The sequence below is a fragment of the Streptomyces sp. NPDC059788 genome (assembly GCF_042732265.1).
Taxonomy (GTDB): Bacteria; Actinomycetota; Actinomycetes; order Streptomycetales; family Streptomycetaceae; genus Streptomyces.
Map to the genome: position 1 here is coordinate 1 of NZ_JBHWHY010000069.1, position 43,253 is coordinate 43,253.

The following is a 43,253-nucleotide window of genomic DNA, read 5'->3' on the forward strand; positions in this document are numbered from 1 at the left end:
ACGGTGTCGAGGAGTTGGCCCCCTGCGCACCCCCGCCCCCAGAACGAATCCAACGCGACCCGCGCGACAGCGCAACCCCCGCGCGAAGCGCAAACGCCCACCCCCACCGAGGTGAACCCAAAAACGGGCCCAGCCCCCTGAGGTATCGGCCCCCCGTCGCGTCAGCGACCCCGCAACCGCCGCACCAAAATACTCGCCTCGCCGCGAGACTCCAGATCCGCCAGAACCACCGCCACCGCCTCGCGAACGATGCGCCCACGGTCGACCGCCAGCCCATGCTCACCGCGCAGGACGAGCCGAGCGTGTTCGAGATCCATCAGCTCCTCGGCGGACACGTAGACCGTGATCTTCTCGTCGTGCCGTTCCCGACCACTCGGCCGCCGATTCGCACCGCGACCGCGCCGCCGAGAGCTGCCGCCCTGCGTTCCACCGGCCGCCGAGGCGGCCTCCGCATCCTGGCGACGGCGCCCCTTGGGCGCCTCCGCGTCGGCCACCGCCCCGCGCCCACCGTGCTCGGTCGGCGCCGACCCGTCCGTGTCGGTCTCCGATCCGGCCCGCCGCTGCCGCGGGGTCGTTTCCTCGCCGGGCGCCGTCGCCGGCGCCCCTGACTCGGCCCCCGCCCCCGGCTCACCACCGGGCGCCGGAACACGCGGCGTATCCCCGTTGACAGGGGATGCGCCGCCGGCCGGGCCGTTGGACTTGCGGGGCGCCGGGGACTGCAGCCCCGACCCCCCGGTCGTGCGGAACAATTCGTCGGCTCCGGGCAGACTCACTCGGCGTGACACCGGGCGAGCACCTCCCTGGCCAGCTGACGGTAGGCGGCGGCGCCGACGGAGTTGGACGCGTACGTGGTGATCGGTTCACCCGCGACGGTCGTCTCGGGGAAGCGCACGGTGCGGCCGATGACGGTGTGGTAGACGTGGTCGTCAAACGCTTCGACGACGCGCGCCAGGACCTCTCGGCTGTGCACGGTCCGCGAGTCGTACATCGTCGCCAGGATGCCGTCGAGTTCCAGGTCGGGGTTGAGCCGCTCCTGGACCTTCTCGATCGTCTCGGTGAGCAGGGCCACACCGCGCAGCGCGAAGAACTCGCATTCCAGCGGGACGATGACCTTGTGAGCCGCCGTCAGCGCGTTGACGGTGAGCAGGCCGAGGGAGGGCTGGCAGTCGATGACGATGTAGTCGTAGTCGGCCATCAGCGGCTTCAGCGCGCGCTGGAGCGTCGACTCGCGCGCGACCTCGCTGACCAGCTGCACCTCGGCGGCTGACAAATCGATATTGCTGGGCAGCAGGTCCATGTTCGGGACCGCTGTCTTCAGCAGCACCTCGTCGGCCGACATGCCCCGCTCCATGAGCAGGTTGTAGACCGTCAGGTCCAGTTCCATCGGGTTGACGCCGAGCCCGACGGACAGGGCGCCCTGCGGGTCGAAGTCGACGAGCAGCACCCGTCGGCCGTATTCGGCGAGCGCGGCACCCAGGTTGATGGTCGAGGTGGTCTTTCCCACCCCGCCCTTCTGGTTGCACATCGCGATGATCTTGGCGGGGCCGTGGTCCGTCAACGGTCCTGGAATCGGGAAGTAGGGAAGGGGGCGCCCGGTCGGGCCGACACGTTCGCGGCGCTGGCGGGCGGCGTCCGGCGCGAGCGTGGCCGCGTATTCGGGGTCCGGCTCGTACTCCGCGTCCGGGTCGTAGAAGTGCCCCTCGGGCAGGTCGTCGTAGTCGGCGAGCCGGGTGGGATCTGAGCCGCCCCGGTCGCCGGCCATGGCGTTCACGTGATGGCCGTCCATGCTCTGGTGGGCTGTCGTCGTGGGGCTCTGCTGGGTCGCGAAGGTGTGGACAGCGACGGAGCCGACAGCCTGGAGCCCCGAGGGACCCTGGCCCCGTGCAACCGCTCCTGGTCGTCCACCTCCGGGAGTAAATGTCGACTCATTCACAAGTCGTCTTACCTCCTTGGATGTGACCAGGAAACTTTATCGATAGGTCAGCGTGGCACTATGCCGACGGTTGGCGACTCTATGGCGTGTCGGGCGTTCGCAGCAACACAATCCGCCGGACCCGGCCCGATGTGTCGGCAATCGAACATGCCGATGTCAAGGGTGCAAGCAGCACAACCCCGAGGTTTCGAGGGTGTGCGAATCGGTTAAAGGGTTACGTTCTCGGCGAGTTGAGGACCGCCCGTGCGGTTTCGGGCGTGCGGCGTGTCGGCGAACGGCCGCGGCCGGGCCTTGTGGACAAGGCCCGGCCGGCAGTGCGTCATTGACGCGCGCTATTGACGCCTCAGCCGAGAAGCGTGCTCAGCTCGGTGGCCTCCAGGCCGTGCGCCTCGGCGACGGGACCGTAGACGACCTTGCCGTCGTGGGTGTTCAGACCCTTGGCCAGGGCGGCGTCGCGGCGCAGCGCCTCGGCCCAGCCGTTGTTCGCCAGCGACACGATGTACGGCAGCGTGGCGTTGGTCAGCGCGTACGTGGAGGTGCTGGGCACGGCGCCCGGCATGTTGGCCACGCAGTAGAAGACCGAGTTGTGGACCTGGAAGGTCGGCTCGGCGTGGGTGGTCGGACGGGAGTCCTCGAAGCAGCCGCCCTGGTCGATGGCGATGTCGACAAGGACACTTCCGGGCTTCATCTTGGCGACCAGCTCGTTGGTGACCAGCTTCGGGGCCTTGGCGCCCGGGATGAGGACCGCGCCGACGACGAGGTCGGCCTCGACGACGGCCTTCTCCAGCTCGTAGGCGTTGGAGACGATCGTCTGCACCTTGGTGCCGAAGATCCGGTCCGCCTCGCGCAGCTTGTTGATGTCCTTGTCGAGCAGGGTGACGTGGAAGCCGAGGCCCACGGCGATCTGCACGGCGTTCCAGCCGGAGACGCCGCCGCCGATGACGACGGCCTTGCCCGCGGCCACGCCCGGCACGCCGCCCGGCAGCACGCCGCGGCCGCCGGCCTGGCGCATCAGGTGGTAGGCGCCGACCTGCGGGGCGATGCGGCCCGCGACCTCGGACATCGGGGCGAGCAGCGGCAGCTGGCGGCCGGGGGTCTCGACGGTCTCGTAGGCAATGGCGGTGGTGCCGGACTCCAGGAGGGCGTCCGTGCACTCGCGGGAGGCGGCGAGGTGCAGGTAGGTGAAGAGGGTCTGGTCCTTGCGGAGGCGGTGGTACTCCTCCGCGATCGGCTCCTTGACCTTCAGCAGCAGGTCCGCGGTGGCCCAGACCTCGTCGGCGGTGTCGAGGATGTCGGCGCCGGCCGAGACGTACTCCTCGTTCGGGATGGCCGATCCGAGACCGGCGTCCTTCTCGATGAAGACCTGGTGGCCGTGGCGGACCAGCTCGTGCACACCGGCAGGCGTGATCGCCACCCGGAACTCGTTGTTCTTGACCTCGCGGGGGATGCCGACCTTCACGTCGATCACGGTCCTTGTAAGAGAGCTAGCAGGGAGAAATCCATGCATGACAAACATGCCGGGACTGACCGCGGCGTCCGCGGCCTGGCCAGTCTATTTAAGGATTCCGAGTTGTCTAGCCTTGCAAAGCATCAATTACTGAGAGAAGCACCACCGATTTCGTAGGTCACTGTGGGTGATCTGAGAGGAGACGTTCCCCTATCCCCCGGTGCAGCCTTGCGCCTGCCGGGTCACCGAGCCGGTCGAGGGTGTCCGCGATCCGCAGCTGCAGCGCCGCCTCCAGCCGTCCGTCGCGGGCCTCGGCGGCCAGCGCGAGGGCCGCGGTGCAGGTCCGCAGCGACTCCTCGGGCCGGCCCGCGTACTCCTGCACCCGCGCCGCCTCGCCGAGCGCGCGGGCCTGCCCCGCCACATCGCCCAGCCTCCGGTACGCGCCGTAGGCGGCCCGCCACTCCTTGAGCGCCTCGCCCCAGCGCGCCGCGTAGGTGTGCACCGCGCCGATCCGGCCGTGCAGCCGCGCCCCGTCCGCGTTCTCGCCGCGGGTCAGGCGCAGCTCCAGGGCCCGCCCGTACCAGTCGGCGGCCCGCTGCCAGTCCCCCAGCTCCGTGTACGTGCCGCCCAGCGACTCCAGCGCCCGTACGGTCGCGATGGGGTCCCGGACCTCGCGCGCCGCGGTCAGCGCGCCCCGGTAGCGGGCCATCGCGTCCGCGGTCCGCCCGGCCTGCGCGTCCAGGTCGCCGAGGTTGAGCAGCGCCGCGGCCCGCTCCCGCGCCAGGCCGCGCCGCTCGGCGACCTCCAGGACGAGACCGTGCAGCCCGTAGAGGTCGGGGGCCGCCGCCTCGGCGCCCTGGTGGGCGATCAGGGTACGGACGATGGCGGCCATCAGCCGCCGGTCCAGGGTGTCCAGCCCGCCTTCCTCGACGGCGATCCGGGCCGCCTCCAGGAGCGCGGGCCGGCGGCTGCGCAGCCAGGCCGCCGCCGAGGCGGTGGAGGAGAAGCGCAGTGAGCGCGGCAGGCCGGCCACCTTCTGCCGGGCCGGCGATCCGGCGGGTTCGCCGAGTGCCCGGCACGACTGGAGCAGCCGTACGGTGCGCTCCAGCATCCGTGCGCGGGCGAGCTGGATCTCGGCGGGGCGCTCCTTCTCGTGCAGCACGGCGCGTACGAGCAGGGTCAGGCAGCCGGGCATCCGGTACTGCGCCTGGAGACCGGCGCTCCCGGCCGGTGCCCCCGGCGGGTGCGGTTCCGTGCTCTCCACCGGACGCAGCAGTCCCCGGGTGGCGAAGTCCTGGAGGGCCGACTCTGCGGCGGCGACCGAGCAGCCGGCGAGGGCGGAGGCGATGTGCGCGTCCGCGAGGCCGGCCGGGGCGAGGGCGAGCAGCCGCAGGGTGCGGGCGGCGACGGGCGGCAGGGTGTCGTACACGAGGCGGAAGGCGCGGGCCAGGGGGCGGCCGCCGGCCGGTTCGTCGGCCTGCTCCGGTACGTCGCGCAGCGCCTGGAGGAGGTCGGCCACGGAGTTCTTGGGGTGTCCGGCGAGCCAGCCGCCGACCAGCACGAGCGCGGCGGGCCGGCCGCCGCACTCCTCGGCGACGGCGTCGGCGGAGCGGGGGTCGACGGTGATGCGGGTGGGGCCCGCGTACCGGCTGAGCAGTTCGACGGCGGACGCGTTGTCCAGGCCGCCCAGGGTGCAGGGCCGGACGTCCGTGATGCCGGTGAGCGGGCCCTCGGAGACCGCGACCACCAGGCAGTCCGCGGCGTCCGGCAGCAGCGGTTCGACCTGCTCGGCCCCGGCCGCGTCGTCCAGCAGGAGCAGCGCGCGGCGCTCGGCGAGGGCGGTGCGCAGCGCCTCGGTCAGCTCGTCCTCGGCGGCGCCGGGCTGGACGGGGGCGCCGAGTTCGGTGAGCAGTTCGCGGGCGACGAGGTCGAGGGGTACGGGGCCGCCGCCCGGGGTGCTCAGGGTGGCGCGCAGCACTCCGTCGGGGTAGTCGTCGGCGAGTTGCCGTGCCAGTTCGGCGGCGAGGGCGCTGCGGCCGGAGCCGGGGCGCCCGGCGATCAGCAGGACGCGGCTGCGGGCGCCGCGGCGGCCGGAGAGGGTGTCCAGGCCGGTGCGGGCGATGTCCGCGCGGAGGGCTTTCAGTTCGCGGCGGCGGCCGATGAAGCCGCCGGCCGCGGTGGCGGCGGGCGGCACGGTCCGGCGGGCGGGGGGCCGGCGGCTGCCGGGGCGGTCCGGGGCGGTGTGCCCGCCCGGGTCCCGGCCGGCGGCGGTGCGGTCGGTGGCGGATTCCGCGGCCGTGCCGTCCGGTTCCGGTTCCGTCCGCCGCGCCGCCGTCGCGGGCGCGCCCGCCTTCCCCGGCGGGACATGCTCCTTGCCCACCGCCTGATCCGCCACGGGTCACGCTCCCGTCCACCTGCGCTTACGAGCCCGCCGCGGTCGCGAACGGGGACGCTGTCGAGCGTAGTTCACGACCCGTCACGCACCCTGTGGAGCACGACGGTTGAGTCACCCGTCCGGATCAGCGCATCATCGGACCGCAGGGCCGCGCAGGGGGCGCGGACGGTACGCGGAGCGGGCTCAGGCCTCGAACGGGCGGGCGGGCCACGGCGCGTCGGCCGGGCGCAGCGCGTCCAGGCCGCTGCCCGCGCGGGCGGCGGCGAGTGCGAGGACGCCCACCACCAGGCAGTTGTTGTGCAGTTCACCGGCGAGCGCGCCACGCACCAGCTCGTCGAACGGCACCCGCGCCAGCTCCATGTCGGCCTCCTCCTCGGAGACCTCGAAGCGCTCGCCCTCCGCCTCGGACAGCTCGCGGGCGAGGAAGATCCGTACGGCCTCGTCGCAGCCGCCGGGGGTGGTGTAGACGTCGGTCAGTACCCGCCAGTTCTCCGCCTTGACGTGTGCTTCCTCGTACAGCTCGCGCTGGACGGCGTGCAGCGGGTTCTCGCCGGGGACGTCCAGGAGTCCGGCCGGGATCTCCCAGAGCTTGTGCCGCACGGGGTGGCGGTACTGGCGCAGGACCAGCACCCGGTCCTCCTCGTCGAGCGCGACGACGGCCACCGAGCCGGGGTGGACCTGGTAGTCGCGGGTGGCCGTGGAGCCGTCCGGCATGACGACCTCGTCCGTACGCATGCTGGTCTTGTTGCCGGTGAACGGTGTCGCGGTCGAGGTGACCCGCCACGCTTCCGGGGTGTCCTGGATGGCCATGTACGTCCTTCCGCAAAGCAGTCGACCGGGGCGCCCGGCCGTGAAAGGCCAGGTGCCCCGGTCAACCGTACCGGGCGGCCGGTCCCTTCCCGCGCGCTCGGCGGGACGGGACCGGCCGCCGCGGGTCAGGCCTTGGCGCCCTTCTTGTCACCGGCCGCCGCACCGGTCTTGCGCTCGACGGCCGCCTTCACCAGGCCGGCGAAGAGCGGGTGCGGGCGGGTCGGGCGGGAGCGCAGCTCCGGGTGCGCCTGGGTGGCGACCAGGTAGGGGTGCGCCTCGCGCGGGTACTCGACGTACTCGACCAGCTTGTTGTCCGGGGAGGTGCCGGAGAACAGCAGGCCGGCCTTCTTCTCCAGCTCGCCGCGGTAGGCGTTGTTGACCTCGTAGCGGTGGCGGTGGCGCTCCTCGACGTACGGCTGGTCGTCGTAGACCTCGCGCACGATCGATCCTTCGGCCAGCTTGGCCGGGTACATGCCCAGCCGCATGGTGCCGCCCATGTCGCCCTCGCCCGCGACGATGTCCATCTGCTCGGCCATGGTGGAGATGACCGGGTCGGCGGCGGCCGGGTCGAACTCGGTGGAGTTCGCGCCCTCGATGCCGGCCAGGTTGCGGGCCGCCTCGATGACCACGCACTGCAGGCCCAGGCACAGGCCCAGCAGCGGCAGCTTGTTCTCGCGGGCGTAGGTGATGGCGCCGACCTTGCCGTCCACGCCGCGGTCGCCGAAGCCGCCGGGGATGCAGACCGCGTCGCAGTCGGCGAGCTGCTGCTTGGCGCCCGCCGGGGTCTTGCAGTCGTCGGAGGTGACCCACTTGATCTTCACGCGGGCCTTGTTGGCGAAGCCGCCGGCGCGCAGCGCCTCGGTGACCGACAGGTAGGCGTCGGGCAGGTCGATGTACTTGCCGACCAGCGCGACCTTCACCTCGTGGTCGGGGTTGTGCACCCGGTCCAGCAGGTCGGCCCAGACGGTCCAGTCCACGTCGCGGAACGGCAGGTCCAGCTTGCGCACGACGTAGGCGTCCAGGCCCTCGGCGTGTACGACCTTGGGGATGTCGTAGATGGAGGGGGCGTCCGGGCAGGCGATGACGGCGGCCTCGTCCACGTCGCACATCAGCGAGATCTTGCGCTTGATGGCGGTGGGCACCTCGCGGTCGGCGCGCAGCACGATGGCGTCGGGCTGGATGCCGATGTTGCGCAGCGCCGCGACCGAGTGCTGGGTCGGCTTGGTCTTCAGCTCGCCGGAGGGGCCGATGTAGGGCAGCAGCGAGATGTGCACGACGAAGACGTTGTCCCGGCCGACCTCGTGGCGGACCTGGCGGACGGTCTCCAGGAACGGCAGCGACTCGATGTCGCCGACGGTGCCGCCGACCTCGGTGATGACGACGTCGACGTCCTCGTGGGCCAGCCGGCGGATGCGGTGCTTGATCTCGTTGGTGATGTGCGGGATGACCTGCACGGTGTCACCGAGGTACTCGCCGCGCCGCTCCTTGGCGATCACGGTGTTGTAGACCTGGCCGGTGGTGACGTTCGCGGAGCCGTCGAGGTCGACGTCCAGGAAGCGCTCGTAGTGGCCGATGTCCAGGTCGGTCTCGGCGCCGTCGTTGGTGACGAAGACCTCGCCGTGCTGGAACGGGTTCATCGTGCCGGGGTCGACGTTCAGGTACGGGTCGAGCTTTTGCATCGTGACCCGCAGGCCCCGCGCCTTGAGCAGCGCGCCCAGGCTGGAGGCGGTGAGGCCCTTGCCGAGCGAGGAGGCGACGCCCCCGGTGACGAAGAGATGCTTGGTCGTCGTGGATTTGGGCGGCATGGCCAAGAGGGGGCTCCCGTGGTCGCGTGGTGAAGAGGTGCGAATCAGCCACCCACTGCGGTTTTCAGGGGTGCCGTCGCTGCGGTCGGGGGTGCCTGTGACTTGCGCCGGGCCCACCGGTCCACGGGGTACCAGGCTATCAGCGACCGGGCATGGTCGTGCCCGGCGACGCTCGCGCCGCACACGTACGGCCGTCCCGCACGGGGCGCGCGGGCCCTCGCGTGACCCAGGCCACCCGTTCGGCGCAGTGCTGTCTTCCCGCAGCGGCAAGCGGATCACTGCCGTGCGTCGTATCCTGCTCGGACACTCGCCACGGGCCGTCCGGCAAGGCACCACCCCCGCCCGATTTCCGGACTTGCTGCTCGTCGGAGTTTCATGGGCAGGACGGACAAGATCACACGTCCCATGGGGGGCGTCACTCCAGTTCGACGGGAGATGCACGTGGCCGGGCGCATCGAGGACTACGCACTCATCGGCGATATGCAGACCGCCGCTCTTGTGTGCCGGGACGGCACGGTGGATTGGCTGTGTCTGCCCCGCTTCGACTCACCCGCGGTCTTCGCAGGACTGCTGGGCACGGAAGAGAACGGTTTCTGGCGGCTGGGGCCCGCGCACAGCCCCGAGGGCGGGCCGCTGCCCGCCGACCGCCGCCGCTACCGGGGCGACTCGCTCGTCCTGGAGTCCGAGTGGGACACCCCGCGCGGCACCGTGCGCGTCATCGACTTCATGCCGCCGCGCGAGGACGCGACGCCGCAGCTGATCCGCATCGTGGAAGGCGTCAGCGGGCGGGTGCCGATGCGTTCGGCGCTGCGCATGAGGTTCTCCTACGGCTGGGTGGTGCCGTGGGTCCACAAGGTCGACGAGCGCACCGTCGCGGTCGCGGGCCCCGACGCGGTGTGGCTGGACACGGAGGCCGAGACCTACGGCCGGGACCTGACGACGTACGCGGACTTCACGGTCGGCCCGGGCGAGCGGATCGCCTTCACGATCAGCTGGCAGCCCTCGCACAGCCGCCCGCCGGGCCTGCCGGAGCCGGAGGCGGCGCTGGAGGCGACCGAGGGCTTCTGGCGCGAGTGGGTCGACCACTGCACGTACCACGGCCCGTACCGGGACGCGGTGGTGCGCTCGCTGATCACGCTCAAGGCCCTCACCTACGCGCCGACCGGCGGCATCGTCGCGGCGCCCACCACTTCGCTGCCCGAGGACATCGGCGGCTCCCGCAACTGGGACTACCGCTTCACCTGGCTGCGGGACGCGGCGATCACCCTGTCCTCGCTGCTGCGCACCGGCTACCGGGAAGAGGCCCGCGCCTGGCGCGAGTGGCTGCTGCGCGCGGTCGCGGGCGACCCGGAGAACCTGCAGATCATGTACGGGATCGCGGGCGAGCGGGAACTCGGCGAGAACGAGCTGACCTGGCTGACCGGGTACGAGAACTCCCAGCCGGTCCGGGTCGGCAACGGCGCCGCCGGGCAGCTCCAGCTCGATGTGTACGGCGAGGTCACCGAGGCGCTGCACCTGGCGCACAACACGGGCCTGGCCCGCAACGACTACGCCTCGCTGCTCCAGCTCAAGCTGATCCAGTGGGTGGAGAAGCACTGGGACGAGCCGGACGAGGGCATCTGGGAGGTGCGCGGCCCGCGCCGCCACTTCGTGCACTCCAAGGTGATGACCTGGGTCGCGGTGGACCGCACGATCAAGCTGATCGAGTCGGGTGACGTGGACGGCCCGCTGGACCGCTGGCGGCAGCTGCGCGAGACGATCCACCGGGAGGTGTGCGCCAAGGGCTACGACCCGGAGCGCAACACCTTCACGCAGTCCTACGGCTCCAAGGAGCTGGACGCCTCGCTGCTGCTGATCCCGCAGATGGGCTTCCTGCCGCCGGACGACAAGCGGGTCATCGGCACCATCGAGGCCATCCAGCGGGAGCTGGGCACCGAGGACGGCTTCGTGCTGCGCTACCCGACCTCGGGCGAGGACGCGGGCGTGGACGGCCTGGAGGGCGACGAGGGCGCGTTCCTGGCGTGCTCGTTCTGGCTGGCCGACGACCTGGCGATGATCGGGCGGGTCGAGGAGGCCCGCATCCTGTTCGAGAAGCTGCTCTCGCTCCGCAACGACCTGGGGCTGCTGGCCGAGGAGTGGGACTCCCGCCTCCAGCGGCAGGTGGGCAACTTCCCGCAGGCGTTCAGCCACGTCCCGCTGATCGACACGGCGCTGCGGCTGACGGCCAGCGGCGCGTACGGCGGGTAGCCGGCACGCGAGCGGAGCGAGGGGTCACGGCCGGTGCCGTGACCCCTCGCTCGTTCCGCGCCTTTCGTCAGAAGGCCGTCAGAAGGCCGTCAGCGTGAGCGTCATCTCGCGCGGCGCGCCGTCCTCGATGTACGAGGCGAAGTTGCCGACGTCGTCGAAGGCGAAGCCGTAGGCCTTGCCGTCGGCGGACTGTTCGTGCAGCAGCCGCGCGTAGTGGTTGGCGAGTTGGCCCTTGTAGAAGGTGCCCGGGTTGGTGGTGGGCTGGGCCGCGTGGTCGGCGAGCGTGGCGCGGTTGAGGGCGGCGCCGAGCACCGCGGCGACCGGGCCGCGCAGTCCGTCGTTGGGGGCTTGCAGGGTGCCGTGACAGAAGAGCACGTCGCGGGTGGAGGGCTTGGCGATGGAGAACTGGGCGGGGCCGCGGAAATTGAACTGGCCGCCGCTGACCCGGCCGGTGAAGGTGCCCCGGTTGGTGGTGACCTTCAGGTCCTTGGAGGTGTACGCGTTCCAGGAGCGGTCGATGTACGGCGCCAGGTAGTTGCCGTCGAACAGCCCGGCGTCCAGGCCGTGACTGGGGGCGATGACGCGCTTGTCGCCGACGACGAGCTTGCCGAAGCCCGGCGTACGGCCGATCTCGGAGAAGATACGGGAGCGGGCACCGGCCTTGAGCGCCCCGGCCGTCTGGTCCCGGGCGCCGACGAGGCGGATGGACATCGGGACGCTGAACATGTCGACGGCCGTGGTGTTGCAGTGCATGCCGGCCTGGTCGTACGTGAACTCCGCGCAGTCGTGCACGATCTGGTAGTTGGGGTCGCCGGACACCCAGCCGGCGGGGTAGGCCAGCGCGGGCTTGCCGTTGCCGTCCTTCACGGCCTTGAACTTGAGCTTGCTGCCGAGCGAGGCGTAGACGCGCCCGGACATCCGCGGGATGTGCAGGGTGGTGTTGCCGTTCGCGGCGAGCGGTATGCCGTAGTCGGTGAAGCCGTCCGGGCGGTTGTCGGAGAGGGCGATGGGCTTGATCTCACCGTTCGCGGTGACCCGTACCTGCTGGCCACCGGTGTTGCCGACGATGTAGATCCAGATGGCGTTGTTGGCGTAGCGACCGGTCCGGTTGACGACGTGCAGCGGCAGTCCGGCCGCCGCCGCGCCGGCGAGCGGGGCGGCTCCGGCGGTGCGGGCGAGCAGCCCGGCACCGGCTCCGGCGGCGGCGCTCGCGGCGAGGCCGCCGAGGATGGTTCGACGGGAGATCATGCGGTGGCTCCTTGCTGTACGGATACGGACACGTGGTCGACGAGCAGGGAGCCGCCGGGGCGTGTCGCGTTCGTGGGGGTGGCGCGGCCCGCGACGCCGTCCGGGAAGGCGCCGCCCATCGCGAGGTTGAGCAGGATGAAGTGGCCGTGGTGGGTGGTCTTCGCCCAGGTGCCGGCGTCCATGTCGGCGGAGCTGACGGTGTGGAAGCGCTGCCCGTCGACGGACCAGTGGAGGTATTCGGTGGAGCCGGTGCGGTCCAGTTCCAGGGCGTACGTGTGGAAGCCGGCCTGGCAGGAGGCGCCGGGGCAGACCCGGGAATTGCCCTTGCCCTGGGACTCGTTGCAGGGGCCGCCGGGGTTGACGCCGCAGTGCAGTACGCCCCAGACGCGGTTGGCCCCGTTGACGTTCTCCATGATGTCGTACTCGCCGATGCCCGGCCAGTTCCAGTACTTGCCGCGGAATTCGGCGCCGAGCGTCCAGAACGCCGGCCAGTAGCCGAGCGCGGCGTCGCCGGAGACGTCCGGCATCTTGACGCGCGCCTCGATGCGCAGTTTGCCGCGGGCCGGGGCGGCGAAGTCGGTGCGGCGGGTCTCGATGCGGCCCGAGGTCCAGGTGGCACCGTTCTTCAGGGCGGTGATCTTCAGGTGGCCGGCGCCGTCGAGTTGCAGGTTTTCGGGGCGGTCGGTGTAGGTCTGGCGTTCGCCGGTGCCCCAGTTGGCGGGGCCGCCCGGGTAGCCCGTGCCGGTGTCGGTGATCCAGTCGGCGGAGGACGGGCGGGAGCCGGCGGGGCCGTTGAAGTCGGTGCGCCAGACCTCCGCGAACTTGGCCGCCGGTACGCCGGCCGACGCGGCGGGCAGGGCGGGCGGCCAGGCGAGGACCAGGGCGAAGGCGGCGCCGAGCGAGCCGAGCAGGGCCGCGGTTCTCGCCCGGGGCCGCCTTCGTCGGGGTGGTTTCGCGTTCATGACATGTGCTCCTCGTCAAGGTGGGGGTGGCTGAGGAGTTCCGTGTGCGCACGCGGCCTGGGAGGGTTGAGAGCGCTCTCACGCCGTGTAGGGGCACACAGTGCCGACTTCCCGCCGAGCCGTCAAGGCTTGGCATGACCGCAGGAGTTGGCCCGTTTTCGACTTCGGGGGTTCAATGGTGCATACATCGAATGGCGGGCGTCCGACACTGGAGGCGGTCGCCGCGCGGGCCGGCGTCTCGCGCGCCACGGTCTCCCGCGTGGTCAACGGCGGTGCCGGAGTGCGCGACGAGGTGCGCGAACGGGTCCGGCGCGCCGTCACCGACCTGGGGTACGTACCGAACAGCGCGGCCCGCTCGCTGGTGACCCGCCGTACCGGCGCGGTCGCCGTGGTGATCGCCGAGCCGGAATCCCGGGTCTTCGCCGACCCGTTCTTCGGCCGCCAACTGCGCGGCGTCAGCCGCGCCTTGTCGGCCGCCGACGTCCAACTGCTACTGCTCCTGCAGGAGACCCGCGCCGACTTCGACCGTATCGGCCGCTACCTGTCCGCCGGGCACGTCGACGGCGTGCTGATGTTCTCGCTGCACCGCGACGACCCGCTGCCCGCCATGGCCGAGGCGTCCGGCCTGCCCACGGTCTACGGCGGCCGTCCCGGCTGGGCGGGCGCCGAGCACGCGCTGTACGTCGACACCGACAACCGCGACGGCGCCCGGCAGGCCGTACGCCATCTCCGCGCCCGCGGCCGCCGCCGGATCGCCGTGATCACCGGCCCGCTCGACCAGACCTCCGCCCAGGACCGCCTGGACGGCTACCGCGACGCGCTGGCCCCCGCCGCGGCCGACCCGCGGCTGATCGCGGACGGCGGCTTCACCGCCCCGGGCGGCGAGCGCGCGATGGCCGGGCTGCTGGCCGCCGCACCGGACCTGGACGGCGTCTTCGTCTGCTCGGACCTGATGGCCTCCGGGGCGCTGCGGACCCTGCGGGCGCACGGCCGCCGGGTGCCGGAGGACGTCGGTGTGGTCGGGTACGACGATCTGGACCCTGCCGCGTGGACGGACCCGCCGCTGACCACGGTCCGCCAGGACGTGGAGGAGATGGGCGGCCTGATGGCGCGGCTGCTGCTGCGGCGAATGGAGGCGGGCCCGGACGCCGCCCGAGACGGACTGTCCCCGGTGGTCACGGCGGCGACGCTGGTGGTCAGGGAGTCGGCGTGAGCGCGCCCGCGGCCCGGTACGTCCGGATAGCGGACTGCGGGTACCGTTCGACGCCATGGGGCCGGAAGCGAAGATCGAAGCGGTGATCACGGTACGCAGGGCACTGGAGCTGCCCGCGCTGCGGCGCGGGCTGCCCGAGGTGCTGGCCGGCGAGGACCGTCTCGACCGCGCCGTACGCTGGGTGCACGCGGGCGAGGTGCCGCACATCGCCTCGCTGCTCAAGGGCGGCGAGCTGCTGCTGACCACCGGCCTCGGCCTGGGCACCCGCCCCTCCGAACAGCGCGCCTTCGTGCGCGAGCTGGCCGACCGCGAGATCGCCGCCCTCGTCGTGGAGCTGGGCTCCCGCTTCGAGGCGCTGCCGTCCGCCGTCGTCGACAGCGCGCGGGCCTGCGGACTGCCGCTGGTGCAGCTGCACCGCGAGGTCCCCTACGTCGCCGTCACAGAAGAGATCCACACCGAGCTGGTCAACAGCCACTACCTGCTGCTGCGGCAGGCCGACGAGCTGCTGCGCAGCTGTACGGACGTCCTGCTGCGCGGCGGCGGCGCCCCCGAGGTACTGCGGCGGCTGGCCGCCTTCACCGGCAACCCGCTCTGCCTGGAGGCGCCCGACGGCAGCCCCCTGTACGCAGCGGGCCCCGACGACGGCGGCGCCGCGGACGCCGACCCCCTCCAGGCGTGGGAGGGGCTGCGCGAGACCGGCCTGCGGGTGGACGTGCCCGGCGGCGGGCCCGGCGCCGACGCCGTACGCGCCCGCCTGGTCCTGCTCCCCGTCAACGCGCCCGTCGCGCCGGTGCACCGGATCGCCGCCGGACGCGCCGCCGACCTGCTGGCCGTCGTGATGCTCCAGTCCCGTCAGGAAGAGGTACTGGCGGCGCGCGGGCGCGGCGACTTCCTGGCCGACCTGGCGGAGGGACGGATCACCCCCGGCGAAGCACCGGCGCAGGCGCGCATGCTGGGCTTCCGGCCGGGCGGCGAACCGATCGTGCCGGTGGTCATGCACCTGCCCTCCCAGCTCCCGGCGCCCGGCAGCTGGGCGGTGCTGGCCCGCGCCCTGCGCGAGGAACTGGCCGCCCTGGGCGTGCCCGTCCTCCTCGGCGTACGGCCCGTCGAAGGCCGGGTGCCGCTGCTGGTGGCGCTGCGCGCGAGCCAGGACCGTACGGCCGTCGCCGACCGGGTCGCCGAGGCGCTGCGCGCGGGCGTCGTACGGGCCGGGGCGGACCGGCCGGCGGCGCGGCGCCCGGTGGTCGTGGTCGGCGCCGCGGGCGACTGGCCGGCGGCGGGTCCCGGGTTGCGGCACGCCACCGAGGCGGCGGCCGCCGCGCAGGGCCTGCCGGAACAGCCCTGGCACGACGCGCGCCGGCTGGACATCGAACTGCTGCTGTGGCGGATGCGCGAACACGGCGAACAGGGTGTCCTGACGGACTTCGTGGACCGCGCCATCGGTCCACTGCTCGTCCACGACCGCTCCGCCCGCCAGCCGCTGCTGCCGACGCTGGAGGCGTACCTGGCCAGCGCCGGACGCAAGGCGGAGACGGCCCGCGACCTGAACGTCAACCGGCAGACCCTGTACGACCGGCTGGCCCGCATCGCCCAGCTGCTGGGCACGGACCTGGACGACCCGCAGACGGTCCTCGGCCTGCGACTCGCGTTGCGGGCCAGGCGGCATACGGACCGGGGGTGAGCGGCTGTGCTCGTACGGGAGCGGTGCGGGCCGGTGGGACCGGTACGGGGCTGGCGCGGGACCGGTACGGGCGCAGCGTGAGCGCCCGGTCTCGTGCGGGGCCGGTCAGGCCCGCAGCGTCTCGGCCGCTGCGCCGATGCCCAGCACCACCAGGTAGGCCTCGCCCACCAGTCATACGGTCATGAACGCGGCGTACCAGCGCTGCAAAGCCGCCGCCGGCCCGGCTGCGGCAGCGACGGCCCAGACCAGCGACCGGGGCACCCTCCGCGTTCCGGGGGGCCTTCCGGCGGCCCGGAGCCCCTCCGCGGCCCGGGGGCCTGTCCCGTGGGAGCCTCAGCGCTCCCGCCGCTGCATCAGCTCGTCGTACACGCTCAGTACCTGTGCGACCGTGGCGTCCTCGGTCGGCCAGCCCGCGGCCTGGGCGCGGCCGGCCGCGGCGAGGGCGTCCCGGCGGGCGGGGTCGGCGAGCAGGGCCAGGACCGCGCGGGCGAGGGCGGCGGCGTCGCCGTACGGGACCAGTTCGGCGGCGCGGCCGACCAGTTCGCGGGTGCCGCCGACGTCCGTGGCCACCAGCGGCACGCCGGCCCGCAGCGCCTCCTGGGCGATCAGCGAGCGGGCCTCCCAGCGGCTGGGCAGCACCAGGAGGTCGGCGGCGGCGAGGAGTTCGGGTACGTCGTCGCGGCGACCGAGCAGGCGCACCGGCAGCCCTTCGGCGTCGATGCGCCGCTGGAGCGCCTCGCGCTGCCCGCCCTCCCCCGCCACCACGACCATCGGCTGCGGGTCCAGCGCGCACCAGGCGTGTGCCGCGTCCAGCAGGAGGTCGTGCCCCTGATGCGTCTCCAGGCGGCCGACGACGAGGATCAAGGGGCGGTCCACCGCGCCCAGTTCGGCGCGCTGCTTGTGGGCCGGGCGGTCCTCCGCCATGAGCGGGCGGCCGCCCGGCCGGGGCCCCGGGATCGCGACGGGGGCCAGGCGCGCGTCGCGGGCGCCGCGTTCGCGCGCCCGGTCCACCAGGTCCGAGCAGGCGCCCAGGACGACCGCGGCGGCCCGCGCCACCCGCCGTTCCAGCAGGTGGACGAGGCGGGCCCGCGCCCCGTCCGTATGCGCCTTGGTGTGCCAGGTGACCACCAGGGGGACCTGGCGGCCCCGCGGGCCCTGGAGGGCCAACGAGGCGCGCAGGCCCGCCCGCAGACCGTGCGCGTGCACGAGGTCGGCGTCCCCGCACACGGCCCGCAGCGAGGCGACGCTCGCCGGATCGGCACGCGGCGGGACCGGTACGAACCGCGCCCCCGCGTCCGTGTAGGCGTACGTGTCCTCGGCGGCCGGGGAGGCGCACACCGTCACCCGGACCCCGCGGGCCACCAGCCCGGCGGCCAGCGAACGCACATGGGCGGCGCTGCCCGCGCTGCCCCGGCCCAGCACCTGGACCGTGCGCAGCGGCGACTGTCCGTGTGGCGGGGCCGGTGTGCTGGTCACGTGGGCGGTACTCCTGGGGGTCGGTGGGCGGGCCGGGCGGCGCGCCGCGGTTCCGGCGCCGCCGGGGCGGGCGCCGGCACGGTGCCGCGGTCGCGCGGCCGTACGCGCTGCGCCCCAGGATGCCAGCCCCGGCTGTGAATTCGGCACCGCCGACGAGCCCTCCCAAAGGCACACATCGCCCATACACCCACGTGACCACCCATATGGGCGACAAACCGCCCACTCCTGTGGCCCAGTGGCAGTGACCTGGTGCGGAGTCCGGCCGTTACGCGCCGACGGCGCCCGCCGCCCGGCTGACCCGGTCGCCGAACGCGGCGGCCGCGACCAGGGCGGCGGCGTGCGCGGCCAGCCCGACACGGCCGTATCCGTCGGCGACGGCGAGGCCGAGCGCCGCCCCCAGGGCATGGGCCCCCGCATCACCGATCATGGTGCGCTCCCCCACGTCGTCGGCGAGGACCGCCGCCGCTGCCCCCGCCACGGCGGCGGACAGGGGCCCGGCCGGACCGCTGCGCACCAGCCCCGGCGCCGCCGCGGCGAGCACGGCCGCCGACGCCCGGCCCGGCCGTACGTCCACCAGGTTCACGAAGTGCGCGGCGCCCGCGATCACCACTCCGGCGAGCGCCTTGTCCAGCGGCCGGTCCTTGAGCAGCGCACCGGCGGCCAGTCCCGCCGCCCCGATTCCGAACAGTTTGACCGCGCCGCTGGTCAACTCGCCCTCCCCGAGGGCGGACAGGTGGGCGCGGAAGCCGCGCCGGGGGTCGCCCGCCCCGGCGAGGTCGTCGTAAGCACCACAGCCGCCGGCCGTCAGGACGGCCAGTGCCGCCGCAGCGCGCGTACGGACGGGCAGGCCCGGCGCGGTCACGGCCGCGAACGCGGTGCCCGCCGCGGTGGCGGGGCCGCCGTACAGGTCGACGGCGCGGCCCGCGTAGTTCGTCCGTGCCCAGCGTGCGTGCCCGCCGGGCGGTCGGCGCCGCAGCTGTGCGTACGCGGCACGGGTGGCGCCTGCCGCGATGCCGAACGGCAGGGCCTTGCGCAGCATTTCGATCATGGGCAGAACACTAGAACCACGACGCGCGCACCTCCCCGCCCCGCGACCCCATGCCCCTGCCCCTGGCCCGCTGGTCCCCCGACCCAAGCCCCCTGCCCCAAGCCTCAAGCCCCCGGCCCCCCGGCCCCCCGGCTCCCGGCTCCCAGCTCCCAGCTCCCAGCTCCCAGCTCCCAGCTCAGCGTCCCGCGCGGGCGGTTTCCAGGAGTTCCTCCGCGTGGGCCCGCGCCGTCTCGGAGTCCTCCTGGCCCGCGAGCATCCGGGAGAGTTCGCGTACCCGGTCCTCGCCCTCCAGGACCGTGACCCCGCTGCGGGTCACCGAACCGTCGTGGGTCTTCTCCACCAGCAGCTGGCGGTCGGCGAAGGCCGCGACCTGCGGAAGGTGGGTGACGACGACGACCTGCGCCGACCGGGCCAGACGGGCCAGGCGGCGGCCGACCTCCACGGCCGCCTTGCCGCCGACACCGGCGTCCACCTCGTCGAACAAATAGGTCGGTACGGGGTCGGAACCGGCGAAGACCACCTCGACCGCGAGCATCACGCGGGAGAGTTCACCGCCCGAGGCGCCCTTGGCGATGGGGCGGGGCGGCGTGCCGGGGTGCGGGGCGAGGAGGAGTTCCACCTCGTCGGCGCCGGTCGGGCCGAAGGCGACCGTACGGCCGCCGACCTCGATGCCGTCGCTCTCGTCGGCGGCTTCGGACTGGCTGATCTGGACACTCACCCTGGCGTGCGGCATGGCCAGCTCGGCCAGTTCGGCCGTCACCGCGTCGGCGAATCGCTTCGCCGACGCCTCGCGCGCGTCGGTCAACGCCTGCGCCAGCTCGCCCAGTTCCGCGCGCAGCGCGTCGCGCTCCGCCGTCAGTTCGCCGATCCGGTCGTCGTCGCCGTCCAGTTCGGCGAGCCGGGTCGCGCCGTCCTCGGCCCAGGCCAGCACGGCCGCGATGTCCTCGCCGTACTTGCGCGTCAGGTGGGTGAGCGCGGCCCGGCGCTCTTCCACGGCGGCCAGCCGCAGGGGGTCGGCGTCCAGTCCGTCCGCATAACTGGCCAGTTCGCCCGCGACGTCCGCCATCAGGATGCCGATCTCGCCCAGCCGCTCGGTGAGCGCGGAGAGGGCCTGGTCATGGCTGCGTACGGCGTCCAGCGCCCGGTGCGCGCCGGCGACCAGGGTGGTGGCGTCCACGGCCTCCAGGTCCTCGGGGTTGCCGGCGAGCGCGGCGTGGGCGGACGCGGCGGCCGAGGCCAGCGCCTCGGCGTGGCCGAGCCGTTCGGCCTCGGCGGCCAGCTCGGTGTCCTCGTCCGACTGCGGTTCGACGGCGGCGATCTCCTCCAGGCCGTAGCGCAGCAGGTCCGCCTCCTGCGCCCGCTCGCGGGCCCGGGTGGTCAGCTCGTCCAGCTCGGCGGCGACGGCGCGCACCCTCCGGTACGCGGCGGTGTACTTGGCGAGCGGTACGGACACCGCGTCGCCGGCGTAACGGTCCAGCGCCTGGCGCTGCCGGGCCGGGCGCAGCAGGCCCTGCTGGTCGGTCTGGCCGTGTACGGCGACCAGGTCGTCCGCCAACTCCCCCAGCAGCCCGACCGGGACGGACCGCCCGCCGACATGGGCGCGCGAGCGGCCTTCGGCCGAGACGGTGCGGCTGATCAGCAGCGTTCCGTCGTCCAGCTCGGCGCCCGCCTCCTCGGCGCGCACCGCGGCCGGGGCCGCGGAGCCCACCGCTATGCGGCCCTCCACGACCGCCGACTTGGCGCCGATCCGCACCAGGGCGGGGTCGGCGCGCCCGCCGAGCAGCAGCCCGAGGCTGGTGACGACCATGGTCTTGCCCGCGCCCGTCTCGCCGGTCACCGCCGTGAAACCCGGCGACAGCTCGACGACGGCATCGTCAATGACGCCCAGGGACCTGATCCGCATCTCCTCCAACACGGATACGACCTTACGAGGTCGCGGGCCCACCCCGCGACGGGCTCCCCCTCGTCTTACCGCTCCGCCCTGCGGAAAACCCCACCCCGGGAACGGGTGGTTTCCTCATGGCGGTGCCCCCGTCCCGCCCGTCACGCTGAAAAGAGAACACGATCGGAAGGGTGTGCCACATGTCCGGCGGAGCGAGGGCGGGCGGCGGTACGGGGGCGGGGGTGCCTGCGTACGGCGGGGCCGGGGACGGCGGTCACGGGCACGGGCACGGGGGTCCCGTGTCGGGTGGTCCTGTCCACGCCGGTCCCGGGGCCGGGGGGTCCGTATCCGGGGGCCCCGCGTCCGGAGGCCCCGCGTCCGGGGGCCGGTCCGCGGTGGGCCGAGCCGCCGCGGACCGGACCACCATGGGTCCGGCCCCCGCGGACCGGACCACCATGGGCCACACCCCTGCGTGCCAGCCCTTCGCGGACCAGGCCCCCAAAAAGCCCGCGACCAGTGGCTTGGCGCGGGCCGCGCTGCGTGGTCACCGGGCGTCCTTCGCCGGGACGGCCGTCGCGGCCCTGTTCGCGGCCGTCGTGGTCAGCGCTTCGACGATGCTGCTGGCCGCGACCGGCGCGGAGGGCGTCCCCGCCGCCGCGCGGCGCGCCCTGGCGGCCTCCGACGTCGGCGTCATGGCCGCCGGCTTCCTGCTCGTCTCCGTCTATCTCTCGGTGTTCGTCATCGCCTCGACGATGGGCACGGCCGTCACCCAGCAGCACCGCGAGTTCGCGATGCTGCGCGCCATCGGCGCCCGGCCCTGGCAGCTCCGGCGTGCGGTCGCGGCGCAGGCGGTGGCCGCGGCGGTGCCGTCGGCGGTGGCCGGGTTCGCGCTCGGCGGGGTGCTCGCGCGCTGGTGGTTCGCGGGCCTGGCGGACCACGGCCTGATCCCGCCCGGTGTCGCCTTCTCGTTCAGCTGGGTGGCGCTGCCCGTGTGCCTGGCCGTGTCCACGCTCACCGTGGCTCTCGCGGGGGTGCTCGCCGCGAGCCGGTTCGCCGCGCTGCGTCCCGCGCGCGCCCTGGAGGAGGCCGCCGCGGGCCGCCGCGAGCTGGGACTGCTGCGGCTGCCGCTGGGCCTGGCCGCGATCGCGGGCGCGGTGGTCGTCTCCGGGCTCCTGGCCGACCGGCCGGAGAAGGCGGGCAGCGGCGCGTTCCTCGTCCTGCTCCTGTTCTGCTTCGGCGTCGGCCTGCTCGGGCCCCGCGTCATCGGCCCGGTGGCCTGGCTGGTCGCCCGGTCGGCGGGCCGCCTCGGCAGCGCCGCCGAACTGGCCATGCTGAATGTGACGACCCAGTCGCGCCGCTTCTCCGCGGCCGTGGTCCCGCTGGTCCTGGTGGTCGCGTTCGGCACGACGAAGATCGCTTTGCACACCACCGCCCTGCGCCACACCGGCTCGGCGGGCCCGGCGCAGTCGGTCTGGATGGACTACGTCGGCACCGCTCTGTACGCGGGCTTCGCCGCGATAGCCGCCGCCAACACCCTCGCCATGATCACGACTGAGCGCCGTCGCGACCTGGCACTGCTGCGCCTGATCGGCACCCATCCGCGCCGGCTGCGCTCCATGGCCGCCTGGGAGGCGGCCGTCGTCGCGGGCACGGCCCTGCTCCTGGGCACCGCCATCGCGCTCTGCACGCTCGCCCCGCTGCTGCGCTCCGCGTACGGAAGCCCGCTGCCGTACCTGCCCTGGATGACGGCCCTCGGGATATCCGGCGGCGTACTCCTGCTGACGCTGCTCGCCACCGGCCTGCCGGTCCACGCGTCCCTGCGCCGCCGCGCCGTGGAGACGCTGGCGGCGGCGTGACCGGCCCGGCGCCCGCCGACGAACGACACGGAACACCATCGGGGGAAATGATCATGACCAAGCATCCGCACCAGCCCGAACCGGCGTCGGTGACCACCCGCCGCCCCACCCACCGTCCGACCCGCCGTCCCATCCGCCCGCGGACCGGCCGGACCGCCGGGGCCGTCAGAACCGCCCTCGCCGTCCTGACGACCATGGCCGCCCTGACCGCCCTGACCACCGCCTGCGCGGCGCCCACCGAGGCGCACCCGGACCGGCCGGACGACGCGGACCGGTCGGCCCGGCCGGCCGCGGCGGCCTCCCTGGACGGCGTGTGGCGGACGGACGGGTACGGCGCCTTCGTCACGATCGACGGGCATCAGCTGCGTACGTACGAGACCACGGCCGTCAGCTGCCTCCCCGGCTCCGCGCGCGGCGTCCGTACGGGCCCGCCGGGTGCCGGGGGCCGGGTCGACTTCGCCGTACGGGACGGCGCGCGCATCACGATCGTGCCGCGCGGCGGCGACACGGCCCGCCTGAGCGTCCAGGACAACGTCGGCCACCGCGCCCTCCACCGGATCGCCGAACTGCCCGCACGCTGCCACCAGAGCCCGGCGAAGGACCCCCGTACGGTCTTCGACGTCTTCTGGCACACCTACGCCGAGAACTACCCGTTCTTCGCCGCCAAGAAGACCGACTGGGCCGCGGTCCGCGCCCGGTACCGCCCGCGCGTCACGGCGCGGACCACCGACGACGAACTCTTCGCGATCCTGCGCGAGATGATCGAGCCGCTGCACGACGGGCACACCAACCTGTCCGCGGGCCCCGGCCGCGGGTACGCGGGAGCGCGGCCCGGGACAACCGCGCCCACGCCCGCGCTCCTCAAGCAGGTGGACGCGGCGACAGCCGCCAACCTGGGCCGGGACGCCACGTTGCGGCGCTGGGCCGGCGGCGCGCTCTCCTACGCCGACCTCCCCGGCCGCCTCGGCTACCTCCGCATCACCGCGTTCCACGGCTACACGGACCGGGACGACCACGACAGCGATGTGGCCGAGCTGGACCGCGCGTTGGACGCGGTGTTCACCAAGGCCCGCACGTCCGGCCCGAAGGCCCTGCGCAGCCTCGTCGTCGACCTGCGGCTGAACGGCGGCGGTTCGGACCGGCTCGGGCTGCGCGTCGCCTCCCGGCTGACCGGCCGCCCGTATCCCGCCTACCGCAAACACGCCCGCAACGACCCGGACGACCCGCGGAAGTTCACCCCCGCCCAGCCCGTACAGGTCCGCCCGCACGACGGCCCGCGCTACACGGGCCCGCTGACGCTGCTGACCGGGCCGCTGACGATCAGCGCGGGCGAGACCTTCACCCAGGCGCTACTGAGCCGTGCGCCCGCGCCGGCCCGGATCGGCGAGAACACGCAAGGCGTCTTCTCCGACACCCTGGACCGCACGCTGCCCAACGGCTGGAAGTTCGCCCTGCCGAACGAGGAGTTCCGCACCGCCGACGGCCGCACCTTCGACGGCACGGGCATACCCCCGACCATCCGCACGCCGGTCTTCGCCCCCGAGGACCTGGCGTCCCGCCGCGATCCGGCCCTCGCGCGGGCCCGCGCCCTGCCGACCGCCGACCACCGACCACCAGGGGAAACCATGAACCACGCAGGAGTCACGACCGGACGGAAGCCATGAGCCGGACCCCGGCGAGCGGCGGATCACCGCTGGCGTTCGTCACGCTGCTGACCGTCCTCTCCGTCCCGTTCTGGCTCTTGGGGGCCGTCTTCGACCGGACCGGGTCGCTGCCGATGGGCATGCCGGTGAGCGCGTTCCAGTTCGTCCTGCCGGTCACGGTGGCCGCGGTCCTCGTCTTCCGGGAGGAGGGCGGGGGCGGAGTGCGGCGGCTGATGAAACGGACCGTGTCCGGGGGCGGAACCACGCGTCGCATCCGGTGGGCCGTCGCCGTCCTCCTGGTTCCGGCTCTGATGCTCGTGACCTACGGACTGACAGCGCTGGCCGGGGAGCCGCCGCGCGGGTCGCATTCCCCGCTCGCGTCCGTCCCGCTGCTGCTCGCCCTGTACCTCCTCGCCGCACTGGCCGAGGAGGCGGGCTGGACGGGATATCTCCTGCGGCCCGTGTCGGAGCGGTACGGGGCGCTCGGCGCCGGGCTGGTGATCGGGCTGGTCTGGGGGGCCTGGCACCTGGTCGCGTACGTCCAGGCGGGCCGCTCGGTCCCCTGGATCGTCGGCCAGGTGCTCGGGTCGGTCGCGGTGCGGGTCCTGATGGTCCGGCTGGTCGCCAGCGCCGGCGGCACCGTACTCGTCGCCGTCGTCGTGCACACCACGATCAACCTCGCCCAGTCGCTGTTCCCCGGCTATCCGGACCAGGCCGGTCCCGCGCTGCTCTACGGCCTGCTCGCGGCGCTGACCGCCATGGGCGTGGTGTGGGCGCGGGGAGCCGGGCCCCGGCCCGCGCGACCCGGCCATGAGCCCGCGGGCCGGCCCCGCCGAAGATCCGGCGGCCCGGCCCGCTCCCCCGGCCTTCCGTCGCCCCCTACTGCGGCGCCCCCCGCCACCCCGCCACCGGCAGGGCGAACTTGGCGACCAGGCGGTCGGTGAAGGAGGCGTGGTGCAGCCGGGCGAGGCGTACGGGGACCGCGCCGCGGCGGACCTCGACGCGGGCACCGGCGGGCAGTTCGACGCTGCGGCGGCCGTCGCACCACAGCACGCCGTGCGGCGTCTTGGGCTGCACCTCCACCGCCAGCACCGAGTCCGGCGAGGTGACCAGCGGCTTGGCGAACAGCGCGTGGGCGCTGATCGGCACCATCAGCAGCGCCTCGACCTCGGGCCAGACCACCGGGCCGCCCGCCGAGAAGGCGTAGGCGGTGGAACCGGTCGGCGTGGCGCACACGACGCCGTCGCCGCCGAAGCGCGAGACGGGCCGTCCGTCGACCTCGGTGACGACCTCCAGCATCCGCTCCCGGGCCGCCTTCTCCACCGAGGCCTCGTTCAGGGCCCAGTCGGTGTGCGCGATGCTGCCGTTGTTGCGTACGAGGACGTCGAGGGTCATCCGTTCCTCGACCTCGTAGGAGCGGGTGACGACCCGGTCGACGACCTTGTCCAGGTCGTCCCGTTCGGCCTCCGCGAGGAAGCCGACCCGGCCGAGGTTGACGCCGAGCATCGGCACCCCGGACGTACGGGAGAAGTCCGCGCCGCGCAGCAGGGTCCCGTCCCCGCCGAGGACCACCAGCAGTTCGCAGCCCTCGGCCGCGCACTGCTCGGACTCCACGCGCTCCACGGACGCCGGCAGTGGCAGGTCCGCGGCCTCCTCGGCCAGCACCCGTACGCCGATGCCGCTGCGCAGCAGCCCCTGGACGACGAGTTCGGCGCTGCGGACGGCCGCGGGGCGGCCGGTGTGCGCGAGCAGGAAGACGGTGCGACTCCCGTCCGCCGCGGGCGGCACCGGGCCGCCCGGCGACGGTGCGGTACACGTGGTGCGCGAGCCGGCTGCTTCAGCCGCTCCGGATGTTTCAGAACTGGTCAACGGGGCCCCTCCGCCACTGCTCGGTCGACGTCCGCCGGGTCCAGTGCAGCCGCCCCGGCGCGCAGCCACAGAAAGTACTCGACATTGCCGGAGGGGCCGGGCAGCGGGCTCGCGGTCACGCCGGCCACACCCAGTCCCAGCGCGGCGGCCCGCCCGGCGACGCCGCGTACCGCCTCGGCCCGCAGCTCGGCGCTGCGCACCACCCCGCCGCTGCCGAGCCGCTCCTTGCCCACCTCGAACTGCGGCTTGACCATCAGCACCAGGTCGGCGTCGGGCGCCGCGCAGCGGACGAGGGCGGGCAGGACCAGGCCCAGCGGGATGAACGACAGGTCGCCCACGACGAGGTCGACGGGTTCGCCGTCGATCTGCTCCAGCGTCAGTTCGCGGACGTTGGTGCGGTCCTTGACGGTGACCCGGTCGTCGCTCTGCAGCGACCAGGCGAGCTGGCCGTACCCGACGTCAGCGGCCACGACGTGTCCCGCCCCGGCCCGCAGCAGGACGTCGGTGAAGCCGCCGGTGGAGGCGCCCGCGTCGAGCGCGCGGCGGCCCGTCACCTTCAGGCCGAGGGGTTCGAACGCGGCGAGGGCTCCGGCCAGCTTGTGGCCGCCGCGCGAGACGTAGTCCGGGTCGTTCTCGTCCTCCCGCACGACCACGGCCGCGCTGGTCTCGACCTGGGTGGCGGACTTGGTCGCCGTCGTCCCGCCGACGGTCACCCGCCCCGCGGCGATCAGCTGGCCCGCGTGCTCGCGTGAGCGGGCCAGCTTGCGGCGCACCAGCTCCGCGTCGAGTCGGCGTCGTGCCACTCCTGCCACCTGTGGTTCAGCTCCTGTTGTCGTACGTTGCGGACGGCTGCGGGGGCCGGGGCGCGCCGGACGGGCCGGCGGGCCCGGGGCGCTGGTCGAGAGCGGCCAGCGCGTCGCGCAGTCCCCGGTGGACATCCTCGTACACCTCAAGGTGCCCGCTCGCGGCGAGGTGGTCGGCGTCGGCCAGGCGCCGCAGCTGGGCGTCGACGGCGGCGTCCCCGGTGGGCGTGACCGCGACGCCGAGCGGCTGCGGACCGGCGGGCCCGTCGGGCGCCTGCCGCTCCACCGACTCGGAAGGGTCCGACGCCGCTCGGTCGGGCGCCTGCCCGTCCGACTCCGGACGGACCGACTGCGGACGGTCCGACTCCGGATGTTCCGGCTCAGCCCCGCCCGCGGCCGCGGCATCCGGCGCAGGCCCGCCCGGCGCCTCGTCGGTCACCGGCTGTCTCGGCTCTTCCATGCCTTGACGCTACCTCGAACCGCCCGCCGACCGGGCCACCGCCCGCCCGCCCCGTACCGGCGTATCGTCGATCTCGATGGCAACCGTCGAAGAGTGCCGCGCCGCCCTCGGCCGGCTCGCACAGAACCTCTCCACCGCCAACGGCGACGTCCGCGGCGCCGCGGCGCTCGACCGCTCGCTGAGCTGCTGGATCACCGACCTGGACGTCACCTTCGCCGGCCGGCTGGCGAACGGCACCCTGAAGGACGTCACGAGCGTCACCGGGCCGCCGCCGGAGCGGGCCCAGATCCGCCTGACGATGCGCGGCGACGACCTGGTGGCCATGGTCGACGGCGAACTGCACTTCGCCAAGGCGTGGGGCAGCGGCCGGGTCAAGCTGGAGGCCGGCCTGCGCGACCTGCTGCGCCTGCGCGCGCTTCTCTGACCGCGCCCGACCCGCCGAACGGACCACTGCCCCGGCCACCACCGGCCCACCGAACGGACCACTGCCCCGGCCACCACCGGCCCGCCGACCGGCCCGCCGACCGTCTCAGCCCCCCGCGCTCGCCCCGGCCCCCGCGCCCGCGCCCGCGCCCGCCACCGTACGGGCCTTGCGCGCCGCCGGGACCACCAGCGGAGTACCCGTCTCCGGATCGTCGATGACCTGGCACTTCAGGCCGAAGACCCGCTCGACGAGATCGGCCGTGACGACCTGCTCCGGCGCCCCCTCGGCGATGATCTCGCCGTCGCGCATCGCGATCAGGTGTGTGGCGTAGCGGGCGGCGTGGTTGAGGTCGTGCAGGACGGCGACGAGGGTGCGGCCCTGTTCCTCGTGCAGTTCGGCGCACAGGTCCAGCACCTCTATCTGGTGCTGGATGTCCAGGTACGTGGTCGGCTCGTCCAGGAGGAGCAGCGGCGTCTGCTGGGCGAGCGCCATGGCGATCCACACGCGCTGCCGCTGTCCGCCGGAGAGTTCGTCGACGTAGCGTTCGGCCAGCTCGCCGACGCCGGTCGCGTCCATCGACTCCCGTACGATCCGCTCGTCCTCGCCCGACCACTGGCGCAGCAGCCCCTGGTGCGGGTAGCGGCCGCGCGCCACCAGGTCCGCGACGGTGATCCCGTCGGGCGCGATGGAGGACTGCGGCAGCAGGCCGAGGGTGCGGGCGACCTTCTTGGCGGGCAGCGACGCGATGGCCGAGCCGTCCAGCAGCACCGATCCGGCGGTGGGCTTGAGCATCCGGGACAGCGCGCGCAGCAGCGTGGATTTGCCGCAGGCGTTCGGTCCGACGATGACCGTGAAGGACTGGTCCGGTATGGCCACCGAGAGGTCCTCGGCGATGACCCGCTGGTCGTAGGCGAGGGTCACGTTCTCGGCCGTGAGACGGCTCACTGCGTTGCTCCTTGTAGCGGTCGGTTTCGCGGGGGCCGGGGGCGGCGCGGACCGCGACCGGGCGCCCCGGGTGCTCATATGCGGCCCGCCTTGCGCTCGGAGGCCAGCAGCCACAGCAGGTAGCCGCCGCCGAGCAGCCCGGTCAGCACGCCCACCGGGAGCTGGTCGGCGCCGAAGATCTGCTGCGAGGCCCAGTCGGCGGTGACCAGGAGGGCGGCGCCCATGAGGGCGGCGGGCAGCAGGTTGGGGCCGGGCGAACGGGTGAGGCGACGGGCCAGCTGGGGTGCGGTCAGCGCGAGGAAGGCGATCGGTCCGGCCGCCGCGGTGGCCGCGGCGACCAGCAGTACGGCGGCCGCCAGCAGGACGATACGTACCCGGGTGACCTGGACGCCCAGCGCGTACGCGGCGTCGTCGCCCATCTCCAGCATCCGCAGCGGCCGTCCGTACAGCAGGGACAGCGGGATCAGGACGGCGCAGACGAGGGCCAGCGGCCAGACCTGGGCCCAGTCCCGGCCGCTGAGGGTGCCGGTCATCCAGGTGACGGCCTGCGACGCCTCGACGATGTTCGCCTTGGTCATCAGGTACAGGACCATCGCGTAGAGCATCGCGGCGGCGCCGATGCCGACGAGGACGAAGCGGTAGCCGTGGATGCCGCCCTTCCAGGCCAGCAGGAAGATCGCCAGTCCGGTGACGAGGCCGCCGACGACCGAACCGGCGGCGATCGCGAAGGTGCCGCCCTGGAAGAAGACGACGACGAGCAGCGCGCCGACGGTCGAGCCCTGGGAGAAGCCCAGCACGTCGGGGCTGCCCAGCGGGTTGCGGGAGACGGCCTGGAAGACCGCGCCGGCCACCCCGAAGGCGGCGCCTACCAGCAGCCCGACCAGGACCCGTGGCAGCCGCAGGTCGTTGACGATGAACTCCTGGGCGGTGGTGCCGGACCCGGTGAGGGTGGCGAGGACGTCCGCCGGGCTCATCGGGAAGTCGCCGGTGCCGATCAGCAGGACGCTCGCGGACAGGGCCACGGCGGCCAGCAGCACGGTGACGACGACGGTCCGCACGTCCAGGCGCACGGACAGCCCGCCCGCGGTGCGTACCGCCCGTACGGACCTGCCGGTCCTCCCGGCCCCGGCCTGCCCGGTGCCGGTCTTGTCGGTGTCGGTCTTGAGGGTGGAAGTCACAGCTGGGCCATCCTCCGGCGCCGTACGAGGTAGATGAAGACCGGGCCGCCGACGACGGCCGTCACGATGCCGACCTGGATCTCGCCGGGCCGTGCCACGACGCGGCCGACGACGTCGGCGCCGAGCAGCAGGACCGGCGACAGGACCGCCGAGTACGGCAGAATCCACCGCAGGTCGGGGCCGGTGACGGCGCGGACGACGTGCGGGACCATCAGGCCGACGTAGACGATGGGGCCGCAGGCGGCGGTCGCGCCGCCGCACAGCAGGGTGACGGCGACCATGGCCAGCACCCGGGTGCGGGTCAGCCGCGCGCCCAGGGCCCGCGCCTGGTCGTCGCCGAGGGCGATGGCGTTCAGGGGCCGTCCGACGGCGAGCGCGAGCACGGCGCCGGCCACGAGGAACGGCGCGACCTCCTGGACGGTGGTCATGGTGGCGGAGGCCAGCGAGCCGACCGTCCAGAAGCGCATCTTGTCCAGCGCCGCGGTGTCCATGAGGTTGACGGCGTTGATGTAGCCGATCAGTACGGCGGACAGGGCGGTTCCGGCGAGCGCGAGCCGTACGGGGGTGGCGCTGCGGGTGCCGCCGAGCACGTACACGGCGACCGATACGACGGCGGCGCCGAGGAAGGCGAACCAGACGTACCCGGTCAGTGAGGTGATCCCCAGGAAGCTGATGGCGGAGACGACGGCCGCCGAGGCGCCCGCGTTGATGCCGAGGACGCCGGGGTCGGCGAGGGGGTTGCGGGTCAGCGCCTGCATCACCGTGCCGGCCAGGCCGAGGGCGGCGCCGGCCAGCAGGCCGAGGAGGGTGCGCGGCAGGCGCACGTCCCGTACGACCACGTCGGTGTCGTCGCCCGTGTAGTGGAAGAGGGCGTGCCACACCTGGTCGAGGGGGACCTGTTTGGCGCCGACGGCGATGCCCAGGACGGTGACGACGACCAGCGCGGCGACGGAGGCGACGAGCCCGGCCGAGCGAGTGATCTGCCGCCGTCGCGGCGCCGCGGGGGCGTTTGCTGCTTCGGGGGGACTGTCAACCAACACGGGAGTTAGGTTAGCCTACCCTCACGATCAGACATCAAGTCGTTCCGCAGGGCCTTTTACCCGGCCTTTGCCGTACGTCCTGAAGTCCGACCGGAAATCTACCGAAGACCGTGAACGACCGGCCGAAGTCCCGTCAAGCCCCGCCGGCCGTACCCGAGGCCCCGCCCAGAGAGAAGCACATCAGCCATGAGCACCCCCCGCAGCGTATCCCTGTCCCGACGCGGCGTCCTCGCCGCCGGTGGCGCCGTCGGCATCGGCGCCCTGCTGGCCGCCTGCGGAGGCGGCAAGGACAAGGACTCGGGCGCACTGGGGAACGTCAAGGGCGGCGCCTGGTCCTTCACCGACGACCGCAAGAAGAAGGTCTCGCTCGACCACACGCCGCAGCGCATCGTCGCCTTCACCGGCACCGCCGCCGCGCTGTACGACTTCGGCATCGACAAGCAGGTCGTCGGCGTCTTCGGCCCGACCAAGCTCAAGGACGGCAAGGCCGACCCGCAGGCCGGTGACATCGACGTGGACCGTCTCACCATCATCGGCAACACCTACAACCAGTTCGCGGTCGAGAAGTACGCGGCCCTCAACCCCGACCTGCTGATCACCAACATGTTCGAGCCGGGCGCCCTGTGGTTCGTGCCGGACGAGAGCAAGGACAAGATCACCAAGCTGGCCGAGCAGGTGGCGATCACCGCGTCCCGGACCCCGCTGGTGAAGATCATCGAGCGGTACGCCGAGCTGGCGCAGTCCCTCGGCGCCGACCTGAAGGCCAAGAAGGTCGTCGACGCCAAGGCCCGCTTCGAGAAGGCCGCCGCCGACCTGCGCAAGGCCGCCAAGTCCAACCCGGTCCGGGTCCTCGCCTGCTCCGGCAGCGCCGACCTCTTCTACGCCTCCAACCCCGGCATCAACTCCGACATCATGTACTTCAAGTCCCTGGGCGTGGACATCATCGTCCCCGACAACCTGGACAAGGGCGGCTACTTCGAGAACCTGAGCTGGGAGAACGCCGACAAGTACCCGGCCGACGTGCTCATGCTGGACAACCGCACCTCCGCCCTCCAGCCCAAGGACCTCGCCGCCAAGCCCGCCTGGAACAAGCTGCCCGCCGTCAAGGCCGGCCAGGTCACCGGCTGGTCGAGCGAGCCGCGCTTCTCCTACGCGGGCGCCGCGCCGCTGATGGAAGAGCTCACCAAGGTCATCCAGAACGCCAAGAAGGTCGCCTGACGCACGCCGTCGCCGGCCGCCGCACCGGCCGGCGACGGCCCCGCCCGCTTCGCCCCCACCGCAGTCACCGAGTCACGGTTCCGGGAGGTTCCTCCGCATGACCACGACCGCCGCACCCGCCACCACCCCGTTCCGCTTCTTCGACGTGCACGTCCTGCGCACCCGGCGGCTCGGACCCTCCATGGTCCGGATCACCTTCGGCGGCGAACGCCTCGGCGACCTGGCCTCCGGCGGCCGTGACCAGCGCTTCAAACTGTTCCTCCCGCAGGCCCACCAGTCCGAGCCGGTCTTCGCCGACCAGGGCGAGAACTGGTACCCCGCCTGGCGCGCCCAGGACCCGGCCGAGCGGCCGCTGATGCGCTCGTACACGATCCGCGAGCAGCGCCACGAACCGGCCGAGGTCGACGTGGACTTCGCCCTGCACGGCGCGGACGACCCGAGCGCCCCGGCCGGCGGCCCGGCCTCGCGCTGGGCGGCGTCCGCCGTGCCCGGCGACCGCGTCTCGATCCTCGGCCCGGCCGTCGAGGACAACGGCGGTGTCGACTTCCGTCCGCCGCCCGGCACCGACTGGATTCTGCTGACCGGCGACGAGACGGCGCTGCCCGCGGTGGCCGGCATCCTGGCCTGGCTCTCCCCCGGCACCCAGGCCAAGGTCTTCCTGTCCGTCGCCCACGCGGCCGACCGCCAGGACCTGCCCACCTTCGCGGACGCCGACATCACCTGGCTCGCCGCCGACGAGCGGCCGGCGGCCGGTCAGGACGCGCTGCTGGAGGCGGTCCGTACCGCCGAGCTGCCCGAGGGCACGCCGTACGCCTGGATCGCGGGCGAGGCGGGCAACGTGAAGGCCCTGCGCCGGCACCTCGTGCGGGAGCGCGAATTCGACCGCCGGGCCGTGAAGTTCACCGGCTACTGGCGGCGCGGCGCCAGCGAGGAGGACCTGCTCGCCGAGTACGTGGCGGGCACCGCGGCGTCCACCGAAGAGGACTGAACCGCGGCCCCCATACCGTGCGCGTACGACGGTCCGTACACGCACCTGAGGGAGGGGCCCCGCTCATCACCGAGCGGGGCCCCTCCCCTTTTCGTACGTCGCGCCCCGCGGCGCGCGCCTCACAGCCCGAGCCGCGCCAGCGCCTTCCCCGCGTCGGCGTCGCAACTGCCGTCCCCGGCCGCCGTCCAGGCCGCCGCGCACAGTGCCCGCAGGCCGTCCAGCGGCGCGCCCTCGCCGTCCAGCGTCAGCACGTCGTCGCGTACGGACGCCGTCCAGCCGCCGCACCCGAAGCCGCCGTCCGTCCCCTCGGTCACCTCCGGCTGCGGGCCGAGCACGCCGCGCAGGTCCGCGTCGACGTACGTCGGGCGGTGCCGCGGCGGCGCGGCCAGCAGTTCGGCGGCGGTGGTCACACCGGTCAGGACCAGCAGCGAGTCCACGCCGCCGTTGTAGGCGCCCTCGATGTCCGTGTCGAGCCGGTCGCCGATCACCAGCGGCCGCCGCGCGCCCGTACGCAGCACCGTCTCGCGGTGCATGGGCGTCTCCGGCTTGCCCGCCACCTGGGGCGCGCCGCCGGTGGCGGTCCGTACGACCTCCACCAGCGCGCCGTTGCCCGGCGCGATCCCGCGCTCCTTGGGGATGGTCAGGTCCGTGTTCGAGGCGAACCAGGGCACGCCGCTCTGCACCGCGTACGCGGCCTCCGCCAGCCGTTCCCAGTCCAGCTTCGGGTCGAAGCCCTGCACCACCGCCGCCGGGCCGTCCGCAGCGGAGTCCACCGGCACCAGCCCGCGCTCGCGCAGCGCCACCCGCAGGCCCTCGCCGCCGATCGCCAGCACCCGCGCGCCGTCGGGCACCTGCCCGGCGATCAGTCGCGCGACCGCCTGCGCCGAGGTGATCACGTCCGTCGGGGCCGTGGGCAGCCCGAACCCGGTGAGCTGGTCCGCGACCGCGTCCGGCGTCCGGGAGGCGTTGTTGGTCACATACGCCAGGTGCATCCCGCCGTCCCGGGCGGTGGTGAGCGACGCGACGGCGTGCTCGATCACCGAGCCGCCGGCGTAGACGACTCCGTCCAGGTCCAGCAGCGCCGTGTCGTACGCCTCGCCCAGTGCCCGCTCGCACCGTCCGGGCCGCTTGCGCACCCGCTCACTCATGCCGTTTCGCTCCTTATGCACACAGGTACAGAGGTGGTGGTACGGAGTCCCGCAAGCGGAACCCCGCCTACCGATATATCCAGCAGGACAACGGTTTCCCCCCGATCATCCCGCACCCGGGAAGGCGGCATAGCATTCCCCAATGACCAGCACCGACGGCCTTCGCCTCCACCCCTTCCGCGGGCTGCGCTACGCCCCGGACCGCGTCAGCAGCCTCACGGCCGTCACCTCGCCGCCGTACGATGTCGTCGTACGGCCGGACGGCGTGCGCCACCTCGAAACGGCCGACCCGTACAACATCGTGCGGCTGATCCTCCCGCAGGCACCCGACCCCGAGACCCGGCACCTCCAGGCCGCCGAGACGCTGCGCCGCTGGCGCGCACAGGGCGTCCTGGCGACCGACGAGCGGCCCGCGCTCTACGTGTACGAGCAGGCCAAGGGCGGCCTCCTGCAGCGCGGCCTGATCGGCGCGCTCGAACTCGACGGTCCCGTCCTGCCGCACGAGGACGTGATCCCCGAGGTCGTCGAGGACCGCGCCGCCCTGATGCGCGAGGCCGCCGCCAACTTCGAGCCGCTGCTGCTCTCCTACGTCGGCCAGGGCACCGGCAACGGCGCCACCGGCGTCATCGAACGCACCGTCCTGACCGCTCCCCTGCTCGCCACCACCACCGAGGACGGCTTCGCACACCGCCTGTGGGCCGTCACCGACCCCGCCGACCTGAGCGCCGTCGACAACGACCTCGCCCTGCGGCACGCCCTGATCGCCGACGGACACCACCGCTGGGCGACCTACCAGCGGCTGCGCGAGGAGCACCCCGGCGACGGCGCACCGGGCCCCTGGGCGAGCGGCCTCGTGCTGCTCGTGGACTCCGCCCGCCACCCGCTCCAGGTCCGGGCCATCCACCGCGTCCTGCCGCACCTCCCGCTGGACGACGCGCTGGCCGGGCTGGGCGGCGCCTTCCGCGTCCGGCCGGTGGACGGCCCGCTGGACGCGGCGCTGGCGAAGCTGGACGGGACGCCCGGCAGCGCCTTCCTCCTGTCGAACGGTCCGGAGCGGTTCTGCCTGCTGGACGATCCGGACGCGGAGCTGCTAGACCGGACGATCCGCCGGGACCGCCCCGCCGCGTGGCGCGAGCTGGACGCCACCGTGCTGCACTCGGTCCTGCTGGACGAGGTGTGGCGGGTGCGCGACCACCCGTCCGAGATCAGCTATCTGCACAGCGCCGGGGACGCCGTCGAGCAGGCGGCGAAGCGCGGCGGTACGGCCGTACTACTGCGCCCGGTCCTGGAGCAAACAGTGCGCCAACTCGCGCTGGACGGGGTGACCATGCCGCGCAAATCCACCTCGTTCGGCCCCAAGCCGGCCACCGGTCTCGTGCTGCGCGTGCTGGACGACGACGCCTGATCCAGGCCCTGCGCGGCCTGTTTCCGGGCCGCTTCGCCCCCTGACGCCCGATGACGGCCCGGCGCGCGTGTCCCGCGCCGGCGCCTCGGCACCCCTTTCCCTCCCGCCACACAAGTTAGGTTAGGCTTACCTCATCACGTAAGCGGATGGAGCCGTTCCCCCCTGCGCCGTTCGGTCTTCTGCCCAGGCGCGGGCGTTCCATGCGCATCCCCCCACGTGAGCAAGTCCGCATCAGGGAGGACACGTTCATGAGTCTCCTCGCGCACTCCGCCGAGGACCCGTCGCCCGCCGCAGGCACCGGGGCGCCGGACAGCCGGTCGCAGCTGTTCAACGACAGCACCACCGAGCACTACCGCCGCTCCGTCGCCGAAGGCGTCGACCGCATAGCCGACAAAATATCCAGTACCGAGCGCCCCTTCACCGGCGTCACGGTCGACGGCCTCTCCCCCACCGTGGCCGGTATCGACCTCGAACAGCCGCTGCACGACCCCGCCGCCGCGCTGGACGAACTCGAAGAGGTCTACCTCCGCGACGCCGTCTACTTCCACCACCCGCGCTACCTCGCGCACCTCAACTGCCCGGTCGTCATCCCCGCCCTGGTCGGCGAGGCGGTGCTGTCCGCGGTCAACTCCTCGCTGGACACCTGGGACCAGAGCGCCGGCGGCACGCTCATCGAGCGCCGCCTGATCGACTGGACCGCCCGGCGCATCGGCCTCGGCGAGCGCGCCGACGGCATCTTCACCAGCGGCGGTACGCAGTCCAACCTCCAGGCCATGCTGCTGGCCCGGGACGAGGCGTGCCGCCTGGCCCTGGCCCGCGAGAACAACCCGGACGAAAGGCCCCAGGGCGCCACAACTCCGGTACGCCGTACCGACATCCTCCCCCGGCTGCGCATCTTCGCCTCCCAGGTCGGCCACTTCAGCATCGAGAAGGCCGCCACCCTGCTCGGCCTCGGCGCGGAAGCCGTGATCGCCGTGCCGTGCGACGCGGACAAGCGGATGCGGGCCGACGCGCTCGCCGCCGAGCTGGCGCGCTGCGAGGCCGAGGACCTGATCCCGATGGCGGTCGTCGCCACCGCGGGCACCACCGACTTCGGCAGCATCGACCCGCTGCCCGAGATCGCCGGCCTGTGCACCCGGTACGGCGCCTGGATGCACGTGGACGCCGCCTACGGCTGCGGCCTGCTGGTCTCCCGCCGCCGCGCCCTCCTGGACGGTATCGAGCGCGCCGACTCGGTGACGGTGGACTACCACAAGTCCTTCTTCCAGCCGGTCAGCTCCAGCGCCGTGCTCGTCCGCGACCACGCCACCCTGCGGCACGTCACGTACCACGCCGACTACCTCAACCCGGCGCGGATGGCCGAGCGCCGTATCCCCAACCAGGTCGACAAATCGATCCAGACCACCCGCCGCTTCGACGCGCTGAAACTGTGGCTGACGCTGCGCACCATGGGCGCCGACGCCATCGGTGAACTCTTCGACGAGGTCGTGGACCGCGCCGCCGACGCCTGGAAGATCCTCAACGACGACCCGCGCTTCGAGGTCGTCGTCGAGCCCCAGCTGAGCACCCTGGTCTTCCGCTACCTGCCGTACCCCGACGACCGGGACCCGGTGCTGAGCGACGAGGTCAACCTGCACGCCAGGGAAGCGCTGTTCGCCTCCGGCGACGCCATCGTGGCGGGCACCGTCGTCGACGGCCGCCACTACCTCAAGTTCACCCTGCTCAACCCCGAGACCACGCTGGCCGACATCGCCACGGTCCTCGACCTGATCGCCGAGCACGCCGGCAGCTACCTCGCCGAGCGCCCCGAACCGGCCCTCAGCGCCGCGAGCTGACCGTCCCCGCCGACCGGCCCCGCGGCCGACCGACCCCCGCAAACGGAGACCCCACGTGTCCGCCCCTCACGATTTCATCGCCATCGGCCTCGGGCCCTTCAACCTCGGCCTCGCCTGCCTGACCGAGCCCATCGGCGAACTGGACGGCCTCTTCCTGGACAACAAACCGTCCTTCGACTGGCACCCGGGCATGATGCTGGAGACCAGCACCCTCCAGGTGCCGTTCATGGCCGACCTGGTCACCCTCGCCGACCCCACCTCGCCGTTCTCGTTCCTGAACTACCTCAAGGAATCGGGCCGGATGTACTCCTTCTACATCCGGGAGAGCTTCTACCCGCTGCGCGCCGAGTACAACGACTACTGCCGCTGGGCCGCCGCCAAGCTCGACACCGTCCGCTTCGGCCACCAGGTCACCACCGTCGAGTACGACGGGACCGAGCAGGTCTACGTCGTCCACGCCGACCACCTGCCCACCGGCGAGAAGAAGACCTACCGCGCCCGCAAACTGGTCCTCGGCACCGGCACCCCGCCGCACATCCCCGAAGCCTGCCGAAACCTCGGCGGCGACTTCGCGCACAACGCCGACTACCTGGAGAACAAGGCCGCCCTCCAGGCCAAGGACTCCATCACCATCGTCGGCAGCGGCCAGAGCGCGGCGGAGATCTACCTCGACCTCCTCCAGGACATCGACAGCCACGGCTACCACCTGACCTGGGCCACCCGCTCCCCGCGGTTCTTCCCCCTCGAATACACCAAGCTCACGCTGGAGATGACCTCTCCGGAATACGTGGACTACTTCCACGCCCTGCCGCCCGCCACCCGCGACCGGCTCAACGCCCAGCACAAGAACCTCTACAAGGGCATCGACTCCGAGCTGATCAACGAGATCTTCGACCTGCTCTACCAGAAGAACCTGCACGGCCCCTGCCCCACCCGGCTGCTCACCAACACCGCGCTCCGCGAAGCCGGTTACGACGCGGCCTCCGGCACGTACACCCTGGGCCTGCGCCAGGAGGAACAGGGCCAGGACTTCACCCTCGCCACCCAGGGCCTGGTCCTCGCGACCGGATACCGGTACACGACACCGGAGTTCCTCACCCCGCTGACCGGCCGCATCGCCTGGGACGACGCCGGGCGCTACGCCGTGGCCCGCAACTACAGCATCGACACAGCGGGCCGCGACATCTTCGTGCAGAACGCCGAGCTGCACACCCACGGCTTCGTCACCCCCGACCTGGGCATGGCCGCCTACCGCAACTCCTGCATCATCCGCGAGCTGCTCGGCCGCGAGTACTACCCGGTCGAGAAGTCCATCGCCTTCCAGGAGTTCGCCGCCCCGGCCGGTCCGCACCACCCCGTGGAGGTCTCGCCCGTATGACCGCGCCCGTCTTCACCCGCACCCACGCCTCGCTCGGCGAGTTCGCGCTGCGCCCGGTCGACCCGGCCGGCGACGCGGAGCTGCTGCACGGCTGGGTCACCCACCCCAAAGCCGTCTTCTGGATGATGCAGGACGCCGACCCGGCGGCCGTGGAGAAGGAGTTCGCGCGCATCGACGCCGACCCGTACCACGACGCGTTCCTGGGCCTGCACAACGGCGTCCCCGCCTTCCTGATGGAGCGCTACGACCCGGCGCACCGCGAGGTGACCGAGGTCCACGAGGCCGCGCCCGGCGACGTCGGTATGCACTTCCTGACCGCGCCCACCGACACCCCGGTGCACGGCTTCACCCTCGCCGTGATCACCACCGTCATGGACATGCTGTTCGCCGAACCGGGCAACCAGCGTGTCGTCGTCGAACCGGCCGCCGAGAACACCGCGGTGCACGCCCTCAACAAGGCCGTCGGCTTCGAGATCGTCCGCACCGTCACGCTGCCCAAGGGCGAGGCGTACCTGAGCACCTGCACCCGCGGCCGGTTCCTGGCCGCCCGAGGAGAAAACCCATGCTGAACCCCACCGCGGACACCTCCGGCGCCGCGGCGCGCGACGCCGTCCGCCACCTCACCCCCGAACTGTGGGCGCGCGCCAACCGCCTCCTCGTCCGCAAGGCCCTGGCCGAGTTCGCGCACGAGCGCCTGCTGACGCCGCAGCGCCTGCCCGAGGACGGCCACTACGTCGTACGCAGCGACGACGACCGCGTCGAGTACCGCTTCACCGCCCGCCGGCTGAGCCTGGACCACTGGCACATCGACGCCGACGACATCACCCGCCACCGCGACGGCGCCGAGGTCCCCCTGGACGCCCTCGACTTCTTCATCGAGCTGCGCCGCACCCTCGCCCTCGGCGACGACATCCTGCCCGTCTACCTGGAAGAGATCAGCTCCACCCTCTCCGGTACGGCGTACAAGCTGGCCGCCGGGCCCGCGGCCGCCGCCGAGCTGGCGAAGGGCGACTTCCAGGCGATCGAGACGGGAATGTCCGAGGGCCACCCCTGCTTCGTCGCCAACAACGGCCGCCTCGGCTTCGGCGTGCACGAGTACCACGCGTACGCCCCCGAGGCCGCGAGCCCCGTCCACCTGATCTGGCTCGCCGCGCGCCACGACCGCGCCACGTTCACCGCGGGCGAGGGCCTGGACTACGACGGGCTGATCCGCGACGAACTGGGCGACGCCACCCTGGAGCGGTTCGCCACCACGATGCGCGACCTCGGCCTGGACCTGGCCGACTACCGCCTCATCCCCGTCCACCCGTGGCAGTGGTGGAACAAGCTCTCCGTCACCTTCGCCGCCGAGGTCGCCCAGCAGCACCTGGTCTGCCTCGGCGCCGGCGACGACGCGTACCTGGCGCAGCAGTCCATCCGGACCTTCTTCAACACCAGCGACCCGTCCAAGCACTACGTCAAGACGGCCCTGTCGGTCCTCAACATGGGCTTCATGCGCGGCCTGTCCGCCGCCTACATGGAGGCCACCCCGGCCATCAACGACTGGCTGGCCGGCCTGATCGAGCGCGACGAGACCTTCCGGGCCGCCCGCTTCTCGATCATCCGCGAGCGCGCCGCCATCGGCTACCACCACCGCCAGTACGAGGCCGCCACCGCCAAGGGCTCCCCGTACCTGAAGATGCTCGCCGCCCTGTGGCGCGAGAGCCCGGTGCCCACCCTGGAGCCCGGCCAGCGGGTGGCCACCATGGCCTCCCTGCTGCACACCGACCCCGAAGGCGGCTCGCTGGCCGCGGCCCTCATCGAGGAGTCCGGCCTGGAACCGGCGGACTGGCTGCGCCGCTACGTGGACGCGTACCTGACCCCCGTCCTGCACGCGTTCTACGCCTACGACCTGGTCTTCATGCCGCACGGCGAGAACGTCATCCTCGTCGTCGAGGACGGCACCGTACAGCGCGCGATCTTCAAGGACATCGCCGAGGAGATCGCGGTGATGGACCCGGACGCGGTGCTGCCGCCGGCCGTGGAGCGCATCCGCGCCGACGTCCCGGAGGACAAGAAGCTCCTCTCCCTGTTCACGGACGTCTTCGACTGCTTCTTCCGCTTCCTGAGCGGCATCCTCGTCACGGGCGACGTGCTGGACGAGGACACCTTCTGGCGTACGGTCGCCGACTCCGTGACCGCCTACCAGGAGGCCAATCCGCAGCTCGCCGACAAGTTCCGGCAGTACGACATGTTCGCGGACGAGTTCGCGCTCTCCTGCCTCAACCGTCTCCAGCTGCGGAACAACGAGCAGATGGTGGACCTCCAGGACCCGGCCGGCGCCCTCCAGCTGATCGGCACGCTGGAGAACCCGATCGCCCGGTACGCCCCGGCCGCCGGAGCATGACACCTGCGTACACATGAGTGAAGGGCGGGACCCCCGGTGGGGTCCCGCCCTTCACTCATATGCCGTCACGCGGCCGGGCCGCGAGGGCGTCAGGCCTGCTCGGAGCGGCCTTCGCCGGACGCGTCCTCGGGGGCCTCGGGGGCCTTGACGGGCTCGGCGGCCTTGACGGGCTCGGTGGAGTCACCGGCCTCGGGCACGACCTCGTCCGCGGTCCTGTCCGCGATCTCGGTCTCCGCCTCGCCCTCGTCCTCGTCCTCGTCCTCCAGCGCGTCCGTGAACTCCACGCCGTCCAGCTCGGCCAGCCGGTCCGAGGCGTTCGTGGTGCCGCCCTGGTCGGCCTCCAGCGCCTTGGCGAACCACTCGCGTGCCTCGTCCTCGCGGCCGACCTCCAGCAGCGCGTCGGCGTACGCGTAGCGCAGTCGGGCCGTCCACGGCTGCACGGAGTTCGACGCCAGCTCGGGACTCTGCAGCGTCACGACGGCCGCGTCGGTCTGGCCCATGTCGCGCCGCGCACCGGCCGCGACCAGCCGCATCTCGACCTGGCCCGCCCGGTCCAGCTTCTGCACCTCGGGCTCACCGGCCATCGCCAGGGCCTTCTCGGGCCGGCCCAGACCACGCTCGCAGTCGGCCATCACGGGCCACAGCTCCACGCTGCCGGTCATCCGGCGCGCCGCCCGGAACTCGGCCAGCGCCTCGCCGTACTTCCCGACCGCGTACGCGGCAAAGCCGGCCGCCTCACGCACGGCGGGGACACGCGATGCCAGCCGCAGCGCGACACGGGAGTAGCCGTACGCCCGCTCCGGCTCCTCGTCGAGCAGCTTGGCCACCATGACGAGGTTCTTGGCGACATCCTCGGCGAGCGTCTTCGGCAGGCTCAGCAGCTCCTGCCGTACGTCCTTGTCGATCTCCTCGCCCGTGACGTCCTCCGGAATCGGCAGCCGCTTGATCGGCTCCCGGTCCCGCCGGTCGTCCCGCCGGTCGTCGTTCCGGAACCCGCCACGGTCGTCACGGCCCCGACCGGCACCGTACGGGCGGCGCCCGCCACGGTCGTCGTCCCGACGCGGGCCGCGGTCGTCGCGACGGAAGCCACCACGGTCGTCACGGCGGTCGTCACGGCGGGGGCCGCGGTCGTCACGGCGGTCGTCCCTGCGGAATCCGCCGCGGTCGTCGTCACGGCGGGGGCCGCGGTCGTCGCGACGGAAACCGCCGCGGTCGTCGTCACGGCGGAAGCTGCCGCGGTCGTCATCACGACGAGGCCCACGGGGGCGGTCGTCGCGGCGGTCGTCACGACGGAAGCCGCCGCGGTCGTCATCGCGGCGGGGGCCGCGGTCGTCGCGACGGAAACCGCCACGGTCGTCGTCACGGCGGGGGCCGCGGTCGTCCCTGCGGAAGCCACCACGGTCGTCGTCACGGCGGGGGCCGCGGTCATCGCGACGGAAACCACCACGGTCGTCGTCACGGCGCGGACCACGGTCATCGCGACGGAAACCACCACGGTCGTCATCGCGACGCGGACCACGGTCGTCCCTGCGGAAACCACCACGGTCATCGTCACGACGGAAGCTGCCGCGGTCGTCATCACGACGCGGGCCACGGGGACGGTCGTCACGGCGGTCGTCCCTGCGGAAGCCGCCGCGGTCGTCATCGCGGCGCGGGCCGCGGTCATCGCGACGGAAACCACCGCGGTCATCGTCACGGCGCGGACCACGGGGAGCGCGGTCGTCGCGCGGGAACCCGGGGCGGTCGTCGCGGCGGAAGCCGCCACGGTCGCCCTCGCGGCGCGGAGCGCGGTCGTCGCGCTGGAAGCCACCGCGGTCGTCATCACGGCGGGGGCCGCGCGGACGGTCGTCACGGCGGTCGTCCCTGCGGAAACCACCACGGTCGTCATCGCGACGCGGGCCACGGTCATCACGGCGGAAACCACCGCCACGGTCGTCACGGCGCCCGCCGCCGAAGCCACCACCAGAGGGCCGGCCGCCCCGGTCGTCCCGGCGAGGACCGCGGTCGTCACGCCGGAAACCGCCGCGGTCACCGTCCTCGCGCCGCTGCGGCCGGCGCTCCGAGCGATCGTCGGAAGAGTTGGGGGACATCGGCGTGACTCCTGTCTTCGGTACTGCAAACATTCTCGCGCACCGACCACTTCGGCGCGCTCCGGCCAAACAAAAAAGGACCCTTGGTCCCAGCGTGAACGCTGGGACCAAGGGTCCTTCCAAAGATTGTTCGGCGGCGTCCTACTCTCCCACAGGGTCCCCCCTGCAGTACCATCGGCGCGGAAAGGCTTAGCTTCCGGGTTCGGAATGTAACCGGGCGTTTCCCTAACGCTATGACCACCGAAACCCTATCGGGTTCTAGCGAACAAGCACACTCTTCAGTTAAAGAATGAAACAGTGGAACTTGGTTCAACCGACGCTGCGACTGTTCGCAACCCGGGAACCACACAGTGGACGCGAGCAACTGAGGACAAGCCCTCGGCCTATTAGTACCAGTCAACTCCACCTGTTACCAGGCTTCCATATCTGGCCTATCAACC

General features: G+C 73.0%; 34 protein-coding genes and 1 rRNA gene. 14 read left to right on the forward strand and 21 right to left on the reverse strand.

Features of this window, described 5'->3' with window-relative positions:
- Window positions 1-161 precede the first annotated feature (161 nt).
- The 6 genes from ACFV57_RS38725 to ACFV57_RS38750 all read right to left on the reverse strand — a co-directional run bounded on the left by ACFV57_RS38725 (window position 162) and on the right by ACFV57_RS38750 (window position 8,390).
- Window positions 162-773: a hypothetical protein gene (locus ACFV57_RS38725; RefSeq protein WP_385242652.1), complete on the reverse strand. Its 612-nt coding sequence runs from the start codon at window positions 771-773 to the stop codon at window positions 162-164.
- Window positions 770-1,786, reverse strand: a complete 1,017-nt coding sequence (locus tag ACFV57_RS38730; protein ID WP_030019435.1) for a ParA family protein — start codon at window positions 1,784-1,786, stop codon at window positions 770-772. Before ACFV57_RS38730 ends, ACFV57_RS38725 begins: the two co-directional genes overlap by 4 nt.
- A gap of 490 nt (window positions 1,787-2,276) precedes the next feature.
- The gene (ald, locus tag ACFV57_RS38735; protein WP_385242731.1) at window positions 2,277-3,392 is read right to left on the reverse strand and encodes an alanine dehydrogenase; all 1,116 of its coding nucleotides are present in this window, start codon (window positions 3,390-3,392) and stop codon (window positions 2,277-2,279) included.
- A gap of 166 nt (window positions 3,393-3,558) precedes the next feature.
- Window positions 3,559-5,574: a tetratricopeptide repeat protein gene (locus tag ACFV57_RS38740; protein WP_385242733.1), complete on the reverse strand. Its 2,016-nt coding sequence runs from the start codon at window positions 5,572-5,574 to the stop codon at window positions 3,559-3,561.
- Window positions 5,575-5,958: 384 nt separating this feature from the next.
- The gene (locus ACFV57_RS38745) at window positions 5,959-6,585 is read right to left on the reverse strand and encodes an NUDIX domain-containing protein (RefSeq protein ID WP_385242656.1); all 627 of its coding nucleotides are present in this window, start codon (window positions 6,583-6,585) and stop codon (window positions 5,959-5,961) included.
- 125 nt (window positions 6,586-6,710) lie between these two features.
- Window positions 6,711-8,390: a CTP synthase gene (locus ACFV57_RS38750; RefSeq protein WP_385242659.1), complete on the reverse strand. Its 1,680-nt coding sequence runs from the start codon at window positions 8,388-8,390 to the stop codon at window positions 6,711-6,713.
- A 435-nt stretch (window positions 8,391-8,825) separates the two neighbouring features.
- Here ACFV57_RS38750 and ACFV57_RS38755 point away from each other — a divergent pair, with 435 nt between their 5' ends.
- On the forward strand, window positions 8,826-10,637 hold the full coding sequence (locus ACFV57_RS38755; protein ID WP_385242662.1) for a glycoside hydrolase family 15 protein: 1,812 nt from the start codon (window positions 8,826-8,828) through the stop codon (window positions 10,635-10,637).
- A 78-nt stretch (window positions 10,638-10,715) separates the two neighbouring features.
- On the opposite strand, the gene ACFV57_RS38760 is transcribed toward ACFV57_RS38755, so the two are convergent.
- Both ACFV57_RS38760 and ACFV57_RS38765 read right to left on the reverse strand, forming a co-directional pair.
- Window positions 10,716-11,885, reverse strand: a complete 1,170-nt coding sequence (locus tag ACFV57_RS38760; RefSeq protein WP_385242665.1) for a beta-1,3-glucanase family protein — start codon at window positions 11,883-11,885, stop codon at window positions 10,716-10,718.
- On the reverse strand, window positions 11,882-12,847 hold the full coding sequence (locus ACFV57_RS38765) for a glycoside hydrolase family 16 protein (RefSeq protein ID WP_385242668.1): 966 nt from the start codon (window positions 12,845-12,847) through the stop codon (window positions 11,882-11,884). Before ACFV57_RS38765 ends, ACFV57_RS38760 begins: the two co-directional genes overlap by 4 nt.
- A gap of 175 nt (window positions 12,848-13,022) precedes the next feature.
- Here ACFV57_RS38765 and ACFV57_RS38770 point away from each other — a divergent pair, with 175 nt between their 5' ends.
- Window positions 13,023-14,060 carry a LacI family DNA-binding transcriptional regulator gene (locus ACFV57_RS38770; RefSeq protein WP_385242671.1) on the forward strand — a complete coding sequence of 346 codons (1,038 nt, stop codon included), beginning with the start codon at window positions 13,023-13,025 and terminating at the stop codon, window positions 14,058-14,060.
- 55 nt (window positions 14,061-14,115) lie between these two features.
- Window positions 14,116-15,741 carry a PucR family transcriptional regulator gene (locus ACFV57_RS38775; protein WP_385242674.1) on the forward strand — a complete coding sequence of 542 codons (1,626 nt, stop codon included), beginning with the start codon at window positions 14,116-14,118 and terminating at the stop codon, window positions 15,739-15,741.
- A gap of 333 nt (window positions 15,742-16,074) precedes the next feature.
- Here ACFV57_RS38775 and ACFV57_RS38780 read toward each other — a convergent pair whose 3' ends face one another.
- The 3 genes from ACFV57_RS38780 to recN all read right to left on the reverse strand — a co-directional run bounded on the left by ACFV57_RS38780 (window position 16,075) and on the right by recN (window position 20,168).
- A complete protein-coding gene (locus ACFV57_RS38780) occupies window positions 16,075-17,217 on the reverse strand; it encodes a glycosyltransferase family 4 protein (protein ID WP_385242677.1) in 1,143 nt (380 codons plus the stop codon).
- Between the two features lie 265 nt (window positions 17,218-17,482).
- On the reverse strand, window positions 17,483-18,265 hold the full coding sequence (locus tag ACFV57_RS38785; RefSeq protein WP_385242680.1) for a hypothetical protein: 783 nt from the start codon (window positions 18,263-18,265) through the stop codon (window positions 17,483-17,485).
- 175 nt (window positions 18,266-18,440) lie between these two features.
- The gene (gene recN / locus ACFV57_RS38790; RefSeq protein WP_385242736.1) at window positions 18,441-20,168 is read right to left on the reverse strand and encodes a DNA repair protein RecN; all 1,728 of its coding nucleotides are present in this window, start codon (window positions 20,166-20,168) and stop codon (window positions 18,441-18,443) included.
- A gap of 434 nt (window positions 20,169-20,602) precedes the next feature.
- On the opposite strand from recN, the gene ACFV57_RS38795 reads away from it, so the two are divergent.
- The 3 genes from ACFV57_RS38795 to ACFV57_RS38805 are packed head-to-tail and all read left to right on the forward strand — an operon-like array spanning window position 20,603 to window position 24,590.
- Window positions 20,603-22,003: an ABC transporter permease gene (locus ACFV57_RS38795; protein WP_385242683.1), complete on the forward strand. Its 1,401-nt coding sequence runs from the start codon at window positions 20,603-20,605 to the stop codon at window positions 22,001-22,003.
- Between the two features lie 53 nt (window positions 22,004-22,056).
- The gene (locus tag ACFV57_RS38800; RefSeq protein ID WP_385242685.1) at window positions 22,057-23,667 is read left to right on the forward strand and encodes a S41 family peptidase; all 1,611 of its coding nucleotides are present in this window, start codon (window positions 22,057-22,059) and stop codon (window positions 23,665-23,667) included.
- Window positions 23,664-24,590: a type II CAAX prenyl endopeptidase Rce1 family protein gene (locus tag ACFV57_RS38805; RefSeq protein WP_385242688.1), complete on the forward strand. Its 927-nt coding sequence runs from the start codon at window positions 23,664-23,666 to the stop codon at window positions 24,588-24,590. The genes ACFV57_RS38800 and ACFV57_RS38805 overlap by 4 nt, the downstream gene beginning before the upstream one ends.
- Here ACFV57_RS38805 and ACFV57_RS38810 read toward each other — a convergent pair.
- The 3 genes from ACFV57_RS38810 to ACFV57_RS38820 all read right to left on the reverse strand — a co-directional run bounded on the left by ACFV57_RS38810 (window position 24,526) and on the right by ACFV57_RS38820 (window position 26,778).
- Window positions 24,526-25,434, reverse strand: coding sequence for an NAD kinase (locus ACFV57_RS38810; protein ID WP_385242690.1), 909 nt, complete (start codon window positions 25,432-25,434; stop codon window positions 24,526-24,528). The genes ACFV57_RS38805 and ACFV57_RS38810 overlap by 65 nt on opposite strands.
- A gap of 77 nt (window positions 25,435-25,511) precedes the next feature.
- On the reverse strand, window positions 25,512-26,327 hold the full coding sequence (locus tag ACFV57_RS38815) for a TlyA family RNA methyltransferase (RefSeq protein WP_385242693.1): 816 nt from the start codon (window positions 26,325-26,327) through the stop codon (window positions 25,512-25,514).
- A 7-nt stretch (window positions 26,328-26,334) separates the two neighbouring features.
- On the reverse strand, window positions 26,335-26,778 hold the full coding sequence (locus tag ACFV57_RS38820; RefSeq protein WP_385242696.1) for a hypothetical protein: 444 nt from the start codon (window positions 26,776-26,778) through the stop codon (window positions 26,335-26,337).
- A gap of 76 nt (window positions 26,779-26,854) precedes the next feature.
- Between ACFV57_RS38820 and ACFV57_RS38825 the strand changes: the two genes are divergently transcribed.
- Window positions 26,855-27,202: a sterol-binding protein gene (locus ACFV57_RS38825; RefSeq protein ID WP_385242699.1), complete on the forward strand. Its 348-nt coding sequence runs from the start codon at window positions 26,855-26,857 to the stop codon at window positions 27,200-27,202.
- Between the two features lie 105 nt (window positions 27,203-27,307).
- On the opposite strand, the gene ACFV57_RS38830 is transcribed toward ACFV57_RS38825, so the two are convergent.
- The 3 genes from ACFV57_RS38830 to ACFV57_RS38840 form a co-directional block, all read right to left on the reverse strand.
- Window positions 27,308-28,147, reverse strand: coding sequence for an ABC transporter ATP-binding protein (locus ACFV57_RS38830; protein WP_385242702.1), 840 nt, complete (start codon window positions 28,145-28,147; stop codon window positions 27,308-27,310).
- Between the two features lie 74 nt (window positions 28,148-28,221).
- Window positions 28,222-29,325: a FecCD family ABC transporter permease gene (locus ACFV57_RS38835; protein WP_385242704.1), complete on the reverse strand. Its 1,104-nt coding sequence runs from the start codon at window positions 29,323-29,325 to the stop codon at window positions 28,222-28,224.
- Window positions 29,322-30,365, reverse strand: coding sequence for a FecCD family ABC transporter permease (locus tag ACFV57_RS38840; RefSeq protein WP_385242706.1), 1,044 nt, complete (start codon window positions 30,363-30,365; stop codon window positions 29,322-29,324). The genes ACFV57_RS38835 and ACFV57_RS38840 overlap by 4 nt, the downstream gene beginning before the upstream one ends.
- A 186-nt stretch (window positions 30,366-30,551) precedes the next feature.
- Here ACFV57_RS38840 and ACFV57_RS38845 point away from each other — a divergent pair, with 186 nt between their 5' ends.
- Both ACFV57_RS38845 and ACFV57_RS38850 read left to right on the forward strand, forming a co-directional pair.
- Window positions 30,552-31,583, forward strand: coding sequence for an ABC transporter substrate-binding protein (locus ACFV57_RS38845; protein WP_385242709.1), 1,032 nt, complete (start codon window positions 30,552-30,554; stop codon window positions 31,581-31,583).
- 97 nt (window positions 31,584-31,680) lie between these two features.
- Window positions 31,681-32,571: a siderophore-interacting protein gene (locus tag ACFV57_RS38850; RefSeq protein ID WP_385242712.1), complete on the forward strand. Its 891-nt coding sequence runs from the start codon at window positions 31,681-31,683 to the stop codon at window positions 32,569-32,571.
- Between the two features lie 119 nt (window positions 32,572-32,690).
- Here ACFV57_RS38850 and ACFV57_RS38855 read toward each other — a convergent pair whose 3' ends face one another.
- On the reverse strand, window positions 32,691-33,719 hold the full coding sequence (locus ACFV57_RS38855) for an HAD-IIA family hydrolase (protein ID WP_385242714.1): 1,029 nt from the start codon (window positions 33,717-33,719) through the stop codon (window positions 32,691-32,693).
- Window positions 33,720-33,861: 142 nt separating this feature from the next.
- Here ACFV57_RS38855 and ACFV57_RS38860 point away from each other — a divergent pair, with 142 nt between their 5' ends.
- From ACFV57_RS38860 to ACFV57_RS38880, 5 genes are all read left to right on the forward strand, one after another.
- Entirely contained in the window at window positions 33,862-35,124 is a 1,263-nt protein-coding gene (locus tag ACFV57_RS38860) for a DUF1015 family protein (protein WP_385242717.1), read from the forward strand.
- A 248-nt stretch (window positions 35,125-35,372) separates the two neighbouring features.
- Window positions 35,373-36,959, forward strand: coding sequence for a pyridoxal phosphate-dependent decarboxylase family protein (locus ACFV57_RS38865; RefSeq protein WP_385242720.1), 1,587 nt, complete (start codon window positions 35,373-35,375; stop codon window positions 36,957-36,959).
- A 55-nt stretch (window positions 36,960-37,014) separates the two neighbouring features.
- A complete protein-coding gene (locus ACFV57_RS38870) occupies window positions 37,015-38,337 on the forward strand; it encodes a lysine N(6)-hydroxylase/L-ornithine N(5)-oxygenase family protein (protein WP_385242723.1) in 1,323 nt (440 codons plus the stop codon).
- Window positions 38,334-38,906 (forward strand): GNAT family N-acetyltransferase, encoded by a 573-nt coding sequence (locus ACFV57_RS38875; RefSeq protein ID WP_385242726.1) that lies wholly within the window; start codon window positions 38,334-38,336, stop codon window positions 38,904-38,906. The genes ACFV57_RS38870 and ACFV57_RS38875 overlap by 4 nt, the downstream gene beginning before the upstream one ends.
- Window positions 38,900-40,723, forward strand: coding sequence for an IucA/IucC family protein (locus ACFV57_RS38880; protein WP_385242728.1), 1,824 nt, complete (start codon window positions 38,900-38,902; stop codon window positions 40,721-40,723). Before ACFV57_RS38875 ends, ACFV57_RS38880 begins: the two co-directional genes overlap by 7 nt.
- Window positions 40,724-40,812: 89 nt before the next feature.
- Here ACFV57_RS38880 and ACFV57_RS38885 read toward each other — a convergent pair whose 3' ends face one another.
- The 3 genes from ACFV57_RS38885 to rrf form a co-directional block, all read right to left on the reverse strand.
- Window positions 40,813-41,661 carry a hypothetical protein gene (locus ACFV57_RS38885; protein ID WP_385242739.1) on the reverse strand — a complete coding sequence of 283 codons (849 nt, stop codon included), beginning with the start codon at window positions 41,659-41,661 and terminating at the stop codon, window positions 40,813-40,815.
- Window positions 41,598-42,863: a hypothetical protein gene (locus tag ACFV57_RS38890; RefSeq protein WP_385242741.1), complete on the reverse strand. Its 1,266-nt coding sequence runs from the start codon at window positions 42,861-42,863 to the stop codon at window positions 41,598-41,600. Before ACFV57_RS38890 ends, ACFV57_RS38885 begins: the two co-directional genes overlap by 64 nt.
- A gap of 78 nt (window positions 42,864-42,941) precedes the next feature.
- Window positions 42,942-43,058 (reverse strand): 5S ribosomal RNA (gene rrf / locus ACFV57_RS38895).
- Between the last annotated feature and the right edge of the window lie 195 nt (window positions 43,059-43,253).

Excerpts from the sequence above, each read along its gene's own strand:
- ACFV57_RS38730 (WP_030019435.1), bottom strand. The coding sequence starts at position 1,786 with ATGGACGGCCATCACGTGAACGCCATGGCCGGCGACCGGGGCGGCTCA.
- ACFV57_RS38745 (WP_385242656.1), bottom strand. The coding sequence starts at position 6,585 with ATGGCCATCCAGGACACCCCGGAAGCGTGGCGGGTCACCTCGACCGCG.
- ACFV57_RS38750 (WP_385242659.1), bottom strand. The coding sequence starts at position 8,390 with ATGCCGCCCAAATCCACGACGACCAAGCATCTCTTCGTCACCGGGGGC.
- ACFV57_RS38755 (WP_385242662.1), top strand. The coding sequence starts at position 8,826 with ATGCACGTGGCCGGGCGCATCGAGGACTACGCACTCATCGGCGATATG.
- ACFV57_RS38760 (WP_385242665.1), bottom strand. The coding sequence starts at position 11,885 with ATGATCTCCCGTCGAACCATCCTCGGCGGCCTCGCCGCGAGCGCCGCC.
- ACFV57_RS38765 (WP_385242668.1), bottom strand. The coding sequence starts at position 12,847 with ATGAACGCGAAACCACCCCGACGAAGGCGGCCCCGGGCGAGAACCGCG.
- ACFV57_RS38770 (WP_385242671.1), top strand. The coding sequence starts at position 13,023 with ATGGTGCATACATCGAATGGCGGGCGTCCGACACTGGAGGCGGTCGCC.
- ACFV57_RS38775 (WP_385242674.1), top strand. The coding sequence starts at position 14,116 with ATGGGGCCGGAAGCGAAGATCGAAGCGGTGATCACGGTACGCAGGGCA.
- ACFV57_RS38785 (WP_385242680.1), bottom strand. The coding sequence starts at position 18,265 with ATGATCGAAATGCTGCGCAAGGCCCTGCCGTTCGGCATCGCGGCAGGC.
- recN (WP_385242736.1), bottom strand. The coding sequence starts at position 20,168 with ATGCGGATCAGGTCCCTGGGCGTCATTGACGATGCCGTCGTCGAGCTG.
- ACFV57_RS38795 (WP_385242683.1), top strand. The coding sequence starts at position 20,603 with ATGGGCCACACCCCTGCGTGCCAGCCCTTCGCGGACCAGGCCCCCAAA.
- ACFV57_RS38800 (WP_385242685.1), top strand. The coding sequence starts at position 22,057 with ATGACCAAGCATCCGCACCAGCCCGAACCGGCGTCGGTGACCACCCGC.
- ACFV57_RS38805 (WP_385242688.1), top strand. The coding sequence starts at position 23,664 with ATGAGCCGGACCCCGGCGAGCGGCGGATCACCGCTGGCGTTCGTCACG.
- ACFV57_RS38820 (WP_385242696.1), bottom strand. The coding sequence starts at position 26,778 with ATGGAAGAGCCGAGACAGCCGGTGACCGACGAGGCGCCGGGCGGGCCT.
- ACFV57_RS38825 (WP_385242699.1), top strand. The coding sequence starts at position 26,855 with ATGGCAACCGTCGAAGAGTGCCGCGCCGCCCTCGGCCGGCTCGCACAG.
- ACFV57_RS38845 (WP_385242709.1), top strand. The coding sequence starts at position 30,552 with ATGAGCACCCCCCGCAGCGTATCCCTGTCCCGACGCGGCGTCCTCGCC.
- ACFV57_RS38850 (WP_385242712.1), top strand. The coding sequence starts at position 31,681 with ATGACCACGACCGCCGCACCCGCCACCACCCCGTTCCGCTTCTTCGAC.
- ACFV57_RS38855 (WP_385242714.1), bottom strand. The coding sequence starts at position 33,719 with ATGAGTGAGCGGGTGCGCAAGCGGCCCGGACGGTGCGAGCGGGCACTG.
- ACFV57_RS38860 (WP_385242717.1), top strand. The coding sequence starts at position 33,862 with ATGACCAGCACCGACGGCCTTCGCCTCCACCCCTTCCGCGGGCTGCGC.
- ACFV57_RS38865 (WP_385242720.1), top strand. The coding sequence starts at position 35,373 with ATGAGTCTCCTCGCGCACTCCGCCGAGGACCCGTCGCCCGCCGCAGGC.
- ACFV57_RS38875 (WP_385242726.1), top strand. The coding sequence starts at position 38,334 with ATGACCGCGCCCGTCTTCACCCGCACCCACGCCTCGCTCGGCGAGTTC.
- ACFV57_RS38880 (WP_385242728.1), top strand. The coding sequence starts at position 38,900 with ATGCTGAACCCCACCGCGGACACCTCCGGCGCCGCGGCGCGCGACGCC.